The organism is Serratia sp. AKBS12 (assembly GCF_024793895.1).
Lineage (GTDB): Bacteria > Pseudomonadota > Gammaproteobacteria > Enterobacterales > Enterobacteriaceae > Serratia_F.
In genome coordinates this window covers 284059-340914 of sequence record NZ_JANUSB010000016.1, presented here as the reverse complement: position 1 = coordinate 340914, position 56856 = coordinate 284059, and the positions used below count along the sequence as shown (strand labels likewise).

Here is a 56856-nt window from a genome sequence, read left to right as displayed (position 1 = left end):
CAAGATCAAAAGTGCCACCGCCGGTCGTTTGCTGATCGTCTATCTGTTTGTGCGGGAAATCACTGCGGCGATGGGGCTGACCAGCCTTGGGGGGCACCCGCAAATGGTGCGTCCATTGCTGGCGCCGATGGCAGAAGGTGCGGCGGAGAATCGTTACGGCGAACTGCCGGAGCGAGTGCGACATCGCCTGCGCGCCATGTCGGCGGCAACCGATAACGTCGGGCTGTTCTTTGGTGAAGATATTTTTGTGGCGTTCGGCGCCATCATCTTTATGCACAATTTTATGCTGGAATCGGGCGGTATACAGACCGAGCCGCTGCATATCGCCTTGTGGGGCATTCCGACGGCGATTTTCGCCTTCCTGATCCACTCCTTCCGTCTGTATCGCATGGACCGGCAGCTCAGTGCCGAACTGGCGCAGCTTAATCAGGCGGCGTTGCAGAGCAAGGGAGACGCATGATGCATTTTCAACAGCAATATCTGTATTGGCTGGCCGGCGTGGTGCTGGTGATTATCGCCGTGATGTCGCTGCGCGATCGCGCCAATCCGCGGCGTGTCACTACCGCGCTGTTTTGGGGGCTTTATGGCTTGGTGTTCCTGGTGGGCGACTGGACTTACGCGCTGTTCGGCAGCGGGGCAGAGGCCAAGCGTCATCTGCATATCGCCATCGGCGGGCTGGTGGTGGTGATGGCATTGATTGCCGGCTTCGGCGGCGTACGCCTTGGCAGCTATCATCAACGTACGCCGCAGGAGCGTGAGGTTAGCGCCAAGCGGCTTGGTAACCGGTTGTTTATTCCCGCGCTGGCGATACCGGTGGTGACGGTCGTCGGCGTGCTGCTGTTCAATAATATTCCGGCGTTGCAAACGGCGGTGTTTGGCCCGGGCAATCATGCCACCCTGATTACGCTGTTTTCCATGGCTTTGGGGGTGGTGCTTGGCGGCATCATTGCGGTGAAGATGACCCGTGAAACCGTGACGCAGCCGTTGCAGGAGGCACGTCGTCTGCTGGATTCGATCGGTTGGGCGTTTATCCTGCCGCAGATCCTGGCCACGCTCGGCCTGCTGTTTACCGTGGCGGGCGTTGGCACGGCGATTTCACACCTGACGCAGGAATATCTGGCGGTGGACAACCGCTTTATTGCGGTAGCGGTGTATGCCATTGGCATGGCGGTGCTGACCATGGTGATGGGCAACGCCTTTGCCGCGTTCCCGATTGTCACCGCCGGTATCGGCATTCCCATTTTAGTGTTGCAGCACGGTGGTAATCCGGCGGTGATGGCAGCAATTGGCATGTTTTCAGGCTATTGCGGTACGCTAATGACGCCAATGGCGGCTAACTTTAATATTGTACCGGCGGCACTGCTGGAGTTGCCGGACAAAAATGCGGTGATCAAGGCGCAGATCCCGACCGGCGTCTTGTTGCTGCTGATCAACGTATTTCTGCTGTATTTCTTGATGTTCCTGTAGGAGAGCGCATGCAAAAAGTATTGATAACCGGCTTTGAACCGTTTGACGGCGAGCGTGTGAATCCTTCATGGGAAGTGGTCAGGCAATTGAACGATATGCAACTGGCCGGCATACGGGTAGTGGCGCGTCAGTTGCCGTGCGTGTTTGGCGCGGCGCGCGATGTGCTGAACGCGGCGATTGACGAGATCGAGCCGCTGCTGGTGCTGGCGATCGGCCAGGCCGGCGGCCGCAGCGATATTTCGCTGGAGCGGGTGGCGATCAACGTTGACGATGCGCGCATCCCGGATAACCTGGGGCAGCAGCCGATCGATGAGCCGATTGTCGCTGACGGCCCGGCGGCCTATTTCAGCAGCTTGCCGATCAAGGCGATGGCAACGGCAATGCGCGAGGCGGGGATCCCTGCGTCGGTATCGCAGACCGCCGGTACCTTTGTCTGCAACCATGTGATGTACGGTCTGCTGCATCATTTGCACCATCGGCCACAGATCAAGGGCGGGTTCATTCATATTCCCTACCTGCCGGAACAGGCGGCGTCGCATCCCGGTGCGCCAAGCATGGCCGCCGGCACCGTGCTGTTTGCCCTGGAGCTGGCGATTTCCATTGCCCTGCAGGTAGAGCATGATTTGAAAATCGGCGGGGGCGCAACGCATTAACGCCCGCATCAGGAGGAGCTAGCATGCCGGAAGGACCGGAAATTCGCCGGGCGGCAGATACCTTGGCGGCGGCGGTGCTGGAGCAGCCGCTGACCGAGGTCTGGTTCGCCTTTCCGCAGTTAAGACACTACCAGCCAGAGTTGATCGGTCAGCGGATCGTGGCGATTGAACCGCGCGGCAAGGCGCTATTGACACACTTTTCCAACGGATTAACGCTGTACAGTCATAACCAGCTGTATGGCATCTGGAAAGTGGCAAAGGCCGGGGAATCCCCGGCGACCAAGCGCAGTCTGCGCGTGAGGCTGCAAACGGCGCGGCAGGCGATCCTGTTGTACAGCGCGTCGGATATCACCCTCGCCCCGCGGGAAGAAATAGCCATGCACCCGTTTTTACAGCGCATCGGCCCGGACGTGCTGGATATGGCATTGACGCAGCGGCAGGTCGCACAGCGTTTGCTTGCGCCGGCATTTTACCGGCGGCAGTTGGGCGGGCTACTGCTCGATCAGGCATTTTTGGCGGGGCTGGGTAATTATCTGCGGGCGGAAATCCTGTGGCAGGCGCAGCTGGCGCCGCAACACCGGCCGCAGGACTTGTCTGCCGATGCGCTGCAACGTCTGGCGCAGGCGATATTGGCGCTACCGCGATTATCTTATCAGACCCGTGGTCAGGCCAATGACGATGTGCATCATGGGGCATTGTTCAGCTTTAAGGTGTTTCATCGCAGCGGCGAGCCGTGCCTGCGCTGCGGAGCGATGATCGTGAAAACGACGCTGTCGTCGCGACCATTTTACTGGTGCCCTGTTTGCCAGCATTAATCGTTGGTATTGGGGGGCAAGCTGCAAGTTACCGGACGGTGACCCACATTAACCGCTGCGATAGGCTGCGGGAAGGAGCAAAAAAAAACGCCGCCCCGATGGGCGGCGTTGTCAGATGTAATCTGGTTAAACGCGGCGTTATTTCTTCAACTGAGAATTGAAGTCACGCTCAGCATAGCCGGTATACAGCTGACGCGGACGGGCGATCTTGATGCCTTCGTCGTGCATTTCGTTCCAGTGGGCGATCCAGCCGATGGTACGCGCGATGGCGAAGATAACGGTGAACATGGAGGACGGAATGCCCATCGCCTTCAGAATGATGCCCGAGTAGAAGTCGACGTTCGGGTACAGTTTCTTCTCGATGAAGTACGGGTCGTTCAGCGCGATGTGTTCCAGCTCCATCGCCACGGCCAGCAGGTTATCGTCTTTCTTGTTCAGTTCTTTCAGCACTTCGTGACAGGTTTCACGCATCACGGTGGCGCGTGGATCGTAATTTTTGTACACGCGGTGGCCGAAGCCCATCAGACGGAACGAATCGTTCTTGTCTTTGGCGCGCTTGATGAACTCTGGAATGTGTTCAACGGTTTTGATTTCTTCCAGCATCTTCAACGCGGCTTCGTTGGCACCACCGTGCGCCGGCCCCCACAGGGAAGCAATGCCGGCCGCGATGCAGGCAAACGGGTTGGCGCCTGACGAACCGGCGGTACGCACGGTAGAGGTGGAGGCGTTCTGCTCGTGATCGGCATGCAGGATCAGGATGCGATCCATGGCGCGTTCCAGCACCGGGTTCACCACGTACTCTTCGCACGGGGTGGCGAACATCATGTGCAGGAAGTTACCGGCATAAGACAGATCGTTGCGCGGATAGACGAACGGCTGGCCGAGGGAATATTTGTAACACATCGCCGCCACGGTCGGCATTTTGGACAGCAGGCGGAATGCGGTGATTTCACGGTGGCGTTCATTGTTGACGTCGAGCGCATCGTGGTAGAACGCCGCCAGCGCGCCGGTTACGCCGCACAGCACCGCCATTGGGTGTGAGTCGCGGCGGAAGCCACGGAACAGATGGGTGATCTGATCGTGGATCATGGTGTGGCGGGTGACGGTGGTCTTGAAGGTTTCGAACTCTTCCGGCGTTGGAGTTTCGCCGTACAGCAGGATGTAACACACTTCCAGATAAGAAGATTGTTTCGCCAGCTGCTCGATCGGGAAGCCACGGTGCAGAAGAACACCTTTGTCACCGTCAATGAAGGTGATTTTGGATTCGCAGGAAGCGGTGGAGGTAAAGCCGGGATCGAATGTGAAATAACCTTTGGAACCCAGGGCGCGGACGTCGAGGACATCGGGACCCAGCGTTGGGGTTAGTACGCCCAGTTCGATCGGAGCTTCGCCGCCATTGATGGTTAGCGTCGCTTTCTTATCAGTCATTTACAGTCTCCTTAGCGCCTTATTTTAAAAACCTCTAACAACTGAAATACCTTAAATCTCCGCCAGTTGCCCACAAATAAGCAAAACCGGCGCCAACTCTGTGAGCGACTGCGCAATTGCGCTGGTAGGGTACAGAGTGTCAAACCGTTCGTCATTCATGTCGCAGCGGTATGGCCGCGCCGACCCCGGTTGTGTATGCCGTTCAGGCAGTCGGGGCATACGCTTGCCTCCTGGCTACAACGTGAAATCCATTGGGTTTGACCAGGCGAACGAGACGGGTGACCAGTTGTTAACGATTCGTTGAATTCGTTATTTTCTGTTAATCATTACCTACGACGTGTTCGGGGGTTTTAACCAAATACACTGTTGCATAACTTGTGCGTAGGGGGAAGTGTATCTGCTGACCTATAGCGCATCATAGGACCGTTTGTGCCCCTATATGTAATGGAAATGTTGATCTCTTGTCAAATCAGATAATTAATTTTGCACTAATTGTGAAAATCGTGATCTAAATCACTGTTCGGGGGAAATGTTATCAAAGGGATTGTACGGGAATTGTAATCAGAATGTGATCCTCCTATACTGCCGCCAGGTCTCCGGATTACCCTGAAGTAGGAGCACCCAGCGTTATAACTACGCGCCGTTTAAGCACAGAGGATGTTGATGTTTGAGCGCGTGACGTGTAAGGGTTTTGGCTCTTAACGCTGTCTGATCCCCACCCAGGCCCGGAGGAAGGAAAATAATAAGAGCTGTGTGGGCAAAACCGTGAAAAAACAAAGACCTGTCAACCTGGATCTGCAAACGATCCGGTTTCCCGTAACTGCGATAGCGTCCATCTTACACCGAGTCTCTGGCGTAATTACCTTCGTTGCCGTGGGTATCCTCCTCTGGCTGCTGGGCATGTCACTCTCCTCTCAAGAGGGTTTCCTGCAGGCTGCCGCCATCATGAATAGCTTCTTCGTCAAATTCATCTTCTGGGGGATCCTCACTGCGTTGGCCTATCACATTTGCGGTGGCATTCGTCACTTGTTAATGGATTTTGGCTATATCGAAGAGAGTTTAGCCGCTGGCCAGCGTTCTGCCCAGGTGGCGTTCGTTCTGACCGCCGTGCTGTCAATTCTGGCTGGAGTCCTCGTATGGTAAGCAATGTTTCTGCATTAGGACGCAACGGCGTACACGACTGGTTGTTACTGCGTGCTTCCGCCATCGTCATCACCCTGTATGTTCTCTATATCCTGGGCTTTGTTGCCACGGCTCCGGATATGACCTACGAAATCTGGCGCGGTTTCTTCGCAACCAGCATTACGAAAGTATTCACCCTGTTAACGCTGTTGTCGATTCTGGTGCATGCCTGGATCGGTATGTGGCAGGTGCTGACGGACTATATCAAGCCACTGGCGTTACGCCTGATGCTGCAACTGGCGATTGTCGTCGCGTTGCTGGTTTATTTACTGTACGGAACAATCGTAGTGTGGGGTGCGTAAACAATGAAACTGCCAGTCAGAGAGTTTGATGCAGTGGTTATCGGTGCAGGCGGCGCAGGTATGCGTGCGGCACTGCAAATTTCCCAAGCGGGCTCAACCTGTGCCCTGCTGTCAAAAGTATTCCCGACCCGTTCCCATACCGTGTCTGCCCAGGGCGGTATTACCGTTGCGCTGGGTAACAGCCACGAGGACAACTGGGAATGGCATATGTACGATACGGTAAAAGGCTCCGACTACATCGGTGACCAGGACGCCATTGAATATATGTGTAAAACCGGCCCGGAAGCGATTCTGGAACTGGAACACATGGGCTTGCCGTTTTCCCGCCTGGACGATGGCCGCATTTATCAACGTCCATTCGGTGGCCAGTCGCTGAACTTCGGCGGCGAGCAGGCGGCCCGTACCGCGGCAGCGGCTGACCGTACCGGCCACGCGCTGCTCCACACCCTGTATCAGCAGAACCTGAAGAACCACACCACCATCTTTTCCGAGTGGTACGCGCTTGATCTGGTCAAAAACCAGGATGGCGCGGTGGTGGGGACTACCGCCATCTGTATTGAAACCGGCGAAGTGGTGTACTTCAAGGCCAAGGCGACCGTGCTGGCCACCGGCGGCGCGGGCCGCATTTACCAGTCTACCACCAACGCCCACATCAATACCGGCGACGGGGTCGGCATGGCTATCCGTGCCGGCGTGCCAGTGCAGGATATGGAAATGTGGCAGTTCCACCCAACCGGCATCGCCGGAGCGGGGGTACTGGTTACCGAAGGTTGCCGCGGCGAAGGCGGCTACCTGCTGAACAAGCACGGCGAACGCTTTATGGAGCGTTATGCGCCGAACGCCAAGGATCTGGCGGGACGCGACGTGGTTGCCCGTTCGATCATGATCGAAATCCGCGAAGGCCGTGGCTGCGACGGTCCATGGGGCCCGCATGCCAAACTGAAGCTGGATCACCTCGGTAAGGAGGTGCTGGAATCCCGCCTGCCGGGCATTCTCGAGCTGTCGCGCACCTTTGCCCACGTCGATCCGGTCAAAGAACCGATCCCGGTTATCCCGACCTGCCACTATATGATGGGCGGCATCCCAACCAAAGTGACCGGCCAGGCGCTGACGGTGAACGAAAAAGGTGAAGACGTAGTGATTCCGGGGCTGTTCGCGGTGGGTGAAATCGCCTGCGTATCGGTACACGGTGCCAACCGTCTGGGCGGTAACTCGCTGCTGGATCTGGTGGTGTTCGGTCGTTCCGCCGGCATGCACCTGCAGGAATCGTTGGCAGAGCAGGGCGAAAGCCGTGACGCCAGCGACTCCGACGTCGAAGCTTCGCTGGACCGCCTCAACCGCTGGAACAATACCCGTTCCGGTGAAGATCCGGTCGAAATCCGCAAGGCACTGCAATCCTGCATGCAGCACAACTTCTCGGTGTTCCGCGAAGGCGATGCGATGGCGAAAGGGTTGGAAGAGCTGAAAGTGATCCGTGAACGTCTGAAGAACGCCCGTCTGGACGATACCTCCAGCGAATTCAATACCCAGCGCATTGAATGCCTGGAGTTGGATAACCTGATGGAGACTGCGTTTTCCACCGCCGTTTCGGCCAACTTCCGTACCGAGAGCCGTGGCGCACACAGCCGCTTCGACTACCCGGAACGTGACGATGCCAACTGGCTGTGCCATTCGCTGTATCTGCCGCAGTCGGAAAGCATGACCCGTCGTGAAGTGAACATGCAACCGACACTGCGCCCGGCATTCCCGCCGAAAGTGCGTTCTTACTAATTTCGCGGAGATCGATTGATGAAACTCGAATTCTCAATATATCGCTATAACCCGGATGTCGATGACGCTCCGCACATGCAGGATTACCAGCTTGAGGCGGAAGAAGGGCGCGACATGATGCTGCTGGACGCGCTGATTCTGCTGAAGGAAAAGGATCCGACGCTGTCGTTCCGCCGCTCATGCCGTGAGGGCGTGTGCGGTTCCGATGGTCTGAACATGAACGGCAAAAACGGCCTGGCGTGTATCACCCCGGTGTCGTCGCTGAGCAAAGGCAAGGGTAAAATCGTCATTCGTCCACTGCCTGGGTTGCCGGTGGTACGCGACCTGGTGGTCGATATGGGGCAGTTTTATACCCAGTATGAAAAGATCAAGCCTTACCTGCTGAACGACGGCAAAACGCCGCCGGCGCGCGAACACCTGCAATCGCCGGAACAACGGGCTAAACTTGATGGTTTGTACGAGTGCATTCTGTGCGCCTGCTGCTCTACCTCGTGTCCGTCGTTCTGGTGGAACCCGGACAAATTCGTTGGTCCGGCAGGCCTGTTGGCGGCGTATCGCTTCCTGATTGACAGCCGAGATACCGAAACTGCAGCACGTTTGGATGATCTGGACGATGCTTTCAGTGTTTTCCGCTGCCATAGCATTATGAATTGTGTCAGTGTATGTCCTAAAGGCTTGAACCCGACCCGCGCTATCGGTCACATCAAGTCGATGCTGCTGCAACGCGGCGCATAATCGGACGGTGCGCCGGGCATGCCCGGCGCACCATTGGCAGGAAACCTCTAAAAGCTGACCCGTGATTGTGGCACCAGGCAATCAGGTTCGTCCCGCCGGTTTTTAGAGGTTCCTTGTAAGGGACCGCAAGGTCCATAACAGAACGTAAACAGATACCCGAAGTCGCCGATGCCTCGCATTGGTAACCCAGGGGATACGTCCAGTGAACCGTTTTTACGGCAAACCGTTTCAATCACGGTAATTATGTTAACCACGGCGAAAACTAAAGCTTTAAAGCTTAAGGGATCATAATGCAGAACGGCGCAATGAAGGCCTGGCTGGATTCCTCCTATCTGGCGGGCGCGAACCAGTCCTACATAGAGCAGCTCTATGAAGACTTTTTAACCGATCCGGGCTCCGTTGAAGATAGCTGGCGTTCCATTTTCCAACAGCTACCAACTGCGGGTGTCAAACCCGATCAACTCCACTCCCAAACTCGTGAATACTTCCGCCGGCTGGCGAAGGACTCTGCGCGTTATAACTCCACCATCACCGATCCTGAAACCGATGCCAAGCAGGTCAAGGTATTGCAGCTGATTAACGCCTTCCGTTTCCGCGGACATCAGCATGCCAACCTCGATCCGCTCGGGCTGTGGAAGCAGGAAGCGGTTTCTGACCTCGATCCGGCTTACCATAATTTGACCGAGGCGGATTTCCAGGAAAGCTTCAACGTGGGTTCATTTGCCATTGGCAAGGAAACCATGAAGCTGGCGGATCTGTATGCCGCGCTGAAGCAGACCTATTGCGGTTCGATCGGTGCGGAATATATGCACATCACCAACACGGAAGAAAAACGCTGGATCCAGCAGCGGATTGAGTCCGTGGTCGGTCATGCCAGCTTCACCAATGACGAAAAACGCCGTTTCCTGAACGAGCTGACCGCAGCGGAAGGGCTGGAACGCTATCTTGGCGCCAAGTTCCCTGGGGCGAAACGCTTCTCGCTGGAAGGTGGCGACGCGCTGGTACCAATGCTGAAGGAAATGGTGCGCCATGCCGGTAAAAACGGCACGCGCGAAGTAGTGCTGGGCATGGCCCACCGTGGGCGACTGAACGTACTGATCAACGTGCTGGGCAAAAAGCCGGCCGATCTGTTCGACGAATTCGCCGGCAAGCACAAAGAACACCTCGGCACCGGCGACGTAAAATATCACCAGGGCTTCTCCTCCGACGTTGAAACCGAAGGCGGCATGGTGCACCTGGCGCTGGCGTTCAACCCGTCGCATCTGGAGATCGTCAGCCCGGTGGTGATGGGCTCGGTTCGCGCCCGTCGCGATCGCCTGGACGAAGCACGCAGCAACATGGTATTGCCAATCACCATTCACGGTGACGCTGCGATCACCGGCCAGGGCGTGGTGCAGGAAACCCTGAACATGTCTCAGGCGCGAGGCTACGAAGTGGGTGGCACGGTGCGCATCGTCATCAACAACCAGATTGGTTTCACCACCTCCAATCCGCAGGATGCGCGTTCGACCCAATACTGTACCGACATTGCCAAGATGGTGCAGTCGCCTATCTTCCACGTCAATGCCGACGATCCGGAAGCGGTGGCCTTTGTTACCCGTCTGGCGTTGGATTTCCGTAACACCTTTAAACGTGACGTGATGATCGATCTGGTCTGTTACCGTCGCCATGGGCACAACGAGGCCGATGAGCCAAGTGCAACCCAGCCGGTGATGTATCAGAAGATCAAAAAGCATCCGACACCTCGCAAGATTTATGCCGACGTGCTGACCGAGCAAAAAGTCGCCACGCTGGAAGATGCCACGGAAATGGTCAACCTGTATCGCGATGCGCTCGACCGCGGCGAATGCGTGGTGGAAGAGTGGCGTCCGATGAATCTGCACTCCTTTACCTGGTCGCCGTACCTCAACCACGAGTGGGACGAAGAGTACCCAAGCAAGGTTGAAACCAAACGCCTGCAGGATCTGGCGCGCCGCATCAGTACGGTGCCGGACGCGGTAGAAATGCAGTCGCGGGTAGCCAAAATCTATGGCGATCGCAGCGAAATGGCCGCCGGCAACAAACCGTTCGACTGGGGTGCGGCCGAAACGCTGGCATACGCCACGCTGGTAGATGAAGGCATCCCAATCCGCCTGTCCGGTGAAGACGCCGGTCGCGGTACCTTCTTCCACCGCCATGCGGTGGTGCACAACCAGAAAAACGGTTCGGTGTACGTCCCTCTGTCCAATGTGCATTCCGGCCAGGGCGAGTTCAAGGTGTGGGACTCGGTGCTGTCTGAAGAAGCGGTGCTGGCATTCGAATATGGCTACGCTACCGCAGAACCGCGTACCCTGACCATCTGGGAAGCGCAGTTCGGTGACTTCGCCAACGGCGCGCAGGTGGTGATTGACCAGTTCATCAGCTCCGGCGAACAGAAATGGGGCCGCATGTGTGGTCTGGTGATGTTGCTGCCGCACGGTTACGAAGGCCAGGGTCCGGAGCACTCCTCCGCACGTCTGGAACGTTATCTGCAACTGTGTGCAGAACAGAACATGCAGGTGTGCATTCCGTCTACGCCGGCGCAGGTTTACCACATGTTGCGTCGTCAGGCATTGCGCGGTATGCGCCGTCCGCTGGTGGTGATGTCGCCGAAATCCCTGCTGCGCCATCCGCTGGCAGTGTCCTCGCTGGATGAACTGGCCAACGGCAGCTTCCTGCCGGCGATCGGTGAAATCGACGAGCTGGATCCGAAAGCGGTCAAGCGCGTGGTGATGTGCTCGGGCAAGGTGTATTACGATCTGCTGGAACAGCGCCGCAAAAACGACAAGAAAGACGTCGCCATTGTCCGTATCGAACAGCTGTATCCGTTCCCGCACCAGGCGGTGCAGGCGGTACTGGAACAGTACGCGCACGTGCATGACTTCGTCTGGTGTCAGGAAGAGCCGCTGAACCAGGGTGCCTGGTACTGTAGCCAGCATAATTTCCGTGAAGTGATTCCGTTCGGGGCCTCTTTACGTTACGCCGGGCGTCCAGCCTCTGCTTCGCCGGCAGTGGGTTATATGTCCGTACACCAGAAGCAGCAGCAGGCTCTGGTTAATGATGCGCTGAATATTGATTAAAAATTTAAGGGAAAGCTAATGAGTAGCGTAGATATTCTGGTTCCTGACCTTCCTGAATCGGTAGCGGATGCGACCGTGGCGACCTGGCATAAAAAACCGGGCGATGCGGTAAACCGCGATGAAGTGCTGGTAGAGATCGAAACCGACAAAGTGGTACTCGAAGTACCGGCCAGTGAAGCAGGCATCCTGGATGCGATCGTTGAAGAAGAAGGTGCCACGGTGCTTTCTCGTCAGATCCTTGGCCGTATTCGCCCAGGCGACAGCGCGGGTAAACCGACTGCAGAAAAGAGCCAGAGCACAGAATCCACCCCGGCCCAGCGTGCTACCGCCAGCCTGGACGAAGAGAGCAATGACGCGCTCAGCCCGGCGATTCGCCGCCTGATTGCCGAACACGATCTCGATGCTGCCGCCATCAAGGGCAGCGGCGTGGGAGGGCGTATCACCCGTGAAGACGTTGAAGCGCATCTGGCGAACGGCGGCAAGAAGGCCGACAAGCCGGCGGCAGCAACAGAAGCCGCACCGCAGCCAGCCTTGAGTGCACGCTCCGAAAAACGCGTGCCGATGTCTCGTCTGCGCAAACGCGTGGCCGAACGTCTGCTGGAAGCGAAGAACAGCACGGCCATGTTGACCACTTTCAACGAAATCAACATGCAGCCGATTATGGATCTGCGCAAGCAATACGGCGAAGCCTTCGAAAAACGCCACGGTGTACGTCTGGGCTTTATGTCCTTCTACATCAAGGCGGTGGTTGAAGCGCTGAAACGCTATCCGGAAGTAAACGCCTCGATCGACGGTGAAGACGTTGTCTATCACAACTACTTCGACGTCAGCATCGCGGTTTCCACCCCGCGTGGCCTGGTAACGCCGGTTCTGCGCGACGTGGACACCATGAGCATGGCGGATATCGAGAAGAAAATCAAAGAGCTGGCGGTCAAAGGCCGTGACGGCAAATTGAAAGTGGAAGAACTGACCGGCGGTAACTTCACCATTACCAACGGCGGCGTCTTCGGCTCGCTGATGTCCACCCCGATCATCAACCCGCCGCAAAGCGCGATCCTCGGCATGCACGCCATCAAGGATCGTCCAATGGCGGTGAACGGCCAGGTGGTCATTCAACCGATGATGTATCTGGCGCTCTCTTACGATCACCGCCTGATCGACGGCAAAGAGTCCGTGGGTTACCTGGTGACGGTGAAAGAGATGCTGGAAGATCCGGCTCGTCTGCTGCTGGACGTATAGTAACTCCTACCTGGGCGCGGCAGTGTCGCGCCCGCACTCTGTGCTATGTGGCCGATACGTCACGCGGTTTTTCCGCAACGGTGACCCGGCTAAAACTTCAGACCTGAATGGATAGAACATCATGAATTTACACGAATATCAGGCAAAACAGCTGTTTGCTCGGTATGGTATGCCGGCACCAACCGGTTATGCCTGTACTACACCGCGTGAAGCAGAAGAAGCCGCCTCCAAAATCGGCTCCGGCCCGTGGGTAGTGAAATGTCAGGTTCATGCTGGCGGCCGCGGCAAAGCCGGCGGCGTTAAAGTGGTTAACAGCAAGGAAGATATCCGCGCCTTCGCCGAAGCGTGGCTGGGCAAACGTCTGGTGACCTACCAGACTGACGCACTGGGCCAGCCGGTTCACCAGATCCTGGTGGAAGCGGCGACCGACATCGATAAAGAGCTGTACCTGGGCGCAGTGGTTGACCGCGGTACGCGTCGTATCGTGTTCATGGCGTCTACCGAAGGCGGCGTGGAAATCGAGAAAGTGGCGGAAGAAACCCCGGAACTGATCCACAAGATGACCATCGATCCACTGGCAGGTCCGCAGCCTTACCAGGGGCGTGAATTGGCGTTCAAACTGGGCCTGACCGGCAAACAGGTCAGCCAGTTCGCCAAGATCTTCATGGGGCTGGCCACGCTGTTCATCGAACGCGATCTGGCGATGGTTGAGATCAACCCGCTGGTGATCACCAAGCAGGGCGATCTGATCTGCCTGGACGGCAAACTGGGTGCTGACGGCAATGCCCTGTTCCGTCAGTCCGAGCTGCGTGAAATGCGCGATCCTTCTCAGGAAGACGAGCGCGAATCACGTGCGGCACAGTGGGAACTGAACTATGTCGCGCTGGACGGCAACATCGGCTGCATGGTTAACGGCGCAGGTCTGGCGATGGGCACCATGGACATCGTTAAACTGCACGGCGGCGAACCGGCCAACTTCCTGGACGTTGGCGGCGGCGCAACCAAGGAGCGTGTGACCGAAGCATTCAAAATCATTCTGTCTGACGACAAGGTGAAAGCGGTTCTGGTTAACATTTTCGGTGGTATCGTGCGTTGCGATCTGATCGCCGACGGTATCATTGGCGCAGTGGCTGAAGTGGGCGTTAACGTCCCGGTGGTGGTGCGTCTGGAAGGTAACAACGCCGAACTGGGCGCCAAGAAACTGGCGGACAGCGGTTTGAATATCATTGCTGCGACCAGCCTGACTGATGCGGCTCAGCAAGTTGTTGCGGCAGTGGAGGGTAAATAATGTCCATTTTGATCGATAAGAACACCAAAGTAATTTGCCAGGGCTTCACCGGTAGCCAGGGGACTTTCCACTCCGAGCAGGCTATCGCCTACGGTACCAAAATGGTTGGTGGCGTGACGCCTGGCAAGGGCGGTACCACGCATCTGGGCCTGCCGGTGTTCAACACCGTGCGTGAAGCGGTAGAAACTACCGGCGCGACCGCGTCTGTTATCTACGTTCCGGCGCCGTTCTGCAAAGATTCCATCCTGGAAGCCATCGATGCCGGTATTAAACTGATCATCACCATCACCGAAGGCATCCCGACGCTGGATATGCTGACAGTCAAGGTGAAACTGGATGAAGCTGGCGTGCGCATGATCGGCCCGAACTGCCCAGGCGTGATCACGCCGGGCGAATGCAAAATCGGCATCATGCCTGGCCACATCCACCTGCCGGGTAAAGTGGGTATCGTTTCTCGTTCCGGGACGCTGACCTATGAGGCGGTGAAGCAAACCACCGATGCCGGCCTGGGCCAGTCCACCTGCGTGGGCATCGGCGGCGATCCAATTCCTGGCTCTAACTTCATCGATATCCTGAAAATGTTCCAGGAAGATCCGCAGACCGAAGCCATCGTCATGATCGGTGAAATCGGCGGCAGCGCGGAAGAAGAAGCGGCAGCCTATATCAAGGAACACGTCACCAAGCCGGTGGTTGGTTATATTGCTGGCGTTACCGCGCCGAAGGGCAAACGTATGGGCCATGCTGGCGCCATCATTGCCGGCGGCAAAGGTACCGCGGATGAGAAATTTGCCGCGCTGGAAGCGGCAGGGGTTAAAACCGTACGCAGCCTGGCTGACATCGGTGACGCAGTGAAAGCGGTATTGAATCGCTGATCGCAATGCAATAATACGATTTCGACATGTTTGGCCGCCCATGGGCGGCCTTTTTTATGCCTATTGATCGAAATGTGCCTTGTAGCGGTGTAAGTAAATAAAATTATAAAATTTGCGATCGGCTCCGCAAACTGAGGCTATAGTTAATTAGCCCATCCTTCATTTTGACTCACGGTAGGATAAGTCTTGTAAGAAAATAAAAGGTTAATATTCGGTGCTATAAAACAGCTATTTACTCTAATATCAGCCTTTTTAGTCACAAGCCATTAACACAAAAATATCATTAAAAAACAATTAAACCGTTAATTAACACGGCCTCAAGAAAATTAGACGAAATCGTGTGATGAATCTGGAAATAAACTCCAGTTAGGCTTAAATTGTCCCAGATCAATTTGCACCCGAGTACCACTTTTGGCTATGTTTTGACCTGTAGCCAAATTTCCAACCCTCGTCACGTAAAAACCTATTTATTGTGTGGGTTTGGGCGAGTATCATCATAATGTAATTATGAATTGTTGATCTTGTTGCAGTTGTTACCCGCTGTCGTTTTTCGGTGATGCGTTCATCCCTGGCCTGGTTCAGGCTGGAGTGCATAGCTGAAAGCCGAGAGGCTGGATCAAAATTGTTGTGTTTAGGGCATTCACTGCGGGGCGTTATTGGTTAGCTTTCTGGATGGGGCAATACCAATAATTGCAATTCGGAGTCTTCCTGCGAGGAGCAAGGAGTCAAGATGTTTGATATTGTCGAACTGTCGCGCTTACAGTTTGCTTTAACGGCGATGTACCACTTCCTATTTGTCCCATTAACGCTTGGCATGGCGTTTTTGCTGGCAATTATGGAAACGGTATATGTGCTGTCCGGCAAACAAATCTATAAAGACATGACCAAATTCTGGGGCAAGTTATTTGCAATTAACTTTGCCCTGGGTGTGGCCACCGGTTTGACCATGGAGTTCCAGTTCGGGACCAACTGGTCATATTTCTCTCACTACGTCGGGGACATCTTCGGGGCACCGTTGGCTATCGAAGGTCTGATGGCGTTCTTCCTTGAGTCAACGCTGGTCGGCCTGTTCTTCTTTGGCTGGGATCGCCTGAGCAAGGTTCAGCACATGGCGGTCACCTGGTTCGTGGCGCTTGGCTCCAACCTGTCCGCGCTGTGGATCCTGGTTGCCAACGGCTGGATGCAGAACCCCATCGCCTCAGACTTCAACTTCGAAACCATGCGCATGGAGATGGTCAGCTTCTCCGAACTGGTGCTTAACCCGGTTGCGCAGGTGAAGTTCGTTCACACCGTGGCGTCCGGCTACACCACCGGCGCAATGTTCGTGCTGGGCATCAGTGCCTATTACCTGCTGAAAGGCCGCGATGTTGCCTTTGCCAAACGCTCCTTCGCCATTGCTGCCAGCTTCGGTATGGCTGCCGTGTTGTCGGTTATCGTTCTGGGTGATGAATCCGGTTACGAAATGGGCGACGTGCAGAAAACCAAATTGGCGGCAATTGAAGCCGAGTGGGATACCCAGCCGGCACCGGCGGCGTTTACCCTGTTCGGCATTCCGAATCAGGACAAACAGGAAAATGCCTACGCCATTCAAATCCCGTATGCGCTCGGTCTGATCGCCACACGTTCTACCGATACCCAGGTGACCGGTCTGAAAGACCTGATGGCGCAGCACGAAGTGCGTATTCGCAACGGCATGAAGGCCTACCAACTGCTTGAAGAGCTGCGCTCCGGCAACACGGACCCGACCGTGCGCGCCGAGTTTAACAAAACCAAGCAGGATCTGGGTTATGGCATGCTGCTCAAACGCTATACGCCGAACGTAGTCGACGCCACCGAAGCGCAGATTGCCCAGGCAACCAAAGACTCCATCCCACGCGTAGCGCCGCTGTACTTCGCCTTCCGCATCATGGTGGCCTGTGGTGTGCTGATGCTGATCATCATCGGTCTGTCGTTCCTGAGCGTGGTGCGTGGCCGCATAGGCCAGAAAAAATGGCTGCTGCGTGCGGCACTGTACGGCTTGCCGCTGCCATGGATTGCGGTAGAAGCTGGCTGGTTCGTTGCCGAGTATGGTCGCCAACCGTGGGCTATCGGTGAGGTGCTGCCAACGGCGGTCGCCAACTCATCCCTGACGGTGGGTGATATCCTGTTCTCCATGGGGCTGATTTGCGGCTTGTACACCTTGTTCCTGGTGGCTGAAATGTACCTGATGTTCAAGTTTGCGCGTTTGGGGCCAAGCAGCCTGAAAACTGGCCGCTATCACTTTGAACAACCGACTGCCGCCGTGCAGGAAGCGCGCTAAACAGGAGTCCATGTATGTTTGATTATGAAGTACTACGCTTTATCTGGTGGGTGCTGGTTGGCGTGCTGCTGATTGGTTTTGCCGTCACCGATGGTTTCGATATGGGCGTTGGCATTCTGGTGCGCATCATCGGGAAAACCGATACCGAACGCCGGGTAATGATCAACGCCATCGCCCCGCACTGGGACGGCAACCAGGTCTGGCTGATCACCGCCGGTGGCGCGCTGTTTGCCGCCTGGCCGATGGTATACGCCGCCGCATTCTCCGGCTTTTATGTGGCGATGATTTTGGTGCTGGCCGCCTTGTTCTTCCGCCCGGTCGGTTTTGACTACCGTTCCAAACTGGAAAACAGCCGTTGGCGCAACATGTGGGACTGGGGCATCTTCGTCGGTTCCTTCGTGCCTGCGCTGGTGTTTGGCGTGGCGTTCGGCAACCTGCTGCAGGGCGTGCCGTTCCATATGGACGAATATCTGCGCCTGTTCTATACCGGCAACTTCTTCCAACTGCTGAACCCGTTCGGTCTGTTGGCGGGTGTGGTCAGCCTCACCATGCTGATTACCCAAGGCGCCACCTACCTGCAAATGCGTACCACCGGCGAAATTCACCTGCGTTCACGCGCTGCGGCGCAGATCGCTACGCTGATCATGGCGGTGTGCTTCCTGTTGGCGGGCATCTGGCTGGTGAAAGGCATCGACGGCTATGTGGTGACGTCGGCGCTGAACACCGCGGCGGAATCCAACCCGCTGCGCAAGGAAGTGGCGCATCAGGCCGGTGCCTGGCTGATCAACTTCAACAACTATCCGGCGCTGTGGGCGTTGCCGGCGCTGGGTGTGGTGTTACCGCTGTTCACGATGCTGTTCTCACGTCTGGAAAGGGGGGCGCTGGCGTTCCTGACATCGTCACTGACCATCGCCTGCGTCATTTTGACCGCCGGCGTGACCATGTTCCCGTTTGTCATGCCGTCCAGTACTAACCCGAACATGAGCCTGACCATGTGGGACGCCACCTCCAGCCTGCTGACGCTGAAAGTGATGACCGTGGTGGCGATCATCTTCGTACCAATCGTGTTGGGCTATACCTGCTGGGCATACTACAAAATGTTTGGTCGGCTGGATAAAAACTACATCGAAAACAACAAACATTCGCTGTACTAAGAATAAGGAGCTAAACCATGTGGTATTTTGCCTGGATCCTCGGAACGCTTCTTGCCTGCGCCTTCGGTATTATCACGGCGCTGGCGCTTGAGCACAGCGAAGATGCTAAAGCGCAGCAAGACGGTAAGTGATGAGCTCGCTGACTGACAGGCTGTATGCCGTTGTCGACAAGGGCCCGATTCGGGCCCTTTCACTGGCATTGGCGCTGTTTATGGCCGGCAGCGTGTTTTGGGATCCGACGCGTTTTGCGGCGCGTACCAGCAGTCTGGAAATCTGGCAGGGCATCTTGCTGGTGTGGGCGGTGTGTGCCGGGATGGTGCATGGCGTCGGTTTCCGGCCTCAGCGCCTGCTGTGGCGCGCTTTTTTTGCGCCATTGCCCGCAATTGTGATCCTTGCCGCGGGATTACTTTACGTTTCTTTATAATATGCGTCATATCCCCATGATATGGGCCCTCGCGGCCCATAATTATTTTCGTTCCCCTCTTGTAACCCATTCCCAACCCGATCGCTCTTGCGTATAGTAGCAGCGTTAAATTGCATTGCTGGGAAGTCTAGTGAGTAATACGTTATTTCGATGGCCGGTCCGGGTTTATTATGAGGATACCGATGCCAGTGGTGTGGTGTATCACGCCCGCTACGTCGCCTTTTTTGAAAGAGCGCGCACCGAAATGCTGCGTCAACGTAACTTTCATCAACAGCAGCTGCTCAGTGAAAATATCGCTTTCGCTGTCCGGCGCATGACGGTGGACTACCTGCTGCCAGCTCGTCTTGACGATCGGCTGGAAGTTCAGAGTGAGATCACCCAGATGCGCGGGGCGTCCCTTACGTTTGCCCAACGCATTGTCAATGCCGACGGGACTCTGTTGAGTCAGGCGGATGTATTGATTGCATGCATTGATCCACACCAAATGAAGCCCAGAGCGCTTCCTAAGTCTATTGTCGCGGAGTTTAAGCAGTGACTGACATGAACATCCTAGATCTATTCTTGAAGGCGAGCCTGCTTGTTAAGCTTATCATGCTGATTCTGATATGCTTTTCAGTGGCTTCATGGGCGATCATCATCCAGCGTACCCGCATCCTCAATGCGGCCACGCGTGACGCCGAAGCCTTTGAAGACAAATTCTGGTCTGGTATCGAGCTTTCCCGTCTGTATCAGGAAAGCCAGGCGCGTCGAGACAGCCTGACCGGCTCAGAGCAGATTTTCCATTCTGGTTTTAAAGAGTTTGCCCGCCTGCACCGCGCCAACAACCATGCGCCGGAGTCGGTGATTGAAGGCGCATCGCGTGCGATGCGCATTTCAATGAACCGCGAGCTGGAAACGCTGGAAAGCCATATTCCGTTCCTGGGTACCGTTGGTTCCATCAGCCCGTATATCGGCCTGTTCGGTACCGTTTGGGGGATCATGCACGCCTTTATCGCGCTGGGCGCGGTGAAGCAGGCCACGTTGCAAATGGTTGCACCGGGCATCGCCGAAGCGTTGATCGCCACCGCGATCGGTCTGTTTGCCGCGATCCCGGCCGTTATGGCCTACAACCGCCTCAACCAGCGCGTCAACAAGCTTGAGCAGAATTACGACAACTTTATGGAAGAGTTTACCGCCATTCTGCATCGTCAGGCCTTCTCCAGCGACAGCAAATAAGTAGGAGGTTGTATGGCGAGAGTACGTGGCCGTAAACGGCGTGAGCTGAAGTCGGAAATCAACATTGTGCCATTGCTGGACGTACTGCTGGTGCTACTGCTGATCTTTATGGCAACCGCACCGATCATTACCCAGAGCGTGGAAGTTGATCTGCCAGACGCCACCGATTCCAAAACGGTAGCCAGTGACGATAATCCGCCGGTGATCCTTGAAGTCTCCGGCGTCGGGCAATACACCATGGTGGTTGATCACAATCGCATGGAACTGTTGCCGCCGGAGCAGGTGGCAGCGGAAGCAAAATCGCGTCTGGAAGCCAATCCGAAGACGGTCTTTTTGATCGGTGGGGCGAAGGAAGTACCGTACGATGAGATTATCAAGGCATTGAATATCTTGCATCAGGCGGGCGTGGCTTCCGTGGGGTTGATGACCCAGCCAATCTGACCGTAAGGTGAATGGCAACCCGGCTCCCGTACTGCGGTTCGGGGGCCCCGTTTAAGCACCAGTTTTTGGGAATCTATTTTGGTAAAGGCAACTGAGCAAAACGATAAGCTGAACCGCGCCGTTATTGTTTCGGTGGTTCTGCACATTGTATTGATTGCCCTGTTGATTTGGGGATCGCTGCACGAAAACGCTGAAATGAGCGCAGGCGGTGGCGGCGACGGCTCGGTGGTCGGCGCGGTGATGGTCGATCCTGGTGCGGTAGTGGAGCAATACAACCGCCAGCAACAGCAGAGCAACGACGCGCAGCGTGCAGAAAAGCAGCGCCAGAAAAAAGCGGAGCAGCAGGCGGAAGAGCTACGACAGCAGCAGGCCGAGGAGCAACAGCGTCTGAAAGCGCTGGAGCAGGAGCGTCTGGCGGCACAAGAGAAAGCCGAAGCCGAGAAAGCGGCGCAGGCTGCGCAGCAAAAACAGGCCGCAGAGCAACAAAAGCAGGCTGTGGAACAGCAGAAGGCGGCAGAAGCCGCTGCGGCGAAAGCCAGAGAACAACAGAAGGCGTCTGAGCAGGCTGCCGCCAAGGCAAAAGCCGAAGCGGACAGGATAGCCAAGGCTCAGGCCGATGCTCAGAAGAAAGCGCAAGCCGAGGCCAAGAAAGAAGCCGCCGCTGCTGCTGCCGCCAAAAAACAGGCAGAAGAAGCGAAGAAAGCGGCAGAAGCCAAAGCGACCGCCGAGGCCGAGAAGAAAGCCGCGGCACAAGCCGAGAAGCAAGCCAAGGCCGAAGCCGCTAAAAAGGCCGCGGCAGAAAAAGCCGCCGCAGCCAAGAAAGCGGCAGCGGAAGCGAAGAAAAAGGCCGCAGCAGAAGCTGCCAAGCAGTCTTCCGAGGTCGAAGATTTGTTCGGTGGTCTGGCCGACGGTAAAAACGCGCCGAAAGGCGGTGGCAAGCAACAGGGCGACGGTAAGCCGGCCGGGCAGGGCAATGCCAAGACCGCCGGTGCCAGCGGTGCTGAAATCAGTGGCTATCTGGGGCAGATTACCGCCGCTATCCAGAGCAAGTTCTACGATGCTGACCTGTACAAAGGTCGCCAGTGCGATTTGCGAATCAAACTGGCACCGGACGGTCTGCTGATTAGCGTGAAGGCTGAAGGGGGCGATCCGGCGCTGTGCCAGGCGGCCATTGCCGCAGCGAAACAGGCGCGTATCCCTAAACCGCCAAGTCAGGCGGTCTATGAGGTATTTAAGAATGCTCCTCTTACCTTCAAGCCGCAATAATGGTTGTTTAGCCGAGTAAAACGGCAGGGATGTACTAAGGTAACCAACAGGGATTATGCCCCTTGGATTTCGAGCCGTCGCGTCGTCGAGCGCGCGTATTCCCGCCGGTGGCTTGTTAGCACCAGCGCCGGGGGACGTGTTTTTGACGTCTCGACTACCGCCTGAAATGCGTTGGGTAAACGTAGTTTTGTTGGCGTTGGTTTGTTAAAATTCTGCTAATTTATCGCAGGCATCCCGCCTGGATAAGGGAGATGAGATGAAGCAGGCATTTCGAGTAGCGCTAGGTTTTTTAATACTGTGGGCCTCCGTGTTGCACGCGGAAGTTCGCATTGAAATCACCCAGGGGGTCGACTCTGCGCGGCCGATTGGTGTGGTGCCGTTCAAATGGGCGGGTCCAGGCACGCCTCCGGAAGACGTGGGCAAGATCGTCGCAGCGGATTTGCGCAACAGCGGCAAGTTCAATCCGATCGATGCTGCACGTATGCCACAGCAACCGACCACCGCGTCTGAAGTGACGCCGGCGGCCTGGACCGCGCTGGGCATTGATGCCGTGGTGGTTGGCCAGGTTCAGCCAGGCGCTGACGGCGGCTATCTGGTTTCCTACCAACTGGTAGACACCTCCGGCTCGCCGGGCACCGTGCTGGCGCAAAACCAGTACAAGGTGACCAAGCAATGGCTGCGTTATTCGGCGCATACCGCCAGTGACGAGGTGTTCGAGAAGCTGACCGGCATCAAGGGCGCGTTCCGCACCCGTATCGCCTACGTGGTGCAGACCAACGGCGGCAAGTTCCCGTATGAACTGCGCGTCGCCGATTACGACGGCTACAACCAGTTTGTGGTGCATCGTTCGCCGCAGCCGCTGATGTCGCCGACCTGGTCGCCGGACGGCAGCAAACTGGCATACGTGACCTTTGAAAGCGGTCGTTCCGCGCTGGTGGTGCAGACGCTGTCTAACGGTGCCATCCGTCAGATCGCGTCGTTCCCACGCCACAACGGTGCGCCAGCGTTCTCGCCGGACGGTAGCCGACTGGCGTTTGCCTTGTCCAAGAGCGGTAGCCTGAACCTGTATGTGATGAACCTGGGCTCTGGCCAGATAACCCAACTGACTGACGGGCGCAGCAACAATACCGAACCGACCTGGTTCCCGGACGGCCAGTCTCTGGCATTTACCTCCGATCAGGGTGGCCGGCCACAGATTTACAAAATTAGTGCAAGCGGCGGTGCCGCACAGCGTCTGACCTGGGAAGGTGGCCAGAATCAGGACTCTGAAGTCAGCGCCGACGGTAAATTCCTGGTGATGGTGACCACCAACAACGGTGTTCAACATATCGCCAAACAAGATCTTGGATCGGGAGCCGTTCAAGTATTAACGGACACGTTCCTCGACGAAACGCCGAGTATCGCGCCAAATGGCACCATGGTGATCTATAGCTCCACGCAAGGTATGGGCTCCGTGCTGCAACTGGTATCGACCGATGGGCGTTTCAAAGCGCGTCTTCCGGCAACTGATGGACAGGTCAAATTCCCTGCCTGGTCGCCGTATCTGTGATGCATGTGTAAATATGTATGGCAAACTATAAAAGGATCAAAGAAATGCAACTGAACAAAGTGCTGAAAGGGCTTCTGCTGGCACTGCCAGTTCTGGCTGTAGCAGCTTGTAGTTCTAACAAAAGCGCGGACAACGACCAATCCGGTGTAGGCGCAGGCGGCACTGGTATGGAAAGTGGCAGCACCAACCTGTCTTCCGAAGAACAAGCTCGTTTGCAGATGCAAGAACTGCAAAAGAACAACATCGTTTACTTCGGCCTGGACAAATATGACATCTCTTCTGAGTTCGCTCAGATGCTGGATGCGCACGCGACTTTCCTGCGTAACAACCCATCTTACAAAGTGACCGTTGAAGGTCACGCGGATGAGCGCGGTACGCCAGAATACAACATCGCCCTGGGCGAACGTCGTGCTAACGCGGTTAAAATGTATCTGCAAGGTAAAGGCGTTTCTGCCGATCAGATCTCTATCGTTTCTTACGGTAAAGAAAAACCTGCAGTACTGGGCCACGACGAAGCGGCTTACTCTAAAAACCGTCGTGCCGTTCTGGTTTACTAAGAGAATCGCATGAACAGTAACTTCAGACGTCACCTGTTGAGTCTGTCGTTACTGGTTGGCGTAGCGGTCCCATGGGCCGCTACTGCCCAAGCGCCAATCAGTAATGTCGGCTCCGGCTCGGTCGAAGACCGTGTCACCTCACTTGAGCGAATCACCAATGCTCAGGGTCAGCTGTTAAACCAACTCCAGCAACAAGCCTCCGATAACCAGCGTGATATCGACTCACTTCGTGGTCAAATCCAGGAAAGCCAATATCAGTTGAACCAGGTTGTTGAACGCCAGAAGCAAATCTATGAACAGATAGACAGCCTCGGGCAGGGCGGCGCTCAGAATTCTGCGGCTACGGCAGGCGCTGCCGCGGCGGCTTCTTCCGCCGGTAGCAGCAGTGCCCCGGCGGCAGCTTCGGCGGCTCCGGCCAGCACGGGCGACGAGAACAGCGACTACAACGCCGCTGTCTCTCTGGCGCTGGAAAAAAAGCAGTACGATCAGGCTATTTCAGCGTTTCAGGGTTTCATAAAACAGTATCCAAAGTCTACTTACCAGCCTAATGCCAATTATTGGCTCGGTCAGCTGTTCTACAACAAAGGTAAGAAAGACGATGCGGCATACTATTTTGCGGTGGTGGTAAAAAATTACCCGAAATCGCCAAAAGCGCCGGACGCGATGTACAAGGTCGGCATCATCATGCAGGAAAAAGGCCAGGCGGATAAAGCCAAAGCCGTGTTCCAGCAGGTGATCAAGCAATACCCAACCAGCGATGCGGCCAAGCAGGCCAACAAGCGTATTGCAGGTTAATAGTAAAAACGAGCCCGGAATTTGGTCGATCTGGCCGAATTCTGGGCTCATTCGTGTGAAGAACAAGCAGTTGAACCAGATGAACCAAAATTTAGGTTGCGCTGCTGAGATAAATTAGTAATATATGCCGCCGTTGCCAAGACATCTTGCAAGGTGTTAAAGCAGCAAGGAAATTGGGTCGTTAGCTCAGTTGGTAGAGCAGTTGACTTTTAATCAATTGGTCGCAGGTTCGAATCCTGCACGACCCACCAAGTCTTAACGGATTGGCAAGCGTTGAGTCGGAAAGGATGAGAACCGTCAGGTTCGAGTCGAGCGCAAGCCGCGTCATCCTCACGGCACGCCCGTTTTGGAATTGCAAGTTCAAAACGGTGAGTTAAATTTCCTGGTAGTTGCAGTAACCACGTCAGTGGGTCGTTAGCTCAGTTGGTAGAGCAGTTGACTTTTAATCAATTGGTCGCAGGTTCGAATCCTGCACGACCCACCAATTCTTAACGGATTGGCAAGCGTTGAGTCGGAAAGGATGAGAGCCGTCAAGGTTCGAGTCGAGCGCAAGCGAGACAACATCACGCAGTGATGGCCCAATGGGCAAGGCGTAAGCCGCGTCATCCTGCACGACCCACCAATTCTTAACGGATTGGCAAGCAAAACCGCTTCAGACGGATAAGCAGTAAACCACGTCAGTGGGTCGTTAGCTCAGTTGGTAGAGCAGTTGACTTTTAATCAATTGGTCGCAGGTTCGAATCCTGCACGACCCACCAATTCTTAGCGAATTGGCAAGCGTTGAGTCGGAAAGGATGAGAACCGTCAAGGTTCGAGTCGAGCGCAAGCGAGACAACATCACGCAGTGATGGCCCAATGGGCAAGGCGTAAGCCGCGTCATCCTGCACGACCCACCAATTGTTAACGAATTGGCAAGCAAAACGGCTTCAGACGGATAAGCAGTAAACCACGTCAGTGGGTGATTAGCTCAGTTGGTAGAGCATCTCCTTTACACGGAGGGGGTCGGCGGTTCGAGCCCGTCATCACCCACCACTGCATGGGTCGTTAGCTCAGTTGGTAGAGCAGTTGACTTTTAATCAATTGGTCGCAGGTTCGAATCCTGCACGACCCACCAATTTAGAAAAAAGCGCCTTTAGGCGCTTTTTTTGCATTTGAGCTCGTTGTAATCTCGAACTCCGGCCTAGCATAAGCAAAGTGCCATGTCTGGCACCTGCGTTCATGTTCGTCAACATCTCCACTACCCACTACCCACTACCCGCGACACAGAACTCTGCAGGCTCGTTGTGCCTACCGCCAGTGTCCTGACGCATTCCTTTTGTCCGCCAGGTGGAACCGGCTCGGCGGTGGCGGCAAAATGGCCCTGCATGTTCTACTAAGTAAACATTTTTTGCTAGAAGACGAAAATTACAGCGACTTTTAGCGATAAGTTAGGTATTTTGTTTAGTATATAAAACGAGGGCGCGAAGAGGATAGCAACACAGATCCGGCAGGCGCCCAGCCTAGCACGAGATGACGGTGATGAGTGAAATGTTTGATGTCAACGCGGCGATTTATCCTTTCCCGCCAAAACCGGCAACGCTGGATCAGGCGGAAAAGGCCTTTTATCGCGAGAAAATAAAAAAGTTGCTTAAACAGCGCGATGCGGTGATGGTTGCGCACTATTATACCGATCCGGAAATCCAGGCACTGGCGGAGGAAACCGGCGGCTGCGTGGCGGACTCGCTGGAAATGGCGCGTTTTGGCAGTCAGCATCCGGCCTCGACGCTGCTGGTGGCCGGTGTAAGGTTTATGGGCGAAACCGCCAAAATCCTTAGCCCGGAAAAAACCGTGCTGATGCCGACGCTGTTTGCCGAATGCTCATTGGATCTCGGCTGCCCGGAAGCGGAATTCAACGCCTTTTGTGACCAGCATCCGGACCGCACCGTTGTGGTCTATGCGAACACCTCAGCGGCGGTAAAAGCGCGTGCCGACTGGGTTGTGACCTCCAGTATTGCCGTCGAACTGATAGAACATCTCGACAGCCTGGGGGAAAAAATCATCTGGGCGCCGGATCGTCACCTCGGTAATTACGTTCAGAAACAAACCGGTGCCGACGTGCTATGCTGGCAGGGTGCCTGCATCGTTCATGACGAGTTTAAAACCCAGGCGCTGCTGCGCATGAAGGGGTTATATCCAAACGCGGCGGTACTGGTGCATCCGGAATCACCGCAGGCGGTGGTGGAACTGGCCGATGCAGTCGGTTCTACCAGCCAGTTGATTCAGGCCGCTCGGCAACTGCCGCATCGGCAACTGATAGTTGCTACCGATCGCGGTATTTTCTACAAAATGCAGCAGGCATGTCCGGACAAAGAGCTGTTTGAAGCGCCGACGGCTGGCGAGGGTGCGACCTGCCGAAGCTGCGCGCACTGCCCGTGGATGGCGATGAACGGTTTGCAGGCGATTGCCGATGGGTTAGAGCAGGGCGGCGTGCAGCATGAGATCCTGGTGGATAACGCATTGCGTACCAAGGCGCTGATTCCGCTCAATCGCATGTTGGATTTTGCCGCACAGCTGAAAATGCAGGTTAAAGGGAACGCATAAACTCACCACGAGATAAGGAAGGCCAGATGAGCTTTTTCAGTACCAGCAATATCATGGTGCACATTCCGCTGGGCGCCGGCGGCTACGATCTGTCGTGGATTGAAGCCATAGGCACCCTGTTCGGTCTGCTATGCATCTGGTATGCCAGCAAAGAAAAAATCATTAACTACCTGTTTGGCTTGATCAACGTTACGCTGTTTGCGGTGATTTTCTTTCAGATCCAGCTGTATGCCAGTCTGCTGCTGCAACTGTTCTTTTTTGGCGCCAATATTTACGGCTGGTATGCCTGGAGCCGCCAGACGGCAGATCACCAGGCCGAGCTGCAAATTCGCTGGCTGTCGCTGCCAAAGGCCCTCGGCTGGGCGCTGGTATGCGTGCTCGGTATCTTGCTGATGACCTTCAACATCGACCGCGTCTTTGCCTGGTTGACGCAGATTTCAGTGGCGGTGATGCAAATGCTCGGTATACAGGTACGGCAACCCGAACTACAGCCGGACGCCTTCCCGTTCTGGGATTCCACCATGATGGTACTATCGATCGTGGCGATGATCCTGATGACGCGTAAATACGTTGAAAACTGGCTGCTGTGGGTGGTGATTGACGTTGTCAGCGTCGCCATATTTGCCTATCAGGGGGTTTACGCCATGGCGCTGGAATACGTGATCCTGACGCTGATTGCGCTCAACGGTTCCTGGCTGTGGGTACGCAGCGCGGCCAGGAACCATTCCCGGCCGCTGTCTTCAGGCGAGTAAACAGATGGGGCGCTGCGATGCGCTCCGTTGGCTCAGTGGTGGTGCCCCAGATGAGAATGTGAGTGTTCACTCGGTTCTGGGGCGCGGTTGATACCGCAATCTGGCGCGTCACAGTGCTGGTACTCCATCTGAATGGTGGCATGGCCAATCTGGTAATGCGTCAGTAAATAGGCTTCGATACGCCGCAGCAGCCCGTCATGGTCGTGCGGTGGAATAACCTGGGCATGTAGCGTCATCAGCCGTTGCTCACCGATTTGCCACACGTGCACGTGGTGAATATTCCGCACTTCCGGCAGATTCAGGCACAGGTCTTTTTGCAGTTTGGCGATATCCACTTCTTGCGGCGTCCCCTCCAGCAGCTCATGGAAACTTTCTTTCAGCAGCTTCCAGGCGCTGCGCAATACCAGACATGACACCAACACCGACAGGATCGGGTCGATCGGCGTCCAGCCGGTAGTGAGAATGACCACCGCAGCGGCAATGGCCCCGACCGAGCCGAGCAAGTCTCCCAACACGTGTAGCGCAGCGGCGCGAACATTGATGTTTTTTTCTTCGCTGCCGCGGTGCAGCAACCAAAAGGCGAACAGATTGGCCAGCAGCCCTGCGATGGCGATAATCAGCATCGGTGTGCCCATTACCGGCTGTGGTTCGAAGAAGCGCCGTATCGCCTCCCACAGAATGAATACCACGATCGCCAGCAGCGCAGCGGCATTGAGGAACGCGGCCAGGGTGGTCAGGCGCAAATAGCCAAAGGTATGGCGTGCGTTGGGTTTGCGTTGCGAAAAGTGCACGGCCATCAGAGCCACCAGCAGGGCTGCGGCGTCGGTGAGCATATGTCCGGCATCCGCCAGCAGCGCCAGCGAACCGGAAAGCAGGCCGCCGATCGCTTCGGCGATCATAAAGACGGCAGTGACCAGAAAAGCAGTCAGTAGGCGTTTACTATTACTGTCTTTCGGCAGGTGAACGTGAGAGGTTTCCGACATCTGTTATCCCTTTGCTTGATAAAAACGAGATTCGCCAGCGCTGAGCAGGTTATCCAGTCCGCTCAGTATCTCTGCCACTGACGCCATCATAGCAGTATAGGCATCTGGCGCTAATCGTTGCACATGTGCGGCGTCGATCACCTGTTGGCAACCTTGGGCCGCCTGCGTTAGTTGCAGCATCAGCAGACTGCCCTTGATGCGATGCGCTGCCTGGCCCAATAGCGCCCATTGTTGTCGCTCGGCCGCCTCGCTTGCGCGCAGGCGATCTTCACGCAGGGTGGCCACTAGCGTGATTGCCAGCTTGTGCTGCATTGCCGGGTGGTGGCCGGCCATGGCGACCAGTGCGTTTTTCAGGTCAGTAAGGGCTGACTGCGAGCTTACCCCTTGTGCAGCTTGAGACAACAGTTGTCCAATGGCGGTCAGCGGGATCGGTTTGGTCAGCAACTGGTCGATCGCCACTGAGCCGGCGGGAATACGGGTGAACTCCTGCACGTCGGCCGAGCACAGCACGATTTGGCTGGCGGCCAGTCCGCGACGTTGCTCGTCGCGGCGTATTAGCCGCGCCAACGTCAGGCCGTCTGGACGTGGCATATTGTAGTCGATAAACAGCATGGCGAACGGGTGCTGTCGGTGGGCTTTCAACAGGTCATAACCGCGTTCAAATAGCGTGGGCGTAACCCCGAAGTGCTGCAATTGGCGTTGCATCAGCAGCAGGTTGGTTGGATGATCGTCAATCAAGGCTACCCGCAGCGACGGGTTGGGTAACGCCGGCGGTGTAGTCTGCGGCAGGCTGTCGGCCTCACTCTCCGTCTGCGTGGCAGGAATGACGACATGCACCTGGGTGCCAACGCCGGCCTGTGATTGCAGACGAATATTTCCCCCCATTTGTTCGACTATCTCTTTACAAATCGACAGTCCCAGCCCGGTTCCCTGTACTGAAATGCGCTGGGCGTTGCGCGCGCGATAAAACGGCTGGAAAAGCTTGTCGATTTCATCAGCGGCGATGCCGCAACCGCTGTCGGACACGCTCAGCCGTAATTCTCCCCGCTGTGCCTCCTGCGGCTGCCAGCTCAGGCTGACGTCAATGCTGCCACGAGGGGTGAATTTGATCGCATTGTTGATCAGATTATTCGCCACCTGGAGTAAACGCTCACCATCAAGCATCAATGCGACAGGCAGCGCCTCGGCAAGGTGCATGTTCAGCGTCACCGGCCGTTCGCCGATCAGCGGGCGATACAGCGCACCAAGGCGCTCCGCCCAGGGGCGCAGCGCCAGCGCCTTGGGTGCCAAGGTTAGCGAGCCGGTTTCCAGCCTGGCATGATCCTGCAGGTCATTTAGCAGGTTCAGCAGTGAGGATGCCGAACTGTAGATCACCGGCAGGCTGCCGGCAACGGATGGCTGCTTCAGCTCCAGTTCCAATAGGCCGAGGATTGCATGCATCGGAGTCCGCAATTCATGGCTGATGGTGGCGAGGAATTTGCTCTTTCTGCGGTTTTCCGCTTCGGCTTGCCGGCGCGCCAACTCCAGCCTGGCCCGTTCACGCCGTTCGCGGCGTTGCTGAATATAGCGGCGTAGCAGCAATAGCAACAGCAATGCAATGCTGGCGCCGAGCAGCGCCAACAGCCAGGTGGTTTGCGGTTGCATGCGGTTATCATTCACTGCGTCAATCAAACTGCTGCGATCGACGATCCATTCGTCGCGTAGCGATTGCAGCGTTTCGGCCGGGATCTGCATCAGGTTTTTATCGATGATTGCCAACAGCAACGGTTGGCTCGGCTGAACGCCGAAGGCGATGGGATAGGCAACGTTATTGGCGGCAAACGCCAGCTTGATGGCACCAGCGTAACGCGAAAGGGCAAAGAAATTGGCTGAAATGATATTGTCGACCAGGGCATCCAGTTGTCCATTGGCCAGCGCGTCGTACATTGCCTTGCCGTCATCGAAGGCAATGGCGTCACCGTCGGCCTGGATCAGGTTTTGCCCAAGGTCACCGCGCACATAGCCGATGCGCTTGCCGTGCAGGGCGTTCCAGCCTGAGACGCCGTTGGCATATTGGCCGATGTACACTCCCCATAACGCACGGTGGAGTGGCATGCTGGTACCGTAGCGTGCCTTCACTCCGCGCGCCAAAGGCAGGGCGACGCGCAAACTGGCTTGGCCGTCGCTCACCAGTCGGTCGGCCTGCTCGGCATTGCGCGCCCAGCGAGGAACAAACTGCATGCCGGTGTTTTGCGCAATGATATTGAGGATGTCGATAGCATAACCGTGCGGTTGGCCATCTGAGCCTCGATAGGCAAACGGGAAATCGTTCTCGATGGCGGCAAAGGTCACGCTGCGGTGCTGATCGACCCACTGCTGTTCCATCTGGGTCAGATCGGCATTGCCGGTGTCCAGGTAACTGGGGATTTTCTTGCTCCAGCGGCGTTGGAGGATATTCATCAACTCCATTGGGGTGTTGGCGATGGCGGTATTCAGCGTGGTTATTAATGAGCGGTTGGCCGCGGCAAATACAAACGACAAATTGCCAAGATCGATGGCGCTTTCGATTTGGTAGAGTTGCCCCAATTGCAGCTGATCGATGATAAAACTGGCGCTGGCTTCGTCTGCAATAAAATAGTCGCTGCTACCGTTGAGCAAGGCGTACACCGCCTGCAGATTATTATCGTAACGTTGCAGATGCGACGTTAGCGCCTGGAGCGCCGAACCGGCCTGCATATCGGTAAACGCGCCGATGGCGACGCGCGCATCGGCGGAATTGAGCATCACCTGACGCTTATTGGCACGATCGCGCAGCACGCGCAGATTACTGATGTAATACGGCTGAGAAAGGCTCAAACCGTGCAGCGCCGCGTGTTGCGGTATGCCGTACAGCAGGTCGATCTCGCCACGCTGTAGCGCCTGCTTCAGCTGCGGCAGGTCGGCAAAGCCATAAATGGTGAAGCGAATGCCCGTCACCTGTTGAATATAGTCGAGGTAATCGGCGTTCAAGCCGTATAAATCCTCATCCACCAGAATGTTATAAGGGCTGGTATTTTCACTGATAATACCTACCCGCACGGTACGCTCGCGCCAAGGCGTTTTCTCGCCAGCGATCAGCATATTGGTGGGCAGGGTCAGATTGCCGATCGGCTGGTAGCGCAGCGGCGGTTCGGCTCGCGCGCTGCCGTACAGGCATAACATCAGCACCAGCAGCAGCCAGCGGCGCATTATGGCGTCAGCTCTTTGAACACCGCGACCAGCTCAAGCAAGTTACTGGCACCGGTCTTGCGCAGGATGTTCTTTTTATGGGTACTGACGGTTTTATTGCTGATGTTCAACATCTCGGCGATTTGCAGGTTCGACAGCCCCTTGCTGAGTAGTCCGAGCACCTGCAGCTCTTTTGGCGTCAGTTGGCTGCCGTCGGCCGTCGCTGTCTCGTCAGCCGGCATGTCGGCGGGAAAGCAGGTTGCGCCGCTTAGCACCGCGTCGATCGCCAGCACCAGCTGTTCCAGGGGCTTGCCCTTATGCACGAAACCATTGGCGCCGGCGCTGTAGGCCATGCGTGCATACACTTCTTCTTCCTGCGCGGTATAAATCAGGATCGCTTGTTGCGGATAATGACGGCGAATTTTTTTCAGCAGTTGCAGACCGTCTACCTGCGGCAGACCAATATCCAGAATCACCAGATCAAAACGGTTGGTCGCCAGCTCGGTCAGCGCCAGCGTATCGTTGTGCACGGCGTGCAACGCATAGGCGTGGGGGGAAGTCATCAGCGCCGCTTCCAGTGCGACATGAACCACCGGGTGGTCATCTACCAATAATAGAGAGTGCATTATGGTGCTCAAGTCAGAGAGTCCTGAGCGTTAGCATAACTAAAAAGGGGAGCGGATGCTCCCCTGGATCGCCGCCGATCATTGCTGGGCTGGTTGATCCATTCCTTCTTTTTCAGCCTGATCCTTTTTTTGCGGATCCGGGCAGCGGCCGTCTTTGCACATTGCGCGTTTGTGCATTTCATCCTTGCTCATGTTCTGGCTGTTATTCTGCCCATTGCTCTGGGTGTCGCCGTTGGTGTTGATTTGGCTGTTATCAACGTTATTGGGCGGCATGGCGTCTTTGGCCCCTTCGCTTTTGGTCATGTTGGCATGCCCGTTATTGCTATTGGAGCCGCTGTCTTCTGCCAGCGCCGTACCGCTGGCCAAGGCCATACACAGTGTCAGGAGCAGGGTCGCAAGTTTATTCATAATGTTTCTCCATCATTGTTACAGATTCGTGACTGATGGTGAGCGGCTATATGCCATGGCCACTCGTTGAGCTGCCGTCAATTGGTAAGTTTAGTTTATATGTCATGACGATCAACCGGACTGCTCTCATTCAGCAGGCCAAAGGTGATTTACAGCGCCAGTCGCACAGGCTAGATTGGTTGGATCTACGCATTGCGAATTACCCTTATTGATACCGAATGGAAATGTTATGACTTACCAAAACGACGACTTGCGCATTACAGAAATCAAGGAACTGTTGCCACCGGTGGCGCTGTTGGAGAAATATCCGGCCAGCGAACGGGCAGCGGAAACGGTGTCATTGGCGCGTAGTGCAATTCATAAGATTCTCCGTGGCAGCGACGATCGCCTGCTGGTGGTGATCGGCCCGTGTTCGATCCATGACACCAAAGCGGCCAAGGAATACGCCGCTCGCCTGCTGAAGCTGCGTCAGGAACTGCAAGGCGAGCTGGAAGTGGTAATGCGCGTTTATTTTGAAAAGCCGCGTACCACCGTGGGCTGGAAAGGGTTGATCAACGATCCGCTGATGGACAACAGCTTCCAGATCAACGAAGGCCTGCGTCTGGCGCGTAAGCTGTTACTGGACATCAACGACAGCGGACTGCCGGCGGCGGGTGAGTTCCTTGACATGATCACCCCACAATACCTGGCGGATCTGATGAGCTGGGGGGCAATCGGCGCACGTACCACCGAGTCTCAGGTGCATCGTGAGCTGGCGTCCGGCCTATCTTGCCCGGTGGGCTTCAAGAATGGTACCGATGGCACCATTAAAGTGGCAATCGACGCCATCAATGCTGCCAGCGCACCACATTGCTTCCTGTCGGTGACCAAGTGGGGGCATTCCGCCATCGTCAACACCAGCGGCAATGGGGACTGCCATATCATTCTGCGCGGCGGCAAAGAGCCAAACTACAGTGCAGCCCACGTCAAGGCGGTAAAAGAGGGGCTGGACAAGGCGGGTCTGCCGGCCAACGTGATGATCGATTTCAGCCACGCCAACAGCAGCAAGCAGTTCAAAAAGCAAATGGACGTCAGCGCTGACGTTTGCCAGCAGATTAGCGGCGGCGAGAAGGCGGTTATCGGCGTGATGATCGAAAGCCATCTGGTGGAAGGCAATCAGAATCTGGAAAGCGGCGAACCGCTGGTTTACGGTAAGAGCGTTACCGACGCCTGCATCGGCTGGGACGACACCGAAACCGTGCTGCGCAATCTGGCCGCGGCGGTGAAAGCACGTCGTAGCCTGTAAATTGACGGCATAAAAAAGCCCCCGGCGCAAACCGGGGGCTTTTTACATTGGGGGAAAATTACTTCGCTTTACCCTGGTTGGCGACGGCAGCGGCTTTCGCAGCGATTTCGTCGGCATTGCCCAGGTAGTAGCGTTTAAGTGGTTTGAAGTTTTCATCGAACTCATACACCAACGGCACGCCGGTCGGGATGTTCAGCTCGAGAATTTCATCTTCGCTCAGGTTGTCCAGATATTTCACCAGCGCACGCAGGGAGTTACCGTGGGCGGCGATGATCACGCGCTCACCGCTTTTGATGCGTGGCAGGATTTCTGCGTCCCAGTAAGGGATAACGCGATCGATGGTCAGCGCCAGGCTTTCGGTCAGTGGCAGTTCGCTTTCGGTCAGCGCCGCGTAACGTGGGTCATGGCCTGGGTAGCGCTCGTCGTCTTTGGTCAGTTCTGGTGGCGTTACCGCGAAGCCGCGACGCCATTGCTTAACCTGCTCGTCACCGTATTTTTCTGCGGTTTCTGCTTTGTTCAGACCCTGCAATGCACCATAGTGGCGCTCGTTCAGCTTCCAGGATTTTTCAGTCGGCAGCCAGGCCTGATCCAGTTCGTCCAGTACGCTCCACAGGGTGTGGATCGCGCGCTTCAGTACGGAGGTATAAGCGAAGTCAAAAGCGAAACCTTCATCTTTCAACAGCTTGCCAGCTGCTTTCGCTTCGGTGCGACCTTTATCGGACAGATCAACATCATACCAACCGGTAAAGCGGTTTTCGTTGTTCCACTGGCTTTCGCCGTGACGCACCAGAACCAGCTTAGTTACAGCCATAGCTTAACTCCTTAATAATCGGACAGTTCAATGATAACTAATATCATTATATTGCCGCCATGGTCGGCGCGGCAATCGATAGTATTAAACCATAGCGAATTTATTGCCGTTTAGTAAGGGCTGGCGCGCGGAAAAGCTGAATCGTTCAGGCGGCAATGCAGGGACGTCGGCGCGCATCAGCACGCCGAGGGGCAAGGCGGTCAGGCGGTTTTTTTCAGGCAACTGCTCATAAAGGATTTGCGTTCTTCGCCTTTCAGGCTCTTTTTGGCGGCATCGGCGTTGCAGCTCTTCATTTTCTGCTGCTGTGGCGTCAGCGCCTTATCGGTGGTCTTGTGGCCTTCCGACTTCAGGCAGGTGCTCATGAAGGTGGAGCGATCGGCGCCTTTCAGTGATTGAGTGGTGGCTTGCTGATTGCAATCGGTCATGCGTTTTTGCTGGGCTGCCTGCGCCGGGGACGGCGTTTTAGCCGGCGTTTCGGCTGCTATCAGGTTAGTGCTCAACAGTAAACCGGCCAGTAATGGGAGTGCAGTAATCAGTCGCATAAGTGTTCCTTCAGCTATTAACCGGGCCATACAGCCGCTGTTGCCGCTGCCTCGTTGCTGGCGCTACCTGACTGCTTCGACACCGATCTGGGCAGGCGTACCGTCGCGATGCATCATCAATGACAGGCTGTATAAAGACCGAAAATTGTGACGTCGCACAAGACGCTGTGCCTATCACCGTAGCCTGATTCTAGTGTGCGTCTGACGATAAGGAAAGGCGGCAGAGGAGGGAGCGGGCGGGGAAAACGGTAAGGATTTATAACAGTACGCCCCGCACCGCATGGCGCGGGGACGCCGGTCATAATGCAAAGAATTGATAATGGGTGGCGCTGCGGTAGGTTTGCCCTGGCTGTAGCCAACAGCTTGGCTGCGGCCACTCCGGGTGATGCGGGCTGTCGGGCAGGAACTCGCTTTCCAGCGCCACGCCGGCGTAATGGGCGTAGCTGCCGCCGTCACGTGCCGGCACGCCGTCAAGGTAGTTGCCGCTGTACAATTGCAGCGCCGGCGCGTCGGTGAACACGCTCATTTTTACCTTGCCGTCCGCGGACCACAGGTGTGCCGCCGGACTTGCCAACCTGCTGCAGGCAGAGTGCAACAGATAGGCGTGATCGTAGCCCTTCACCCGTTGCTGGTCGAGGTCCCGCAGCAGGTCCTGCATGATGGTTTTTGGCTGGCGGAAGTCCATACCGCTGCCGTTGACCTCGCTGAGCGGCGCGCAGGGAATGCCTTCACTGTCGACCGGCAAATAACGATCGGCAAATAGTTGCAGCGTCTGCAAACGCGCGTCCTGACCGGCACCGTCAAGGTTAAAATAGGCGTGATTGGTGAGATTGACCGGACAGGCCCGATCGGTCTGCGCCTGATAGCTGATTTCCAACCGGCGATCGTCGGTGAGGCGGTAGCTGACGCTGACCTGAAGATTGCCGGGGAAGCCCTGATCGCCATCGGCTGAATGCAATTGATAGACCACCTGCTGCGCATCCTGGCTGGCAATCTGCCAGCGGCGGGCATGAAACCCCTGTGGTCCGCCATGCAGCTGGTGTTCGCCCTGATTGGCGACCAGTGGGCAAGGCGCGCCGTCGATGGTCAGGCTGGCGTGGGCGATGCGGTTGGCGTAACGGCCAACGGTCGCGCCCAGGTAGGCGGCTTGCCGTGGATAGTCCGCCGGTGACGCGCATCCCAGCAGCAACTCGCGCTGCGAGCCATCATGCAACGGCAGCAGCGCAGACAGCCAGGTCGCGCCCCAGTCCATCAGCGTGACGCTCATACCGCCGGCGTTTTGCAGCGTCGTCAGGGTAAACGGCTGGCCGTCGGGGGCCAGTTGGTCGTCGTGGTTCAGCATTGGCCGGCTCCTTGTGAAGCGGTACAGATATAGAAGGTTTCCTGCAGTCCGTTGGTCAGTTTAGGGTATTCGCGCTGTACCGTGCTCCGTACCGCTTCCACCAGATCCAGCGGCATCAGCGCGACGATACAGCCGCCAAAGCCTCCACCGGTCATGCGAACGCCACCGCGATCGCCAATCACCCCTTTCACAATCTCGACCAGCGTGTCGATCGGCGGTACGGTAATTTCAAAGTCGTCGCGCATCGACGCGTGCGATTCCGCCATCAGAGCACCGATACGCTTCAGATCGCCAGCCGCCAGTGCCTCTGCCGCTGCCAGCGTGCGTTGGTTTTCGCTGATTACATGGCGCGCGCGCTTGGCCACCAGCGGATCCATTTCATGCTGGATCGGGAAAAACAGCTCCGGACTGACGTCGCGTAGCGCCTTGACGCCAAAGAAGCGCGCTGCTGCTTCGCACTGCTTGCGGCGGGTGTTGTATTCGCTGTCGACCAGTCCACGTTTGACGTTGGAATTGATGATCACTACCGCAACATTTGGCGGCATTGGCACCGCGCGCGTTTCCAGCGAGCGGCAGTCAATCAACAGGGCGTGATCCTTTTGGCCGAGGGCGGAAATCAACTGATCCATAATGCCGCAGTTACAGCCGACGAACTGGTTTTCCGCTTCCTGACCGTTCAGCGCCAGTGCCACACCGTCGAGCGGCAATTGGTATAGCGCCTGCAACGCCTGGCCGAGCGCTACTTCCAGCGAGGCTGACGAACTGAGGCCGGCGCCCTGGGGAACATTGCCGCCGATCACCAGATCGGCACCGCCAAAGTCGGCGTTACGGCTTTGCAGATGCTTCACTACGCCGCGCACATAATTGGCCCATTGCAGTTGCGGATGCGCTTCGATCGCGGCATCGAGCGAAAATTGATCCTGCTGATTATCGTAGTCGGCGGCCAGCACGCGGATCTGGCGATCGTCGCGTTTGGCAATGCTGATTACCGTTTGGTAGTCAATGGCGCAGGGCAGTACGAAGCCATCGTTGTAATCGGTATGTTCACCGATCAGGTTCACGCGGCCGGGAGCCTGAATGGTCATGGTCGGCGCGTAACCAAAGCGTTCGCTGAAAACGGTTTGTGTCAGGGTTTTCAAACTCATTATGCGGTTCCTTACTTCACTTGGGCTTCACGGTAATGAATATCGCTAACGGCGCGCAGGCGTTCGGCGGCCTGTTCGGCGGTCAGGTCACGTTGGGTCTCCGCCAGCATCTCGTAGCCCACCATAAATTTGCGCACCGTTGCGGAGCGCAGCAATGGTGGATAGAAATGGGCATGCAATTGCCAGTGGCGGTTATCCGCCTGGTTGAACGGCGCACCGTGCCAGCCCATGGAATAGGGGAAAGAGCACTGGAACAGATTGTCATAGCGGCTGGTCAGTTTCTTTAGCGCCAGTGCCAGATCGGCGCTTTGCTGCGGGCTGAGCTCGGTAATGCGCTGCACTGCGCCCTTTGGCATCAGCAGCGTTTCAAACGGCCAGGCGGCCCAATAGGGCACCACCGCCAGCCAATGCTCGGTTTCTACCACCGTACGGCTGCCGTCGGCCAGCTCACGTTGCGCATAATCCACCAGCATCGCCGAGTGATGCCGATCGTAATATTCACGCTGTAGTCGGTCTTCGCGTTCGGCCTCGTTAGGCAGGAAACTGTTGGCCCAGATCTGGCCGTGCGGATGCGGATTGGAGCAACCCATGGCCGCGCCTTTGTTCTCGAACACCTGTACCCACGGGTAAACGCGCCCCAGTTCGGCGGTCTGGGTTTGCCAGGCTGCCACCACTTGTCCCAGCGCCGTCAGCGTCAATTCAGGCAGCGTTTTGCTGTGATCCGGCGAAAAACAGATCACCCGGCTGGTGCCACGGGCACTTTGGCAACGCATCAGCGGATCGTCGCTTTCTGGCGCCTGCGGGGTATCGCTCATCAGCGCGGCAAAATCGTTGGTGAACACATAGGTGCTGTGATAGTCGGGATTCTGATCGCCGGTCACGCGGGTATTGCCGGGGCATAGGAAGCAGTCCGCATCATGCTGCGGCAGCGTTTCCTGGACCAAGGCTTCTTGCTGTCCTTGCCACGGTCGTTTGGCGCGGTGCGGCGAAACCAGTACCCACTGCGCGGTTAACGGGTTATAGCGGCGGTGTGGGTGATCGATGGGATTAAAATCCGTCATAGCATTTCCTTCAGCATGCCTGCATAACGGTGTGTAATCGCTTCCAATTCACCGTTGCCCGGTATTGACCGGATGGCGTTGTCAATTTAATGGCTAAAAAGATAACATGCTTGGGGTAATAAAAAGGTGATCTAGCGCGAAAAATGGAATCGTTTACACTAGGTGACGTCAAGGGTTGGACAGGGGTAAACAGACGCTTTAATCGGCGTGCGATGTCACAGTGGCTAATGGTGAATAAATTGGTGGTAGCGTTTTCATCCATACTGTCGACAGGAATATCCCTGTCGACGTGTACGGTTTATGGATGTTGATAGAGCGGATAGGTGAAAAACAGCAGATGGATCAGATTGAAGCCAAAATGCAACGCGATAGGCAACCATAAACGACCGCTCCACATCCAGGCCAGGCCGTAGATCACCCCGGTCAGCGTGGCGAAGGCCACCATCAGCATGCCGGCAGGGAAGTGTGCCGCGCCGAACAGCAGCGATGCCACGATCAGCGCCGGATAGGCTCCCAGCCACGCACCCAACCGCTGTTGCAGATAGCCGCGGAATAACGCTTCTTCTGCCATCGCCACAAAGAACAGATTGGCCATGCTAAAGGTCAGGATCCAGTCCGGGAAATGGGGTTCTATCTTGAGCCCACCGATTGCCACAGCCAGCAGCAGCAGCAGCGGAACGCTGGCGAACAGCCACAGCCAGGCGCCAACACCGACGTTTTTCTCGGCCTTGCCGGCGTTAAACAGGGTGGGCAGACAGGCAAACAGCAGGAACGGTATCAGCGCCTTGTCAAAGTTGTAGTGCATATTGAACGGCGCGCTGAGCGGGCCGGCTTTCACGTTCTCTATCGCCAGCGGATTATTGAATCCCGGCAGCAAATGAAAGAACAGCGCGACGCAGCCGGCCACCAGCAACGCTTCCAGCACGCTAGCCAATCCGCGCTGTGTGCGGTAATAGTGACGCAGCGCGGCCAGCCCGGCGAGCACGGCCATGCAGGCCAGGCTGAACGGCGTGAGTATATGATGATAGATGCCCATGCCCGTCGAGGCAGCCAGAATGCACCAGGCAATCAGGCGATTAAATGGCAAAAAAAACAACGAAGCCGATAGTACGCCCCACATAATCGTATCCCTTTAAAATTAATACACGGCGCTCGTTACCGAAGGCAGTCATTGCGATCTCGGCATGTAACGAGCCAATGAAGTGAGAGTAAACCGGATAGTAACATAAGCAAATGCCGGACAAGGTCGGTGCAGTGAGCAATTAGGATAAAACGCCGGCCAATGCGGCTGGCGTTATGTTGAAATCAGCCCTTCATCCAGTGTTGCGAGCGGGTAATTTCCGCCAGATTCTGCAACGTTTCCAGGCTTTGTTGGTGAAGCTCTTCGCTTGGCGCAGCACATAGGTCCTGCAGTATCGTCACCTGAAAGCCGTTGTCGTGCGCCTGCCGCGCGGTGCTTTCAATCGCCAGCGGGGTACTGACGCCGCCCAGCAACAGATGATGGTAGCGATTCTGCTGCAGCCACACTAACAAATTGTTACCGGCAAATGCCGAGACGGCGGTTTTTTCAAAGCAGACATCTTGCTGATACACCTCTAACCCCGTCGCCCATTGGCAACCGGGGCCGTTGCGGCGCAGGGCGCCTACCTGTTTCAAGCGCGCGAACAGCGGCGAATGGGGCGGAATGTCGTGATAGTCGTCGGCAAAACCAACTCGTACCCAGACCACCGGGATTTTACGCACCCGGGCGTAGGCCGCAGCAGCATTGACGTGTGCGATAACCGCATGCTGCTCGACCTGTTGGCGGCATTGGTTGGCGCGCCCCTTGGCGCCGATCAGATCCTCGATCAGATCGATAATAATCAGTGCGGTAGACATGCGTTCTCCAGCAACGGCTCTTCATATCCTTATCATAAAAGGCCAGATGTGACGTGCTGCGGGGAAGTGTTGCCGAATATGTCGCAGATGCGTGGAATACCACGCATCCGTTCAGATTACGTCAGGCTAGCGGATTGATAGCGGTAGCCGTCGGCGTCGGCAATAAAGCTGAGCCGATGGGTGATGCACTGAGGAGCATCTTCCGCATGGTGCGAGACAAACAGCAACTGGGTGGCGCCCTGGCCGATCAGTACGTCAACAAAACGGCGCACCAGTTGGCGGTTGAGCGGATCCAGTCCCTGCAACGGCTCATCCAGAATCAGCAACGCCGGGTGCTTGACCAGCGCGCGCGCAATCAGAGCCAGGCGCTGTTGCCCCCAGGAAAGGCTGTGGAAGGGGGCTTCACCGCGTGCACCTTCCAGTCCGAGCAGCTGTAACCATTGGTCGGTCAGTTGCCGCTGGCGATCGGAAACTGCCTGATAAATGCCAATGGAATCAAAGAAACCGGAGGTAATGACGTTGCGCACGCTGCTGCTGACGCGATAATCCAGATGCAGACTACTGCTGACATAACCGATATGACGCTTGATGTCCCAGATGGTTTCGCCGCTGCCGCGTCGGCGGCCGAACAGCGTCAGATCGTTGCTGTAGCCCTGTGGGTGATCGCCGGTGATCAAACTGAGCAGGGTGGATTTCCCTGCGCCGTTGGGACCGATGATTTGCCAGTGCTCCCCTGGGTTCACCTGCCAGTCGAGATGATTGAGGATCGGCCGATCGTTGTAGCTGACCACGCCGTCGCGCAACAGGATCAACGGCCGATCCGCCGGCAGCGTCGATTTTTGCTGCGGATCGTCGCTGTCCGGCAGCGTCAGACCGGCGAGGTTTTCGCTGTGTGCCAGCTGAGCCACCAGCGCATCGCGCATCACCTGTTCACGTGGGCCGTGGCTGGCCAGCGTGCAATCCGCCAGTATGCCGACCTGCTGGACAAAGTCGGGAATTTCGTCAAAGCGGTTCAAGACCAATACCAGCGTGCAGGCCTGTTGGGACAGCGTTGCCAGCAACGCGGCCAGCTGTGTGCGTGAACTCACGTCCAGCCCGTCGAATGGCTCGTCGAGGATCAGCAGATCCGGCTGCGGCATCAGCGCGCGGCACAGCAGCGTTTTGCGGGTTTCGCCGGTGGAAAGATATTTGAAACGCCGCTCAAGCAGGGCGCTGATGCCGAACTGGGCGGCCAGCTGTGCGCAGCGTGCGGCATCTTTCACCTCTTCCTGAATGATTTCTGCGGTGGTACGTCCGGTGTCTTCTTCGCCTGGGCTCAGCATATCGGTATTATTGCGTTGCCATTCGTCGCTGACCAGCTTTTGCAACTGTTCAAACGAAATCCGTACCACGTGCTGGAAGTCACTGCGACGTTCACCACGCAGCAACGTCAGTTCATCCGCCAGGGCGCGAGCCAGCGCGGACTTGCCGCTGCCGTTGGCGCCAACGAACGCCCAGCTGTCGCCGGAACGGATCGTTATCTCGTCCAGCGTCAGGGTACGGGTATCGCTTAACCGAAATGAGCCTTGCGAAATGTGCAACGATGACATCACCTATTCCTTTTTACGCAATTATTAAGGTTAGAAATAAGCGCATCGCCATGGGATGTCAATTGACAAAAATGCAACGACACATTGCGTTCAGCACAGCGTGGCGACGATCACCCGATCGGCATTGAACAAGGCATTGACCGCCATGCCGGGACGCAGTTTGAGCTGTTGCAGTTCCAGGTTGGCGATTGTCGCGCACAGCGTTTCGCCGCCGTTCAGCGTCACCAGCACTTCACTGTGATCGCAGCCCAGCTGGATGCTGGCCACGTTGCCGCACAGGGCATTGTCTGCGGCGCCGGCCAGCGCCGGGTCGGTATTGAGTTTTACCCACGGCGCCTTGATCAGCGCCAGTACCTCTTTGCCGGGCGACAATTGCAGGCGCTCGGCGCTCTGTTCGGTGACGGCGGCGGTCAGACGGGTGTGCCCATCGGCCAGCAACAACTGGACATGCTGCTGCACCTGTTGACCATCGCGCATAATTACCGTGGCGAAAAACTGGTTGCGCGCGCTGGTTTGCAGCGAAAAGCGTGAAATTGCCGCCAGCAGGCTGTCGAGTGGCAGCGTGTCGTCCTGTTGCAACACGTCAAAGGCTTTTTGCTGAATCTGGCCCAGCAGATCGTACAGCTGTATCAGCCGTTGACCGTAGCGGGTAATCTGCGCGCCGCCGCCGCCTTTGCCGCCGGTGGCACGCTCCACCACGGTGTGCTCCGCCAGCAGGTTCATTTCATTAATCGCATCCCAGGCGCTTTTGTAGCTGATGCCCGCCAGCTTGGCGCCCTGACTGATTGAACCGGTATGCGACACCTGCTTGAGCAGCGCGATGCGGCGCGGATCGGCAAACAGTTTTTGCTGGAGCTTGAGAGTAAGAAGAATTTCGGCCTGCATGACATATCCTGTCGGCTGCAAAAGGTTGATTTCGCTATTGTCACCGATCTGGCGATAAGCGCCAAATCGCACGGTTTCAGCACGTTTGGCTGAGGATAAACTTCACACTGTCGCTAAAATACCCGCGTTTTTACCGTGAATTTAGTTTACAGTAAACATTGAGCCGTTGTTTAAATACGCAGTGTAAGTGAGGCTAACATGTTGGAATTATTGAAAAGTCTAGTGTTCGCCGTGGTGATGGTACCCGTCGTCATGGCAGTGATCCTTGGCTTGATCTACGGCCTGGCGGAAGTGTTCAATATCTTCTCCAAAGCCAGCCCTTCAAAAGAAAAACGTAGCTGATCCCTTTTTCTGACGCCCGTCGAGCCTGCGGCGGGCGTTGTTCAAGTTAATTTCCCAACTGCCGATAAACCCATTATTCGACCATAAAGCGCATGACAAGCTTTTGCTCAACGTTATATCATTTTGTATATAACGAAAGTTGACCCGGCGTATAACTGGCAGAGAGAGCGGAATGATGAAACAGCAATGGACTCAATGGCTCGGCGGTATCGTATTGGCATCCGGCATGGTAATGCAGGCTTCGGCGGCAGATAAAATCACCGTTTTTGCCGCGGCGTCGTTAACCAATGCGTTGCAGGAAATTACCGAGCAATATCAGCAGGGGAAAAATGTGCAGGTGGTGTCTTCCTTCGCTTCCTCATCCACGTTGGCGCGGCAGATTGAGCAGGGCGCTCCTGCCGATCTGTTTATCTCGGCCGATCAGCAATGGATGGATTACGCCATCGACAAGGGGCAGATGGTGGCAGACAGTCGCTACACCCTGCTTGGCAACGATCTGGTGCTGATCGCCGCCAGGGGCGCCAAACTGGACAAGGTCGCCATCACGACGCAAACCGACTGGACCCGTCTGCTGGACGGCGGTCGTCTGGCGGTGGGCGATCCCGATCACGTGCCGGCCGGTATTTATGCCAAGGAGGCGCTGCAAAATCTCAAGGCCTGGCCGCAGTTGGAGCCGATGCTGGCACGTGCCAATAATGTACGCAGCGCAATGGCGCTGGTGGAGCGGCAGGAAGCGCCGCTTGGCATCGTTTATGGTTCCGATGCCGTCGCCAGCGATAAGGTGAAGGCCATCGGCGTCTTCCCGGCCGATAGCCACAAACCGGTGGAATATCCGATGGCGATGGTCAAAGGCCATGACACTCCGAGTGTGAGCGCTTTCTATACCTATCTGAAGAGTCCGCAAGCCGCGGCTATTTTCCAACGTTATGGATTCTCCCCACGTCAATGATGCTCAGCGAGTATGAATGGCAGGCCATTGAACTGAGCCTGAAAGTCGCCAGCCTGGCGGTAATAGGCAGTTTGCCGTTGGGCATTCTGATCGCCTGGATCCTGGTGCGTTGCGACTTCCCCGGCAAATCGCTGCTCGACAGCATTATCCATTTGCCACTGGTGTTGCCACCGGTGGTAGTGGGTTATCTGCTGCTGATTGTCATGGGACGGCGCGGTGCGATTGGCGAGTGGCTGTATGACTGGTTCGGCTTCAGCTTCAGCTTCAGTTGGCGCGGCGCGGCACTGGCGTCGGCGGTGGTGGCGTTTCCGTTGATGGTCCGCGCCATCCGTCTGGCGCTGGAAGCGGTAGATAGCCGTCTGGAACAGGCCGCGCACACCCTTGGCGCATCACCATGGCGGGTGTTTTTTACCATTACGCTGCCGTTGTCGTTGCCCGGGGTTATCGTCGGCGTGGTGCTGGCGTTCGCCCGTTCTCTGGGCGAATTTGGCGCCACTATCACCTTTGTATCCAATATTCCCGGTGAAACCCGCACCATTCCGCTGGCGATGTACACCTTGATCGAAACGCCCGGCGCGGAGACCGCCGCCGCGCGTTTATGTGCGATCGCCATCGTACTGTCGCTGATTGCGCTAATGGCATCGGAATGGCTGGCCCGTTGGGGCCGTAAACGGATGGGAGGCTGAAATGCTGACGCTGGATTTCAGCCAACGGCTGGGGGAGCTGCAACTGGAGGTACAGGCCGAGCTGCCGGCGCAGGGCATCACGGCGGTTTTCGGCCTTTCCGGTGCCGGTAAAACCTCATTGATCAACGCCATTGGCGGGCTGACTCGGCCGGATCGAGGGCGCATCGTACTCAACGGTCGCACGCTGGTGGACACCGCTGCCGGCCTGTGTTTGCCAGCCGAAAAGCGGCGCATCGGCTATGTATTTCAGGACGCGCGCCTGTTTCCGCACTATCGGGTGCGTGGCAATCTGCAATACGGCATGGCGCCGTCGATGCGCGGCCAGTTTGACGGTATCGTTGAACTGCTGGGCATTGGACCATTACTTAACCGCTTGCCGTTGACGCTGTCCGGTGGCGAGAAACAGCGGGTGGCGATCGGTCGCGCGCTGCTGACCGCTCCGGAACTGCTGCTGATGGATGAACCGCTGGCATCGCTGGACTTACCGCGCAAACGCGAGCTGCTGCCGTATCTGGAACGACTGACACAGGATGTCAATATCCCGATGCTGTACGTTAGCCACAGCATGGACGAGATCCTGCGCCTGGCCGGGCAGGTGATGGTGCTGGATGCTGGGCGGGTGCTAGCCTGCGGCGGATTGGAAGACGTTTGGGCCAGCAGTGCGTTGCGGCCATGGTTGCAGCGCGAAGACCAGAGCAGCGTGCTGTGCGTCAGCGTGCTCGAACATCACCCGCGCTATGCGATGACCGCACTGCGGCTGGGCGATCGTCGGCTGTGGGTCAGTGCAATTGCCGCGCCGATTGGCAGCGCGTTGCGTATTCGCATTAACGCGGCCGATGTGTCGCTGGTATTACAGCCGCCCACCAACAGCAGTATTCGCAATATCTTGCCGGCCAAGGTGATGGAATGTCTGGATAACGCTGGGCAGGTCGAGGTGAAACTGGCGGTAGGGGACAGCGTGCTGTGGGCGCGCATTACCCCCTGGGCGCGTGATGAGTTGGCGATCAAACCCGGGCAGTGGCTGTATGCGCAGATAAAAAGCGTGTCGATCAGCCGTGAAACGCGATAGCGCCTCGCTGCCCGGCGAATGCGGGGCAGATTAACCCAGCACCCGCGTGCGGATCACCTCTGCGATGCCAGGCTGTAAATGATCGGCAATCACCAGATCGGCGCGCTGTTTGATGGCGTCGTCGGCATTACCCATGGCAACGCCGAGCCCAACCGCTTCCAGCATGCTGAGATCGTTGTAGTTGTCGCCAAACGCCACCACCTGATCCATACGCAGCCCCTGGGCAGCGACCCACTGTTGCAGACGGTTGCCTTTGCTGTTGCCGCTTTGGGCGATGTCCACCTGATCGTGCCACGACCATTCGCACGCCAGACCCAGCTCTTTTTCCACCATCTCGGCAAAGCTGCGCAGCGCCGGAATATCCGCATGCGAGGTGGCGAACTTCCAGATCGCCTGTGCGTCCTCCGCCGCCTGCGTCAGGCTGTCAACCTGCAACAGCGTTGGGCGTTGTGCAACCGGCAGGGTTTCCGCCCACGCCAGGGAGCGGATCACGTGGCCGCTTGGTTCCTGGTACAGCATGGCATCGTCAACGTACATCAAACCGTGAATATCGCTCTGCTTGAGCATTTGCAACACCAGCTGGGCTTGCTGTTTGGGCAGCGGATCGGAGGCCAGCACTTTTTTCTGCTGGAAATCATACAGGTAGGTGCCGTTGCAGCAGATAGCCGGGGTATCCAATTGCAGCGCCTGGTAGAACGGGTGAATGGCGACGTGGTGGCGACCGGTCACCACCACCACCTTGATGCCTGCCGCGCGCGCTGCGGCCAGCGCTTCGAGAGACTGCGGCAAGATGCGTTTCTGGTTGTCCAGCAGAGTGCCGTCCAAATCGAGAGCGATTACGCGGTAGGTCATAGCGGTTCCATTATCGTTAGCAAGAAAATTAACCCGATGGTACACCGGATCCCTGCGGGATAAAACCACGCCGAATTCTATTGCAAGCCGGGGTTGTTATGTCAGCTTTGTCAGGTAAGCTAAGGGAAACCGAAAAACCTGCAACCGGTTTCTCTTTTCCCTTTCAAGGAGCCAAAATGAAGCAAATCGTTTATGTCGCCAGCCCGGAAAGCCAGCAGATTCACGTCTGGCAGTTAGCGGATGACGGCGCGCTGACGCTACTGCAAACCGTTGACGTCCCAGGACAAGTGCAGCCAATGGCCATCCACCCGGACAACACGCACCTGTACGTCGGCGTACGCCCGGCGTTTGGCGTGGTCAGCTACCGCATCGCGGACGACGGGCAATTGCAGCAGGCCGGCATGGCGCCGCTGCCGGGCAGCCCGACTCATCTGTCGACCGATTTACAGGGCCGTTATGTATTCTCGGTTTCCTACAGCGGCAACTGCGCCAGCGTCAGCCCGATTGGTCATGACGGCGTGGTGACGGCTCCTTTACAGCAGATTGATGGCCTGACCGCGCCGCACTCTGCCAATATCGATCCCACCAATCAGCGGGTACTGATCCCCTGCCTGAAAGAAGATCGCGTTCGTCTGTTCGATCTCGGCCAGGACGGTACGCTGGCAGAGCAGGCGCAGGCAGCGGTAGCCACCGTTGCCGGTGCCGGCCCGCGTCACATGGCCTTCCACCCAAATGGCAGCCATGCCTATCTGGTAAATGAGCTGGACAGTACGGTAGAGGTACTGGCGATCGGCGACAATGGCAACAGCTATACCCGCGTTCAGACCCTCGACGCGATGCCGGCCGATTTTGACGGCACCCGCTGGGCGGCGGATATCCATATTACCCCTAACGGCCGTTTCCTGTATGCCAGCGATCGTACCGCCAGCATCCTGTCGATCTTCAGCGTATCGGCAGACGGCAGCCGTCTGACCGTCGTCGGTCATCAGCCGACCGAACAGCAGCCGCGCGGCTTCAATATCGATCACCAAGGGCGTTTCATTATCTCCGCCGGGCAGAAATCCGATCACATTGCGGTGCATGAGATTGATGCGAACAGCGGTAAGCTCACCACGCTGGCGCGCTATCCGGTGGGGAAAGGCCCGATGTGGGTCAGTGTGTTAGATACCCGTCATACTTGAAGCTGCCTCTGTGTTGGCTGCATTTGCTCACCCCGGTCACTTACTTGAGTAAGCTCCCGGGGATTCACAAACTTGCCGCCTTATATTATCTACGCCGAATCAACTTTTCCGTCGGGGGCGGATATACCTGCTGCGAGCGTTCTCAGTTGTATTTTACCGTTAGCGTAGCGCTGCCCAGACTGTGGAAATGCACGTTGAAGCCGACCATGGCGCCGCTGGCGTTGGCGTCGACATCAATACGTGCTACGTCCAGCGCGTGAACGGTAAACTGATAACGGTGGCTTTCGCCTTGCGGCGGTGCCGCACCGCCGTAGCCCGCCTGGCCGAAGTCGGTTCGCGTCTGGAGCGCGCCGGCCGGCAACCCCGGCAGGCCAGAACCGGCACCCTGCGGCAGTTCTTGGGTGGTGGCCGGAATGTTGGCCACTACCCAGTGCCACCAGCCGGAACCGGTCGGCGCATCGGGATCGTAGACCGTCACCACAAAGCTCTTGGTACCTTCAGGCACTCCTCGCCATGCCAGATGCGGAGACAGATTGTCGCCGTGATATCCCATACCGTTAAATACGTGAAGCAGCGGCATTTTTTCGCCGTCTTGCATATCATTGCTGGTTAAACGAAAAGCCATAATCGCTCCTGTTGACGAGCAAAACCGAATGACCAAGGTAGATCGTTTTAACGGAACAACACAACCCCTTGTGCCAATGGCGGCCGATTGATTTCCACGATGACGTGCACCAGCTCTTGCTGAATACTCAGCAACTGCCGAACCCGATCGGCGGTCAGCGTGGCATCGGCGCTGCTCAGCGCGATAACACACTGGTATTTTCCCTTGCCGATGCGCCCGAGGTGCAAATCGGTGATAGTCAGCGCATGGCCACAGCCGGCCAACTGCTGGCGAATTTCTGCCACTATCGGTGCATCCATTTCGGCATCCAGCAAGACTTTGCCGCAGTCGCGTATCAGGCTAAAGGCCCAAACCGCCACCAGGCAGGCACCGACGATCCCCATCAGCGGATCGAGCCAGTTCGCTCCCCACAGTTTGCCGCCAAACAGTGCAACGATCGCCAATACCGAGGTCGCGGCGTCGGCAATAACGTGCAGATAGGCTGAGCGCAGGTTGAGATCGTGCCGATGTTCGCCAGCGGGTGGCGTATGTGCCACGGAATGATGGTGATGCCCATGGTGATGGTGATGCCCATGGTGATGGTGATGCCCATGGTGATGGCCACCATCGCGCAGCAGCCAGGCGCAGGCCAGGTTTACCACCAGCCCGACCATGCCGATGGCGATGGCCTGGTTGTAATGAATGGCGATGGGGTTGAGCAACCGTTGCGCCGATTGGAACAGCATCAGCGCCGCCACCAGCATCAGCAATAGCGCGCTGGTATAGCCGGCCAAGACTTCTATTTTCCAGGTCCCGAGGCTGAAGCGGCGATCGCGTGCCAACTTGCGAGCGGCAGCGTAGGCCAGCAGCGACAGGCCCAACGCCAGAGCGTGCGAGCTCATGTGCCAGCCGTCGGCCAATAGCGCCATCGAGTTGAACCACCAGCCGCCAATGATTTCAATCACCATCATCAGTGCGGTCAACAGCACCGCCCAGCGTGTGTTTCTTTCGGCCAATGGGTTACCATCATCAAAAACGTGGCTGTGTTCGCGCTGACTGGCGGGAGCGTATGAAGACATGGCGGCGAGATTTCCTGTAGTAAACCTATCTTCAATTATACTATACCCCAGTATAGTAAGTAGCAATGGGAAGCTAGCATGAGCCATACCATCAAAGACCAGAAGAAACTGCTGGCACGGGTGCGACGGATCAAAGGACAGGCGGAAGCGCTGGAAAGAGCGTTGGAGAATCAGTGCGAATGTTCTGCTATTCTGCAACAGATCGCGGCGGTTCGCGGCGCGGTTAACGGTTTGATGGCGCAGGTGCTGGAAGGGCATGTGCGCGAGCATCTCGCCGCTGAAGATTCGACGCAGCAGCAGCGTGAGCAGAACATTGAGCAATTAATGACGGTTTTACGTTCTTATATGAAGTAAACATGATTTCTTTGAAAAAACGCACGCCGTGGTTTGGCAGGCTACGCCGCTGGGCCAAGGGCATCAAACGCGACATCGTGGCGCTGTGGCTGGCGGCGCGCGATCGCCGTACCCCGTGGTACGCCAAGCTGATCGCCTTGCTGGTGGCGGGCTATGCGGTGTCGCCGATCGATCTGATACCGGATTTTATTCCGTTGCTGGGCTACCTGGACGACGTGATTATCGTACCACTGGGCATCATGCTGGCGGTGCGTTTAATCCCCAAACCGCTGATGGCAGAACTGCGCGCCAAGGCGCAAAAGCGCATTGACAACCCGCGGGGGCGCTTCGCCGCGCTGGTGATCGTGGTGCTGTGGATCCTGTGCCTGGTATGGCTGGCCCGTTATCTGGACCAGCACTGGTAAGGTTAGGCTACCGCGGCGGCAATCGCGTCGGTCAGGCGGCTGAGCTGCTTTGGTTGGATGATGTACGGCGGCATCAGATAAATCAGTTTGCCAAATGGCCGTATCCACACGCCGCGCTCGACAAACAGGCGTTGCAGTTGCGCGACGTCGACCGACTGCCGCATCTCCACCACGCCAATCGCCCCCAATACCCGCACGTCAGCCACCTTGGGCAGCGCCGCCAGCGGCAATAGCTGCTGCTTGAGTTGCCGTTCGATCGCCGCGACCGGTTGTTGCCAGCGGTTTTCTGCCAGCAGCGACAGACTGGCGCTGGCAACGGCGCAGGCCAGCGGATTGCCCATAAACGTCGGGCCATGCATAAAACAGCCGGCCGCGCCGTTACTGATGGTTTCAGCGACGTGGCGGGTGGTCAGCGTAGCGGAGAGCGTCATATAGCCGCCGGTCAGCGCCTTGCCCAGACACAGGATATCCGGAGTGATATCGGCGTGTTCGCAGGCGAACAGTTTGCCGGTACGGCCAAAGCCGGTGGCGATTTCGTCGGCAATCAACAACACCTGGTGGCGATCGCACAGTTCCCGTACCCGACGTAAATAGGTTGGATGATAAATCCGCATTCCACCGGCGCCTTGCACCACCGGTTCCAGGATCACTGCGGCCACTTCACCGGCATGCTGTTCCAGCAGTGCGGCAAACGGCGCGATATCCTGCTCGTCCCATTGGCCGTCGAAGCGGCATTGCGGCGCGGTGGCGAACAGGTGCGACGCCAGATAGCCCTGATAAAGGCTGTGCATCGAGTTGTCCGGATCGCACACCGACATTGCGCCAAAGGTATCGCCGTGATAACCGTGGCGCAGCGTAAGGATCCGCTGACGTTTCTCGCCACGCGCCTGCCAGTATTGCAACGCCATTTTCAACGACACTTCCACCGCGACCGAGCCGGAGTCGGCCAGGAAAACGCACTCCAGCGCCGCCGGCGTTATGTCAACCAACTGGCGACACAGGGTGATGGCCGCCGGGTGGGTAATGCCACCGAACATCACGTGGGACATTTTTTCCAGTTGGTCGTTTGCCGCCTGATTTAACCGAGGGTGGTTGTATCCGTGGATCGCCGCCCACCAGGAGGACATGCCGTCGACCAGTTTGCGGCCATCGGCCAGTTGCAGTTCGACGCCTGACGCCGCCTCGACCGGGTAACAGGGCAGCGGGTGGCTCATCGAGGTGTAGGGATGCCAGATATGGCGTTGATCAAATTCGAGATCGGCGGCGGAGATAGACATGCTTGTAAACCAAATGAATTACTGAATGGTTGACAGTATATCCACAATATCTAAACTGACGACACTTTTTTCGTTTTGGAGACGCCGCCATGGCTGACCGCATTCACTGGACCGTAGGGCAAGCCCAGGCCCTGTTTGACAAGCCGTTACTCGAGCTGTTGTTTGAAGCACAGACTATCCATCGTCAGCATTTCGACCCACGTCAGGTGCAGGTCAGCACCCTGCTGTCGATCAAGACCGGTGCCTGCCCGGAAGACTGCAAATACTGCCCGCAAAGCTCGCGTTATAAAACCGGGCTGGAAACTGAACGCCTGATGCAGGTTGAGCAGGTGCTGGAATCGGCGCGCAAGGCCAAAGCCGCCGGTTCGACCCGTTTCTGCATGGGCGCGGCGTGGAAAAACCCGCACGAGCGCGATATGCCGTATCTGCAACAGATGGTGCAGGGCGTGAAGGCGATGGGGATGGAAACCTGCATGACGCTGGGCACCCTTGACGGTACTCAGGCCGAACGTCTGGCCGACGCAGGGCTGGATTACTACAACCATAACCTGGACACCTCGCCAGAGTTTTACGGCAATATCATCACCACGCGCAGCTACCAGGAACGACTGGATACGCTGGATAAAGTGCGCGGTGCAGGCATCAAGGTCTGTTCTGGCGGCATTGTCGGCCTGGGTGAAACGGTGCGCGATCGCGCCGGCCTGCTGGTACAGCTGGCCAACCTGCCCAAACCACCGGAGAGCGTGCCAATCAACATGCTGGTGAAAGTGAAGGGAACGCCGCTGGCGGATAACGATGACGTCGATCCGTTTGATTTCATTCGTACCATTGCGGTGGCGCGCATCATGATGCCTGGCTCTTACGTGCGGCTGTCCGCCGGTCGTGAGCAAATGAACGAACAGACGCAGGCGATGTGCTTTATGGCTGGCGCCAACTCGATCTTCTACGGCTGCAAATTGCTGACTACGCCGAATCCGGAAGAAGACAAGGATTTGCTGCTGTTCCGCAAACTGGGCCTTAACCCGGAACAGACCGCGACGGAACACGGTGATAACCAGCAACAGCAGGTGCTGGCGCAGCAATTGCTGAATGCCGATACCGCCGAGTATTACAACGCGGCGCTGTAATGAGCTGGCAACAACGGATCGATCAGGCGCTGGCCCTGCGGCGACAGGCGGCCGCTTACCGTTCGCGTCAGGTGAATCAGGGCGGCAATGGCCGCCATATTCAGCTGGACCAGCGGCAATATCTCAATTTTTCCGGCAATGACTATCTGGGGCTGAGCCGGCACCCGGCGGCAATCGCCGCCTGGCAACAGGGCGCGCAGCAGTATGGCGTCGGCAGCGGCGGTTCGGGCCATGTAACCGGATTTAGCTTGCCGCACCAGCAACTTGAGTCGCAGTTGGCGGATTGGCTCGGTTATCCGCGCGCGCTGTTGTTCATTTCCGGTTATGCCGCTAATCAGGCGTTGCTGGCGGCGTTGATGCAGGCCGATGACCGCATTCTGGCAGATAAACTCAGCCATGCTTCGTTGCTGGAAGCGGCCGCTCACTCACCTGCGCAACTGCGGCGTTTTCAACATAACCAGCCGTCCTCACTGGCCAGCCTGCTGGCAAAACCCTGTAGCGGGCAGCAATTGGTGGTGACCGAAGGCGTGTTCAGCATGGACGGCGACGCTGCGCCGTTGGCAGAGTTGCAGCAGCTCAGTCGGCAGCGGGGCGCGTGGCTGATGGTCGACGATGCCCACGGCATCGGTGTGCATGGCGAGCAAGGACGCGGCAGCTGCTGGCAGCAGCAGGTGCGGCCGGAGGTGCTGGTTGTCACCTTTGGCAAGGCGTTCGGCGCCAGCGGCGCGGCGGTGCTGTGCGACCAACCGCTGGCGGAATATCTGCTGCAGTTTGCCCGTCATCTGATTTACAGCACCGCCATGCCACCGGCGCAGGCCTGTGCTCTGCAGGCGGCGCTGCGTTGTGTGCAGCAAGGTGATGAATTACGCAGCCGTTTGCACCACAACATTCAGCGTTTTCGCGACGGCGTCGTCGGTTTGCCGCTGGCGTTGACCGAGTCGCGCACCGCTATCCAGCCGCTGCTGGTGGGAGATAACCAACGGGCGCTCGATCTGGCAAAGCAACTGCGCCAGCACGGGCTGTGGGTCAGCGCCATTCGTCCGCCAACGGTTCCGCCGGGCGGTGCACGGCTGCGCATTACTCTGACGGCGGCGCATCAGCCGCAAGATATCGATCGCCTGCTGGAGGTACTGCATGATGTCAGCACAGGAAATTATTGATAAACAGGCGGTTGCATCGGCATTCAGTCGTGCGGCGCAAAGTTACGACGCCGCTGCGGCATTGCAGCGTGAGGTTGGCGAGCGCTTACTGGGGATGGGGGTGGCTCATCCGTCGCAGCAGGTGCTCGACGCCGGTTGCGGTACCGGCTATTTCAGCCGCCGCTGGCGCGAGCTGGGCAAGCAGGTCACCGCGCTCGATCTGGCGCCGGGCATGCTGGCCTTTGCCCGTCAGCAGCAGGCGGCGGATGACTATCTGCTCGGCGATATCGAACATATCCCGCTGCCGGACGCCTGCGTTGATCTCAGTTTCAGCAGTCTGGTGGTGCAATGGTGCAGCGATCTGCCGCGTGCGTTGGCCGAACTGCGGCGCGTCACTCGGCCGGGCGGCCTGACCCTGTTTTCGACTCTGGCACAGGGATCGCTGCATGAATTGGGCGATGCCTGGCAACAGGTTGACGGTGAGCGTCATGTAAACCAATTTTTACCACTGTCGGCGATCGAGGCGGCCTGCGCGCCGTATCGCCACCGGCTTGAGACGGTGTGCCGCACGCTGAATTATCCAGATGTGATGACCGTGATGCGTTCGCTGAAAGGCATCGGTGCGACGCATTTGCATCAGGGGCGCGACGCCGGGTTGATGTCCCGGCGTCGCCTGAAGGCGTTACAGGCGGCATATCCTTGCCAACAGGGACAATTCCCGCTCAGTTATCAGCTAGTTTATGGAGTGATTTATGGCGATTAAGCGTTGGTTTGTCACCGGAACCGATACCGAAGTGGGTAAAACCGTGGCCAGCAGCGCATTGCTGCAAGCGGCACAGTTGGCGGGTTACCGTTGTGCCGGCTACAAACCGGTGGCTTCCGGCAGCGAAATGACGCCGGATGGCCTGCGCAATAGCGATGCGCTGGCATTGCAGGCCAACAGCAGCGTTGCGCTGGGCTATCAAGACGTCAACCCTTATACCTTTGCCGAGCCGACCTCGCCGCACATCGTCAGCGCGGCGCTGCAGCAACCGATCGCCTTTGAGCGACTGTCTGCCGGCTTGCGCAGGCTCGAGCAGCGCGCCGACTGGCTGTTGGTGGAAGGCGCCGGTGGCTGGTATACACCGCTCAGCGAAACGCAAACCTTTGCCGATTGGGTGCAGCAAGAGCAGTTGCCGGTATTGTTGGTGGTCGGTATCAAGCTCGGCTGCATCAACCATGCGGTACTGACCGCGCAGGCGGTGCAGCAGGTCGGCTTGACGCTGGCCGGCTGGATCGCCAACGACGTGGCGCCGCCGGGTCGACGCCATCAGGAGTATCTGACCACCCTGAGCCGTATGCTGGCGGCACCGCTACTGGGTGAAATCCCGCATCTGTCGCAGGCCGAACGTCAGCCGCTGGGGCAGTATCTGAACCTGTCGCTGCTGTAGCCGACGGTATGACGCAGCAGTGTTCCTGCTGCGTCATACCGCCAGGTAGGCGCTGATCAACCCTTCGTCCAATTGTTCCACGGTACCGGTGGCGACATTGCGACCCTGATCCATCAGGCAGAAGCGATCCGCCACCCGGCGTATAAACGGCAGTCGGTGTTCGACCAGCAGGATGGTAATACCGAGTTCCCGGTTGAGTTTGTGGATCACGTTGCCAATCTCCGCCGCGATAGAAGGCTGGATGCCAACCGTCGGCTCATCAAGAATTAACAACTCGGGTTCCAGCACCAGCGCTCGGCAAATTGCCAGTTGCTGCTGTTCACCTGCGGCCAGATCGCCGGCGCGGCGGTCGCGCATCGCTCTCAGGTTGGGGAACAGGCTATAGATCAGCGGCGGAATACGACGGGTTCTATCGTGTCCCGCCATCAGTGCTACCTGCAGATTCTCCTCGACGCTCAGCGGCGAAAAAATCTGTCTCCCTTGCGGCACATAGCTGATACCCAGCGCCGCCCGGGTCTCGACCGGCTGCTGCAACAGATTTTGCGGCGGTTCGTTGGCCAGTTGCCAGGTCATACTACCGCTCACCACCGGCAAATGCCCCATGATGCAGTTCACCAGCGTGGTTTTTCCTACGCCGTTGCGCCCCAGCAACACCGTACATTGGCCACGCGGCAACTCCAGATTGATATCCCATAATGTATGGTTCTGTCCGTAAAATTGATTAACTGAACGTAGGCTTAA

At 57.0% G+C, this 56856-nt stretch carries 56 protein-coding genes, 5 tRNA genes and 2 other RNA genes (2 of these 63 cut by a window edge); 44 read left to right on the top strand and 19 right to left on the bottom strand.

All coding sequences use genetic code 11. The features are described from left to right. The 4 genes in view from NYE85_RS21005 to nei are tightly spaced (at most 23 nt apart) and all read left to right on the top strand, a layout consistent with a single transcriptional unit that may run on beyond the window. Positions 1-460, top strand: partial view of a DUF969 domain-containing protein gene (locus tag NYE85_RS21005; RefSeq protein ID WP_259006660.1) — the 3' portion only. 269 nt of this gene lie to the left of the window's left edge; the window shows 460 of its 729 coding nt (coding positions 270-729); its start codon lies off the left edge, out of view; its stop codon occupies positions 458-460. Continuing rightward, positions 460-1467 carry a DUF979 domain-containing protein gene (locus NYE85_RS21000; protein ID WP_259006689.1) on the top strand — a complete coding sequence of 336 codons (1008 nt, stop codon included), beginning with the start codon at positions 460-462 and terminating at the stop codon, positions 1465-1467. Before NYE85_RS21005 ends, NYE85_RS21000 begins: the two co-directional genes overlap by 1 nt. A gap of 8 nt (positions 1468-1475) precedes the next feature. Then, a complete protein-coding gene (pcp, locus tag NYE85_RS20995; protein ID WP_259006659.1) occupies positions 1476-2120 on the top strand; it encodes a pyroglutamyl-peptidase I in 645 nt (214 codons plus the stop codon). Between the two features lie 23 nt (positions 2121-2143). Continuing rightward, positions 2144-2935: an endonuclease VIII gene (gene nei / locus NYE85_RS20990; RefSeq protein ID WP_259006658.1), complete on the top strand. Its 792-nt coding sequence runs from the start codon at positions 2144-2146 to the stop codon at positions 2933-2935. A gap of 138 nt (positions 2936-3073) precedes the next feature. Here the strand turns inward: nei and NYE85_RS20985 are convergent, their stop codons facing one another. Beyond that, positions 3074-4363 carry a citrate synthase gene (locus tag NYE85_RS20985; RefSeq protein WP_004965815.1) on the bottom strand — a complete coding sequence of 430 codons (1290 nt, stop codon included), beginning with the start codon at positions 4361-4363 and terminating at the stop codon, positions 3074-3076. Positions 4364-5116: 753 nt separating this feature from the next. On the opposite strand from NYE85_RS20985, the gene sdhC reads away from it, so the two are divergent. The 28 genes from sdhC (at position 5117) to pnuC (ending at position 27881) form a co-directional block, all read left to right on the top strand. Further along, the gene (gene sdhC, locus NYE85_RS20980; protein ID WP_004965813.1) at positions 5117-5506 is read left to right on the top strand and encodes a succinate dehydrogenase cytochrome b556 subunit; all 390 of its coding nucleotides are present in this window, start codon (positions 5117-5119) and stop codon (positions 5504-5506) included. Further along, positions 5500-5847: a succinate dehydrogenase membrane anchor subunit gene (gene sdhD, locus NYE85_RS20975; RefSeq protein WP_004965811.1), complete on the top strand. Its 348-nt coding sequence runs from the start codon at positions 5500-5502 to the stop codon at positions 5845-5847. Before sdhC ends, sdhD begins: the two co-directional genes overlap by 7 nt. A 3-nt stretch (positions 5848-5850) precedes the next feature. After that, positions 5851-7617 (top strand): succinate dehydrogenase flavoprotein subunit, encoded by a 1767-nt coding sequence (gene sdhA, locus NYE85_RS20970; RefSeq protein WP_259006657.1) that lies wholly within the window; start codon positions 5851-5853, stop codon positions 7615-7617. Between the two features lie 18 nt (positions 7618-7635). Next, positions 7636-8352, top strand: a complete 717-nt coding sequence (locus tag NYE85_RS20965; RefSeq protein WP_004965808.1) for a succinate dehydrogenase iron-sulfur subunit — start codon at positions 7636-7638, stop codon at positions 8350-8352. Positions 8353-8642: 290 nt separating this feature from the next. After that, a complete protein-coding gene (sucA, locus tag NYE85_RS20960) occupies positions 8643-11450 on the top strand; it encodes a 2-oxoglutarate dehydrogenase E1 component (RefSeq protein ID WP_259006656.1) in 2808 nt (935 codons plus the stop codon). A gap of 18 nt (positions 11451-11468) precedes the next feature. Next, entirely contained in the window at positions 11469-12689 is a 1221-nt protein-coding gene (gene odhB, locus NYE85_RS20955; RefSeq protein WP_259006655.1) for a 2-oxoglutarate dehydrogenase complex dihydrolipoyllysine-residue succinyltransferase, read from the top strand. A gap of 121 nt (positions 12690-12810) precedes the next feature. Next, positions 12811-13977: an ADP-forming succinate--CoA ligase subunit beta gene (gene sucC, locus NYE85_RS20950; protein ID WP_004965801.1), complete on the top strand. Its 1167-nt coding sequence runs from the start codon at positions 12811-12813 to the stop codon at positions 13975-13977. Further along, positions 13977-14849: a succinate--CoA ligase subunit alpha gene (sucD, locus tag NYE85_RS20945; RefSeq protein ID WP_004965798.1), complete on the top strand. Its 873-nt coding sequence runs from the start codon at positions 13977-13979 to the stop codon at positions 14847-14849. The genes sucC and sucD overlap by 1 nt, the downstream gene beginning before the upstream one ends. 730 nt (positions 14850-15579) lie before the next feature. Beyond that, positions 15580-17148, top strand: coding sequence for a cytochrome ubiquinol oxidase subunit I (cydA, locus tag NYE85_RS20940; protein ID WP_259006654.1), 1569 nt, complete (start codon positions 15580-15582; stop codon positions 17146-17148). Between the two features lie 14 nt (positions 17149-17162). Beyond that, entirely contained in the window at positions 17163-18302 is a 1140-nt protein-coding gene (cydB, locus tag NYE85_RS20935) for a cytochrome d ubiquinol oxidase subunit II (protein ID WP_259006653.1), read from the top strand. Positions 18303-18319: 17 nt separating this feature from the next. Next, the gene (gene cydX / locus NYE85_RS20930) at positions 18320-18433 is read left to right on the top strand and encodes a cytochrome bd-I oxidase subunit CydX (RefSeq protein WP_004965790.1); all 114 of its coding nucleotides are present in this window, start codon (positions 18320-18322) and stop codon (positions 18431-18433) included. After that, a complete protein-coding gene (ybgE, locus tag NYE85_RS20925) occupies positions 18433-18726 on the top strand; it encodes a cyd operon protein YbgE (RefSeq protein ID WP_004965788.1) in 294 nt (97 codons plus the stop codon). Before cydX ends, ybgE begins: the two co-directional genes overlap by 1 nt. 130 nt (positions 18727-18856) lie before the next feature. After that, positions 18857-19261, top strand: coding sequence for a tol-pal system-associated acyl-CoA thioesterase (ybgC, locus tag NYE85_RS20920; RefSeq protein ID WP_259006652.1), 405 nt, complete (start codon positions 18857-18859; stop codon positions 19259-19261). After that, complete coding sequence (tolQ, locus tag NYE85_RS20915) at positions 19258-19941, top strand: Tol-Pal system protein TolQ (protein WP_259006651.1); 684 nt, start codon at positions 19258-19260, stop codon at positions 19939-19941. The genes ybgC and tolQ overlap by 4 nt, the downstream gene beginning before the upstream one ends. 12 nt (positions 19942-19953) lie before the next feature. Then, complete coding sequence (gene tolR / locus NYE85_RS20910) at positions 19954-20382, top strand: colicin uptake protein TolR (protein ID WP_259006650.1); 429 nt, start codon at positions 19954-19956, stop codon at positions 20380-20382. Between the two features lie 78 nt (positions 20383-20460). Then, entirely contained in the window at positions 20461-21648 is a 1188-nt protein-coding gene (tolA, locus tag NYE85_RS20905) for a cell envelope integrity protein TolA (protein WP_259006649.1), read from the top strand. A gap of 256 nt (positions 21649-21904) precedes the next feature. Next, on the top strand, positions 21905-23197 hold the full coding sequence (gene tolB, locus NYE85_RS20900) for a Tol-Pal system beta propeller repeat protein TolB (RefSeq protein ID WP_004965777.1): 1293 nt from the start codon (positions 21905-21907) through the stop codon (positions 23195-23197). A 44-nt stretch (positions 23198-23241) separates the two neighbouring features. Further along, a complete protein-coding gene (gene pal, locus NYE85_RS20895; RefSeq protein ID WP_259006648.1) occupies positions 23242-23754 on the top strand; it encodes a peptidoglycan-associated lipoprotein Pal in 513 nt (170 codons plus the stop codon). A 9-nt stretch (positions 23755-23763) separates the two neighbouring features. After that, the gene (gene cpoB, locus NYE85_RS20890) at positions 23764-24549 is read left to right on the top strand and encodes a cell division protein CpoB (RefSeq protein ID WP_259006647.1); all 786 of its coding nucleotides are present in this window, start codon (positions 23764-23766) and stop codon (positions 24547-24549) included. 175 nt (positions 24550-24724) lie between these two features. Next, positions 24725-24800: transfer RNA gene (locus NYE85_RS20885), tRNA-Lys, on the top strand. Between the two features lie 157 nt (positions 24801-24957). After that, positions 24958-25033: transfer RNA gene (locus NYE85_RS20880), tRNA-Lys, on the top strand. A 16-nt stretch (positions 25034-25049) separates the two neighbouring features. Beyond that, a non-coding RNA gene (locus tag NYE85_RS20875) (RtT sRNA) lies at positions 25050-25171 on the top strand. 60 nt (positions 25172-25231) lie between these two features. Beyond that, positions 25232-25307: transfer RNA gene (locus NYE85_RS20870), tRNA-Lys, on the top strand. Between the two features lie 16 nt (positions 25308-25323). Next, a non-coding RNA gene (locus NYE85_RS20865) (RtT sRNA) lies at positions 25324-25445 on the top strand. A gap of 60 nt (positions 25446-25505) precedes the next feature. Next, a tRNA-Val gene (locus NYE85_RS20860) sits at positions 25506-25581 on the top strand. 6 nt (positions 25582-25587) lie between these two features. Continuing rightward, a tRNA-Lys gene (locus NYE85_RS20855) sits at positions 25588-25663 on the top strand. 404 nt (positions 25664-26067) lie between these two features. After that, a complete protein-coding gene (nadA, locus tag NYE85_RS20850) occupies positions 26068-27129 on the top strand; it encodes a quinolinate synthase NadA (protein WP_259006646.1) in 1062 nt (353 codons plus the stop codon). 26 nt (positions 27130-27155) lie between these two features. Further along, positions 27156-27881, top strand: a complete 726-nt coding sequence (gene pnuC, locus NYE85_RS20845; protein WP_259006645.1) for a nicotinamide riboside transporter PnuC — start codon at positions 27156-27158, stop codon at positions 27879-27881. Positions 27882-27913: 32 nt separating this feature from the next. On the opposite strand, the gene zitB is transcribed toward pnuC, so the two are convergent. The 4 genes from zitB to NYE85_RS20825 all read right to left on the bottom strand — a co-directional run bounded on the left by zitB (position 27914) and on the right by NYE85_RS20825 (position 33084). Next, complete coding sequence (gene zitB / locus NYE85_RS20840) at positions 27914-28864, bottom strand: CDF family zinc transporter ZitB (RefSeq protein ID WP_259006644.1); 951 nt, start codon at positions 28862-28864, stop codon at positions 27914-27916. 3 nt (positions 28865-28867) lie between these two features. Further along, positions 28868-32074, bottom strand: coding sequence for an ATP-binding protein (locus NYE85_RS20835; protein ID WP_309600885.1), 3207 nt, complete (start codon positions 32072-32074; stop codon positions 28868-28870). After that, the gene (locus NYE85_RS20830; protein ID WP_259006642.1) at positions 32071-32676 is read right to left on the bottom strand and encodes a response regulator transcription factor; all 606 of its coding nucleotides are present in this window, start codon (positions 32674-32676) and stop codon (positions 32071-32073) included. The genes NYE85_RS20835 and NYE85_RS20830 overlap by 4 nt, the downstream gene beginning before the upstream one ends. A 78-nt stretch (positions 32677-32754) precedes the next feature. Then, positions 32755-33084 carry a YbgS-like family protein gene (locus NYE85_RS20825; protein ID WP_259006641.1) on the bottom strand — a complete coding sequence of 110 codons (330 nt, stop codon included), beginning with the start codon at positions 33082-33084 and terminating at the stop codon, positions 32755-32757. Positions 33085-33313: 229 nt separating this feature from the next. Here NYE85_RS20825 and aroG point away from each other — a divergent pair, with 229 nt between their 5' ends. Further along, the gene (aroG, locus tag NYE85_RS20820; protein WP_259006640.1) at positions 33314-34369 is read left to right on the top strand and encodes a 3-deoxy-7-phosphoheptulonate synthase AroG; all 1056 of its coding nucleotides are present in this window, start codon (positions 33314-33316) and stop codon (positions 34367-34369) included. Positions 34370-34427: 58 nt separating this feature from the next. Here the strand turns inward: aroG and gpmA are convergent, their stop codons facing one another. From gpmA to modE, 9 genes are all read right to left on the bottom strand, one after another. Next, a complete protein-coding gene (gene gpmA, locus NYE85_RS20815; RefSeq protein ID WP_004965750.1) occupies positions 34428-35180 on the bottom strand; it encodes a 2,3-diphosphoglycerate-dependent phosphoglycerate mutase in 753 nt (250 codons plus the stop codon). A gap of 200 nt (positions 35181-35380) precedes the next feature. After that, on the bottom strand, positions 35381-35722 hold the full coding sequence (locus NYE85_RS20810; protein ID WP_259006639.1) for a PsiF family protein: 342 nt from the start codon (positions 35720-35722) through the stop codon (positions 35381-35383). A gap of 298 nt (positions 35723-36020) precedes the next feature. Beyond that, entirely contained in the window at positions 36021-37064 is a 1044-nt protein-coding gene (gene galM / locus NYE85_RS20805; RefSeq protein WP_259006638.1) for a galactose-1-epimerase, read from the bottom strand. Next, the gene (gene galK, locus NYE85_RS20800; RefSeq protein ID WP_259006637.1) at positions 37058-38209 is read right to left on the bottom strand and encodes a galactokinase; all 1152 of its coding nucleotides are present in this window, start codon (positions 38207-38209) and stop codon (positions 37058-37060) included. The genes galM and galK overlap by 7 nt, the downstream gene beginning before the upstream one ends. Before the next feature lie 11 nt (positions 38210-38220). Continuing rightward, positions 38221-39270 (bottom strand): galactose-1-phosphate uridylyltransferase, encoded by a 1050-nt coding sequence (gene galT / locus NYE85_RS20795; protein WP_259006636.1) that lies wholly within the window; start codon positions 39268-39270, stop codon positions 38221-38223. A 298-nt stretch (positions 39271-39568) separates the two neighbouring features. Next, positions 39569-40390: a CPBP family intramembrane glutamic endopeptidase gene (locus tag NYE85_RS20790; protein ID WP_259006635.1), complete on the bottom strand. Its 822-nt coding sequence runs from the start codon at positions 40388-40390 to the stop codon at positions 39569-39571. A gap of 185 nt (positions 40391-40575) precedes the next feature. Continuing rightward, positions 40576-41148, bottom strand: coding sequence for a cysteine hydrolase family protein (locus NYE85_RS20785; RefSeq protein ID WP_259006634.1), 573 nt, complete (start codon positions 41146-41148; stop codon positions 40576-40578). A gap of 116 nt (positions 41149-41264) precedes the next feature. Continuing rightward, positions 41265-42737, bottom strand: a complete 1473-nt coding sequence (gene modF, locus NYE85_RS20780) for a molybdate ABC transporter ATP-binding protein ModF (RefSeq protein WP_259006633.1) — start codon at positions 42735-42737, stop codon at positions 41265-41267. A gap of 90 nt (positions 42738-42827) precedes the next feature. Continuing rightward, a complete protein-coding gene (gene modE / locus NYE85_RS20775) occupies positions 42828-43622 on the bottom strand; it encodes a molybdenum-dependent transcriptional regulator (RefSeq protein ID WP_259006632.1) in 795 nt (264 codons plus the stop codon). Between the two features lie 198 nt (positions 43623-43820). Between modE and NYE85_RS20770 the strand changes: the two genes are divergently transcribed. The 4 genes from NYE85_RS20770 to modC all read left to right on the top strand — a co-directional run bounded on the left by NYE85_RS20770 (position 43821) and on the right by modC (position 46668). Further along, positions 43821-43964 carry an AcrZ family multidrug efflux pump-associated protein gene (locus tag NYE85_RS20770; RefSeq protein WP_004965725.1) on the top strand — a complete coding sequence of 48 codons (144 nt, stop codon included), beginning with the start codon at positions 43821-43823 and terminating at the stop codon, positions 43962-43964. 175 nt (positions 43965-44139) lie between these two features. Further along, a complete protein-coding gene (gene modA, locus NYE85_RS20765) occupies positions 44140-44913 on the top strand; it encodes a molybdate ABC transporter substrate-binding protein (protein WP_259006688.1) in 774 nt (257 codons plus the stop codon). Beyond that, positions 44910-45599, top strand: coding sequence for a molybdate ABC transporter permease subunit (modB, locus tag NYE85_RS20760; protein WP_259006631.1), 690 nt, complete (start codon positions 44910-44912; stop codon positions 45597-45599). The genes modA and modB overlap by 4 nt, the downstream gene beginning before the upstream one ends. A 1-nt stretch (position 45600) precedes the next feature. Beyond that, positions 45601-46668, top strand: coding sequence for a molybdenum ABC transporter ATP-binding protein ModC (gene modC, locus NYE85_RS20755; RefSeq protein WP_259006630.1), 1068 nt, complete (start codon positions 45601-45603; stop codon positions 46666-46668). Positions 46669-46698: 30 nt separating this feature from the next. Here the strand turns inward: modC and NYE85_RS20750 are convergent, their stop codons facing one another. Next, on the bottom strand, positions 46699-47520 hold the full coding sequence (locus NYE85_RS20750; protein ID WP_259006629.1) for a pyridoxal phosphatase: 822 nt from the start codon (positions 47518-47520) through the stop codon (positions 46699-46701). Between the two features lie 176 nt (positions 47521-47696). Between NYE85_RS20750 and pgl the strand changes: the two genes are divergently transcribed. Further along, on the top strand, positions 47697-48701 hold the full coding sequence (pgl, locus tag NYE85_RS20745; protein WP_259006628.1) for a 6-phosphogluconolactonase: 1005 nt from the start codon (positions 47697-47699) through the stop codon (positions 48699-48701). Between the two features lie 142 nt (positions 48702-48843). Here the strand turns inward: pgl and NYE85_RS20740 are convergent, their stop codons facing one another. Beyond that, on the bottom strand, positions 48844-49326 hold the full coding sequence (locus tag NYE85_RS20740) for a kinase inhibitor (protein WP_259006627.1): 483 nt from the start codon (positions 49324-49326) through the stop codon (positions 48844-48846). Between the two features lie 47 nt (positions 49327-49373). Beyond that, positions 49374-50384 (bottom strand): CDF family Co(II)/Ni(II) efflux transporter DmeF, encoded by a 1011-nt coding sequence (gene dmeF / locus NYE85_RS20735; RefSeq protein ID WP_259006626.1) that lies wholly within the window; start codon positions 50382-50384, stop codon positions 49374-49376. Between the two features lie 78 nt (positions 50385-50462). On the opposite strand from dmeF, the gene NYE85_RS20730 reads away from it, so the two are divergent. Together NYE85_RS20730 and NYE85_RS22765 are read left to right on the top strand one after the other, a co-directional pair. Then, positions 50463-50738, top strand: coding sequence for a metal/formaldehyde-sensitive transcriptional repressor (locus tag NYE85_RS20730; RefSeq protein ID WP_004965709.1), 276 nt, complete (start codon positions 50463-50465; stop codon positions 50736-50738). Positions 50739-50740: 2 nt separating this feature from the next. Next, a complete protein-coding gene (locus tag NYE85_RS22765) occupies positions 50741-51142 on the top strand; it encodes a YkvA family protein (RefSeq protein ID WP_309600884.1) in 402 nt (133 codons plus the stop codon). 2 nt (positions 51143-51144) lie between these two features. On the opposite strand, the gene bioA is transcribed toward NYE85_RS22765, so the two are convergent. Further along, positions 51145-52419 (bottom strand): adenosylmethionine--8-amino-7-oxononanoate transaminase, encoded by a 1275-nt coding sequence (gene bioA / locus NYE85_RS20720; protein ID WP_259006625.1) that lies wholly within the window; start codon positions 52417-52419, stop codon positions 51145-51147. 89 nt (positions 52420-52508) lie between these two features. On the opposite strand from bioA, the gene bioB reads away from it, so the two are divergent. The 4 genes from bioB to bioD are packed head-to-tail and all read left to right on the top strand — an operon-like array spanning position 52509 to position 56115. Then, the gene (bioB, locus tag NYE85_RS20715) at positions 52509-53546 is read left to right on the top strand and encodes a biotin synthase BioB (RefSeq protein WP_259006624.1); all 1038 of its coding nucleotides are present in this window, start codon (positions 52509-52511) and stop codon (positions 53544-53546) included. Continuing rightward, positions 53546-54706, top strand: coding sequence for an 8-amino-7-oxononanoate synthase (bioF, locus tag NYE85_RS20710; RefSeq protein WP_259006623.1), 1161 nt, complete (start codon positions 53546-53548; stop codon positions 54704-54706). The genes bioB and bioF overlap by 1 nt, the downstream gene beginning before the upstream one ends. Next, complete coding sequence (bioC, locus tag NYE85_RS20705; RefSeq protein ID WP_259006622.1) at positions 54681-55448, top strand: malonyl-ACP O-methyltransferase BioC; 768 nt, start codon at positions 54681-54683, stop codon at positions 55446-55448. Before bioF ends, bioC begins: the two co-directional genes overlap by 26 nt. Beyond that, positions 55438-56115, top strand: coding sequence for a dethiobiotin synthase (gene bioD, locus NYE85_RS20700; RefSeq protein WP_259006621.1), 678 nt, complete (start codon positions 55438-55440; stop codon positions 56113-56115). The genes bioC and bioD overlap by 11 nt, the downstream gene beginning before the upstream one ends. A gap of 33 nt (positions 56116-56148) precedes the next feature. On the opposite strand, the gene NYE85_RS20695 is transcribed toward bioD, so the two are convergent. Next, a protein-coding gene (locus tag NYE85_RS20695) for an ATP-binding cassette domain-containing protein (RefSeq protein ID WP_259006620.1) crosses the window boundary here: on the bottom strand, positions 56149-56856 show its 3' portion. Its footprint extends 3 nt past the window's final position; only the last 708 of its 711 coding nucleotides appear in the window; the start codon falls outside the window, past its right edge; the stop codon is at positions 56149-56151.

Bases quoted from the DNA above. Each gene is read 5' to 3' on its own strand.
- sdhD (WP_004965811.1), top strand. From the start codon at position 5,500: ATGGTAAGCAATGTTTCTGCATTAGGACGCAACGGCGTACACGACTGG.
- ybgE (WP_004965788.1), top strand. From the start codon at position 18,433: ATGAGCTCGCTGACTGACAGGCTGTATGCCGTTGTCGACAAGGGCCCG.
- cydA (WP_259006654.1), top strand. From the start codon at position 15,580: ATGTTTGATATTGTCGAACTGTCGCGCTTACAGTTTGCTTTAACGGCG.
- sucA (WP_259006656.1), top strand. From the start codon at position 8,643: ATGCAGAACGGCGCAATGAAGGCCTGGCTGGATTCCTCCTATCTGGCG.
- NYE85_RS20965 (WP_004965808.1), top strand. From the start codon at position 7,636: ATGAAACTCGAATTCTCAATATATCGCTATAACCCGGATGTCGATGAC.
- gpmA (WP_004965750.1), bottom strand. From the start codon at position 35,180: ATGGCTGTAACTAAGCTGGTTCTGGTGCGTCACGGCGAAAGCCAGTGG.
- NYE85_RS20770 (WP_004965725.1), top strand. From the start codon at position 43,821: ATGTTGGAATTATTGAAAAGTCTAGTGTTCGCCGTGGTGATGGTACCC.
- modC (WP_259006630.1), top strand. From the start codon at position 45,601: ATGCTGACGCTGGATTTCAGCCAACGGCTGGGGGAGCTGCAACTGGAG.
- NYE85_RS20985 (WP_004965815.1), bottom strand. From the start codon at position 4,363: ATGACTGATAAGAAAGCGACGCTAACCATCAATGGCGGCGAAGCTCCG.
- NYE85_RS20785 (WP_259006634.1), bottom strand. From the start codon at position 41,148: ATGTCTACCGCACTGATTATTATCGATCTGATCGAGGATCTGATCGGC.
- pnuC (WP_259006645.1), top strand. From the start codon at position 27,156: ATGAGCTTTTTCAGTACCAGCAATATCATGGTGCACATTCCGCTGGGC.
- sucD (WP_004965798.1), top strand. From the start codon at position 13,977: ATGTCCATTTTGATCGATAAGAACACCAAAGTAATTTGCCAGGGCTTC.
- bioA (WP_259006625.1), bottom strand. From the start codon at position 52,419: ATGTCTATCTCCGCCGCCGATCTCGAATTTGATCAACGCCATATCTGG.
- pcp (WP_259006659.1), top strand. From the start codon at position 1,476: ATGCAAAAAGTATTGATAACCGGCTTTGAACCGTTTGACGGCGAGCGT.
- modF (WP_259006633.1), bottom strand. From the start codon at position 42,737: ATGTCATCGTTGCACATTTCGCAAGGCTCATTTCGGTTAAGCGATACC.
- tolB (WP_004965777.1), top strand. From the start codon at position 21,905: ATGAAGCAGGCATTTCGAGTAGCGCTAGGTTTTTTAATACTGTGGGCC.
- pgl (WP_259006628.1), top strand. From the start codon at position 47,697: ATGAAGCAAATCGTTTATGTCGCCAGCCCGGAAAGCCAGCAGATTCAC.
- sucC (WP_004965801.1), top strand. From the start codon at position 12,811: ATGAATTTACACGAATATCAGGCAAAACAGCTGTTTGCTCGGTATGGT.
- modB (WP_259006631.1), top strand. From the start codon at position 44,910: ATGATGCTCAGCGAGTATGAATGGCAGGCCATTGAACTGAGCCTGAAA.
- galT (WP_259006636.1), bottom strand. From the start codon at position 39,270: ATGACGGATTTTAATCCCATCGATCACCCACACCGCCGCTATAACCCG.
- tolR (WP_259006650.1), top strand. From the start codon at position 19,954: ATGGCGAGAGTACGTGGCCGTAAACGGCGTGAGCTGAAGTCGGAAATC.
- NYE85_RS21000 (WP_259006689.1), top strand. From the start codon at position 460: ATGCATTTTCAACAGCAATATCTGTATTGGCTGGCCGGCGTGGTGCTG.
- bioB (WP_259006624.1), top strand. From the start codon at position 52,509: ATGGCTGACCGCATTCACTGGACCGTAGGGCAAGCCCAGGCCCTGTTT.
- NYE85_RS20790 (WP_259006635.1), bottom strand. From the start codon at position 40,390: ATGTGGGGCGTACTATCGGCTTCGTTGTTTTTTTTGCCATTTAATCGC.
- NYE85_RS20730 (WP_004965709.1), top strand. From the start codon at position 50,463: ATGAGCCATACCATCAAAGACCAGAAGAAACTGCTGGCACGGGTGCGA.
- bioD (WP_259006621.1), top strand. From the start codon at position 55,438: ATGGCGATTAAGCGTTGGTTTGTCACCGGAACCGATACCGAAGTGGGT.
- galM (WP_259006638.1), bottom strand. From the start codon at position 37,064: ATGCTGAACCACGACGACCAACTGGCCCCCGACGGCCAGCCGTTTACC.
- cydX (WP_004965790.1), top strand. From the start codon at position 18,320: ATGTGGTATTTTGCCTGGATCCTCGGAACGCTTCTTGCCTGCGCCTTC.
- cpoB (WP_259006647.1), top strand. From the start codon at position 23,764: ATGAACAGTAACTTCAGACGTCACCTGTTGAGTCTGTCGTTACTGGTT.
- modE (WP_259006632.1), bottom strand. From the start codon at position 43,622: ATGCAGGCCGAAATTCTTCTTACTCTCAAGCTCCAGCAAAAACTGTTT.
- NYE85_RS20830 (WP_259006642.1), bottom strand. From the start codon at position 32,676: ATGCACTCTCTATTATTGGTAGATGACCACCCGGTGGTTCATGTCGCA.
- pal (WP_259006648.1), top strand. From the start codon at position 23,242: ATGCAACTGAACAAAGTGCTGAAAGGGCTTCTGCTGGCACTGCCAGTT.
- bioF (WP_259006623.1), top strand. From the start codon at position 53,546: ATGAGCTGGCAACAACGGATCGATCAGGCGCTGGCCCTGCGGCGACAG.
- NYE85_RS22765 (WP_309600884.1), top strand. From the start codon at position 50,741: ATGATTTCTTTGAAAAAACGCACGCCGTGGTTTGGCAGGCTACGCCGC.
- nadA (WP_259006646.1), top strand. From the start codon at position 26,068: ATGAGTGAAATGTTTGATGTCAACGCGGCGATTTATCCTTTCCCGCCA.
- modA (WP_259006688.1), top strand. From the start codon at position 44,140: ATGAAACAGCAATGGACTCAATGGCTCGGCGGTATCGTATTGGCATCC.
- NYE85_RS20825 (WP_259006641.1), bottom strand. From the start codon at position 33,084: ATGAATAAACTTGCGACCCTGCTCCTGACACTGTGTATGGCCTTGGCC.
- NYE85_RS20750 (WP_259006629.1), bottom strand. From the start codon at position 47,520: ATGACCTACCGCGTAATCGCTCTCGATTTGGACGGCACTCTGCTGGAC.
- NYE85_RS20810 (WP_259006639.1), bottom strand. From the start codon at position 35,722: ATGCGACTGATTACTGCACTCCCATTACTGGCCGGTTTACTGTTGAGC.
- aroG (WP_259006640.1), top strand. From the start codon at position 33,314: ATGACTTACCAAAACGACGACTTGCGCATTACAGAAATCAAGGAACTG.
- galK (WP_259006637.1), bottom strand. From the start codon at position 38,209: ATGAGTTTGAAAACCCTGACACAAACCGTTTTCAGCGAACGCTTTGGT.
- odhB (WP_259006655.1), top strand. From the start codon at position 11,469: ATGAGTAGCGTAGATATTCTGGTTCCTGACCTTCCTGAATCGGTAGCG.
- NYE85_RS20740 (WP_259006627.1), bottom strand. From the start codon at position 49,326: ATGGCTTTTCGTTTAACCAGCAATGATATGCAAGACGGCGAAAAAATG.
- dmeF (WP_259006626.1), bottom strand. From the start codon at position 50,384: ATGTCTTCATACGCTCCCGCCAGTCAGCGCGAACACAGCCACGTTTTT.
- cydB (WP_259006653.1), top strand. From the start codon at position 17,163: ATGTTTGATTATGAAGTACTACGCTTTATCTGGTGGGTGCTGGTTGGC.
- bioC (WP_259006622.1), top strand. From the start codon at position 54,681: ATGATGTCAGCACAGGAAATTATTGATAAACAGGCGGTTGCATCGGCA.
- nei (WP_259006658.1), top strand. From the start codon at position 2,144: ATGCCGGAAGGACCGGAAATTCGCCGGGCGGCAGATACCTTGGCGGCG.
- zitB (WP_259006644.1), bottom strand. From the start codon at position 28,864: ATGTCGGAAACCTCTCACGTTCACCTGCCGAAAGACAGTAATAGTAAA.
- sdhA (WP_259006657.1), top strand. From the start codon at position 5,851: ATGAAACTGCCAGTCAGAGAGTTTGATGCAGTGGTTATCGGTGCAGGC.